The organism is Cryobacterium sp. 10C3, assembly GCF_034314285.1.
Taxonomy (GTDB): domain Bacteria; phylum Actinomycetota; class Actinomycetes; order Actinomycetales; family Microbacteriaceae; genus Cryobacterium; species Cryobacterium glucosi.
On record NZ_JAVIWF010000002.1, the window covers coordinates 284,865 to 342,535 of the forward strand.

Consider the following 57,671-nt stretch of genomic DNA (forward strand, 5'->3'; position numbering starts at 1 on the left):
GCGAGGCTTACCCGCACCACGAAATCGACCGCGAAGGCCGCCCAGCTGCCGATCTCGATCCACTCGAGGAACAGGTGCCAGCCGGGACTGATCTCCGGCGCAATGATCGGCGTCGCGTACGCGATCAGGAAAGCGATTCCGAGCGCGAGCAGGGGAGTGTCGGTCGCGCGTTCCCAGCGGGAGCTTCTCACATCGCCTTCTCCTGGCTCGTCATGGTCGCAGGTCGCGTGCTCATGTTAGAGGGTGATTGTTGCGCCCGCGTTTCGAAAAAGCGTGGCGGACTCAGGCGAGCGGGAACACGATCCGGGTGCGCCACTTGGCAGGGTCCGGTTCGGCGTCCGGACCCACCAGGTACTCCTCCCACATGTCCCCGGCGACGGTGAGCTTCTGCGCGGTGATCCAGTCCGTCACGGCCGCATACGTCTCGGCCATCGTCTCGTATGAGCCCACGTGGAACGTCTCGACGGCCGGACCGGACGGAAGGTGCACGACCTCGACGGCCCGGGTCGCACTGACCTCGTCGACGACGGGGAATCCGGCGGTCACGTCGACCGCGGCATCCGTGGGGGCGCCGTGATAGAGCGCGATCGGCGGACCGCTCGGGTGGGCGCCCAGCCTGCCGAGTTCGGCGGCGGAGGTACGAAAGGCGCGATCGAAATATTCGGTCAGCCTGCTCATCGGGATCACCTCGTGGACTCCGAGGAACGTGCGGGGTTCGAGGGTGATCTGTTCGGCCTTCATGGAGTCTCCCTGGTCGGTTGCCGGGCCCCGGAGGGACCCGCTGCGGCCCACAGTAGACCGCCGCCCGAAGCGACGTAAGGGTGCATAGTGGTCGCGAAGACCCCAACCCCGAGGAGGGCCCATGGCCGGCAAGATCGGAAACATCGTGTTCGACTGCGCACACCCGCGCGAGCTCTCGCACTTCTGGGCGGACGTACTCGGCTATCCCCGAGCCGAGTGGCCGCCGGAGCTGCGCGAACTCGTACTCACGAGCGACCTCACCGACGCGGACCTCGAGACGCGCAGCATCGCCGGGGATCCGGAGGGCCTGTTGCCGCGGTTGTTCTTCCAAAGGGTCCCGGAGGGCAAGACCGTCAAGAACCGGGTGCACCTCGACATCAGCGCGACACCGGGACGGGCGCCGAGCAGGGACGAGATCGATGCGGAACGGGATCGGATCGTCGCGCTCGGGGCATCTGTGGTTCGCATGGTCGACGAGAAGTGGGGGCCGTTCCCGGAATTCCACTACATCATGGCCGACCCCGAGGGAAACGAGTTCTGCATCCAATAACCGGGTTCAGGGCCGATCCCGGTAACCGCTCGGGGCAAAATCACCGTAGCGTTGAGTCGTGGTCTTCGAACACGGGTATTCGAAGAATGTGGGGGACACGAACACGAGAGGTTTTCTGGCTTTGAGCAACGAATGCATCCACGGACTCGAGGGTGGCCTGTGCGCCATCTGTTTCCCGAAACCGGTTCCGGAGGCTGTGCCCGCGACACCCGCGGTTCGCGCGAGCCGGGCCAAGTCCGCCCCGTCGCCGGCGCGCTCGAAGACGGCCTCGAAGCCTCCGTCGCTGCGGAGCGCCCCGGCAAGCAGCGCCTCCGGTGCGACGAGTGCGACCCGCCCCCGCCCCTCGACCCGGACCAAGTCGTCGATCGGGCCGAAATCCGCCCCCGACAACGTCGGCGAGCAGCGCATCTATCACCTGACCCACATCCGCAACCTCGCCGGCATCCTCGCCAGCGGTGGCCTCCTCGCCGACGCGAGCGAGGCCTGGGCCGTGCGACCCGCCGTCGACATCTCCTCCGTTCCCAACCGTGAGAAGCGCCGCAGCACGCTGATCGCCGGCACCGAGAACACGACCGTCGCGCACTTCGTGCCGTTCTTCCTCTCGCCGAACGCGACCATCTGGGACAGCATCCTCACGAACACCGGCGACCCGCGCCTGTCCAGGGACGCCCCGTATGCGGAGAACTTCGACTTCGTGATCCTCGTCAGCACCGTCAAGAAGGTCGTCGAGGCCCAGTCCGGGCACGGTGAGCCCGCCCTCGGCGTCATCGCCGTGACCGACGGCGATGCAGCGGGCACCCTGACCCGTGTCGGTGCGACGCCGGAGACGAGCGACCGGGTCCTCCGCCGGCTGCGTGCCGAGAAGGATGCCGCAGCGCTCCTCGAGGCCGAACTCCTCGTCGAGGAGACCTTCCCGTTCGAGCTCGTCACCATCGTCGCCGTCGCGAATGACAAGGTCCGTGACGTCGTGCGCGGCATTCTCGCCGAGTCCGGTCACCGCCCGAAGGTCGCGGTGTACCCGCCGTGGTTCCACGCCTCGGAGCCGGTCACCGCTTAGGCCGTCCGACGCGCGAGCGGTCGTCTCAGACGACGTCGAGGGGGACCTGTTCCCCCTCGGGCAGCTCGATCCGGATGATGTCTCCCGGCTGGACCGCACCACCGGACGCGACCACGCTCATCACGCCGGCCTTGCGGGTGATGCGGCCGGCGGCATCCGTTTCGATGAGCTGCTTCATCAGCCCGCCCTGGTATCCGTTGATCAGTGAGCAGGGGTTGCGCAGGCCGGTCAGTTCGACGACGGCGTCGGCGCCGAGGTGCAGCCGGGTGCCGAGGGGGAGCCCGGTGAGGTCGATCCCCCAGGTGGTCACGTTCTCGCCGAGTTCGCCGGGCCGCACGGTGTAGCCGTCGTGGGCGAGCTCGTCGAAGAGCTCGGACGGGATCAGGTGGACCTGGGTGAGGTTCGGCGCCGTCGGGTCCTTCTTCACGTGATAGCGGTGCTGCACGGTCGCACCCGCGTGCGCGTCGCCCTCGACGCCGAGACCCTCGAGCAGGAGGATGCGGGGCGCGGCCGGCTTGCTGAACCGGTGCGCGTCATCGAGGCTCACCGACACGACCGCCGCAGTGTGCTCGGGCCGCATGGCGTGGTCGGGCTGCGTGGGCTGTTCGGGCGGGGAAGTCACCATGAGACGATTCTGGCATGCCGCTCGTCAGCGCCAGGGGCTGGCGTCGACCTGCACGGCCACGACGTAGAGGTGGCGGCCCTGCTCGATCCGCTCGACCTCGTACACCCGCACGGCGGTGTTCACTGTGCTCGGCACCGGATGCCCGACCCCGATCCCGTAGGTCACGGTGCCCTCGAAGTCCCCGGCCGGGGCGTACCGGGTGATGGCGGCCAGGCCGACCGCTTCGCGCGGAGCCTCGAGCACACTCGAGATACCGTCCTCGGTGTGGGCCTGCGCGAGGCGGAACACCACCCGCAGGATGCTGTCGGTTCCGTCCATCGGAATCGTCAGGCCGCTCGCATCTCCGGTCAGGACCGGCACGTATTCGAGTTCATAACCGGGGAAGCCGCCCTCGAACCGGAAGCTCAGCTGGTCGTATGGCGGTGAGGCGAGCGGATGCGCACCCGCACCGATCGAGGTCAGTGACGGGAGCGGCGGACTCGGCGGCGGGGCGATCGGGACCGCGATGTCATGGCCGATCGTTGCCGGTTGCCCGGGTCCCGGCCAGGCCCAGCCGTAACTGATCCGGGCGGAGAGGACCCTGTCACCGGGCTGCGGGGTCGCCGTCGCGTCGTCGGGAGGCGGCGTGGCGCTGTCCGTTCCGGGTGCGGACGGGGAGGCGGTGGGGGACGCGGTGGGGGTGGAAGCAGACGTGGACGTCGGGGCTGGCGTCGGGCTGGGGAACGACGGCGCGCAGCCGGCCAGAACCATGCTGACGGCGAGTACGACGGGAAGTCCGAGCTTTCGTTGGGAGCAGAACATACGGCTCCTCTCCACTCCTCGTTCTACTCCCGGGTCTGCTCCGCAACAAGGCGGGCGGTCAACCAGGCGTCGAACTCGGTGGCGGGAAGCGGCTCGCAGAGCAGGCTGCCCTGGGCGGAGTCGCAGCCGAACCGCACGAGGGCCTCGTATGCCTCGTCACTGTCGACGCCTTCGGCGACCATTCGCAGTCCGAGGCTGTGGGCGAGGGCGATGGCGGAATTGACGAGGGTCGATGAGCGTTCGTCGTGTCCCATCGCGACGATGAACGATTCGTCCAGGCGAAGTTCGTCGATGGCGAGGTCGCGCAGCAAGGCGAGGGAACTGTAGCCCGTCCCGAAGTCGTCGATAGACATCCGCACACCCTGGCCTCGCAACCGGTTCAGCACAGCGCGCGCCCGGGACTGGTCGGCGAGCAGGAACTCCTCGCTGATCTCGAGAGTCAACACGAACGGCGGCAACGCGCGATTCGCGATCATGGCGCCGAGGTGCTCGGGGAGGGCGGCGTCGATCAGCGCGGCCTGGGGAAGCCGGATCGCGACGCCGAGGTCCAGTCCCCGGTCCCGCCAGGCGGCGGCCTGGTCGAGCGCCTGCACGAGCAGGGCCTCCGACAGCGCCCGCACGAGGCCGGCGTCCTCGACGAGATCGACGAATTCGGAGGGGTGCAGCAGGCCACGGACCGGGTGATTCCAGCGGATCCGAGCCTCGGCGGCATGGATCTCGGACGTGTCGAGGTCGATGCGGGGCTGGTAGTGCAGGGTGAGTTGGTCCTGGACGAGCGCCTCCCGCAGTTCCTGAAGGGTGCGCAGGCGCACCTCGCTGTGCCGGTCGTCGTCGGACTGATAGACGTGGAACCCGCTGCCGGTGGACTTCGCCACGTACATGGCGGTGTCGGCCTTGCGCATCAGGGCGCCCAGGTCGCGGCCGTGGCTCGGGTACAGTGCGATGCCGATACTGACGCTCGTCTGCAGGGAAATACCCTCGAGCGTGAAGGGTACGGCGAGCGCCGCCCGCAATCGATCGGCGAGAGCGGATGCCTCGCCATCCCTGTTTCGTGCGACGAGGATCGCGAACTCATCGCCGCCGAGCCGCGCCAGCAGGTCGAGCGGTCCGAGCTCGCGCGCCAGCCGCACGCCCACCTGCACGAGGAGTCGATCGCCGGCATCGTGACCGAGGCTGTCGTTGACCTCCTTGAACCGGTCCAGGTCGAGGAGGAGGAGCGCGCTGCCCTGCTTCCGGTCGGACGCGAGCCGGGCCGCGACGTCGGAATACATGGCCCGGCGATTCGGCAGCCCGGTCAGGTCGTCGGTGCGTGAGAGGTGGTTGAGTCCCCGCTCCCGCGAGATCATCGGGATGACCGCGAGGGCCAGGGTCACGCTCGCGAGACCGATCGCGAGCGCCGAGATGTGATTCTGGGTCGCGTAGACCAGGATCCCGAGTCCCGCGGCCGTTGCGATCGCGGGAACGACGAAGGCCATCACACCGTTCGGCTCCCGCGGCGCCGCGACGACGGGATAGGACGCGCGGTCGACCCAGACGGCGATGAGCGCCAGGCCGATCGCCCAACTGGCATCGAGCAGGGTTCCCAGGGAGTAGCCGCCGTCGAGGAGGGCGTATGCCACGTCGGCGCCCGCGTAGACGACGAGGCCGCCGATGAGAGAGACCCAGGCGCGCCCGGCGTGTCGGCCGTAGAGCGCGGCAACGCCGGCGATAGCAGCGATCAACAGCAGATCGAGCATCGGGTACGCGAGATTCACGAGCGTTTCGAGCGACACCGGTTCGGCGGAAGCAGAGACGAGTACCGGGTTGAGGAGGACGGCCATGAATGCGGCGACACTGACCGAGCCGACGGCACTGTTCAGGAAGGCCGCCCAGGGCACCCTGCGGAGCTGCCGGCGTGCGGTGACGAAGAGGGAGGCAAGGATCAGGCCGTAGAAGGCCAGGTAGAACAGGTCAGCGACCGACGGGGAACCGGGCCCACCGAGGAACCGGGTGGAGATGGTGAAGCTGACGTCACCGAGGAAATTGCACGTGACGGCGGCGGCGGCGAGTGTCACTTCTCGCCGGACGTAGTCGGCCCGGCGGACGGCGGTCCAGCAGACCACGACGGTCGCCAGGCCAGCGAGCTCGGCGAGGACGAAGTCGACGAGGACACTGTAGTCGCCGCCCTTGCCGACGAGCATCACGACGTAGAGGGCGAGCGGTATGCCCATGATCCACAGGGGTCGGCTGGATGGCTGCCCGACGGATGCGTCCATCGTCTGCTCCGGAGACGACTTCAGGGTGCGCGTCCCTCCGCGCAGGATCGTCATGTCGCGACCGGCTCCGCGACCGACCGGCGGTCAGCGAGCCACCGGTCGAAGGCATCCGCTGGGATCGGCCGGGAGATGAAGTACCCCTGGGCCTGGTCGCAGCCGAAGCCGGCGAGGGCGCCGTAGGTGGCGGCGTTCTCGACGCCCTCCGCGACCATGCGCAGCCCGAGGCCGTGCGCGAGCTCGATCGAGGACTTCACGAGCGCCGCGGCGCGCTGGTCGTCCTTGAGCGGGAAGACGAAGGACTGGTCGAGCTTCAGTTCGTCGATGGGCAGGTCACGGAGGTACGCGAGCGAGCTGTAGCCGGTGCCGAAATCGTCGATCGAAATGCGGATGTCGTTCGCGCGGAGTCTGGCCAGAATGTCCCTGGCCCGGTCCCGGTCGCTCATGAGGAAGTCCTCGGTGATTTCCAGTTCGAGCACCGAGCCAGGCAGGCCGCGCTCGGCGAGGAGGCTTTCGATCCGTTCGGGAAGCTCGGCGTCGACGAGGGAACTCGCCGACAGGTTCACGGCGATCGAGAGGGGCAGGTCCCCGGCCCAGGCGGCGGACCAGACCCTCGCCTGGTCGAGCGCGACGGCGAGCACCCGCTGCGTCAGGGCGTGCATGAGCCCTGCCTCCTCGATGAGCACGAGGAACTGGTCGGGGAAGAGGAGTCCGCGGGTGGGGTGCTGCCAGCGCACGAGGGCTTCGACGCCGGCGACGCTTCCCGATGCGAGGTCGATCTTGGGCTGGTAGTGCACGATGAGCTGGTCGTCCTGGAGGGCGAGCCGCAGTTCGGAGAGGGTGCGCAGGCGCAGGTCGCCGTGGCTGTCGTCGTTGCTGCGGTACACGTGGTGGCCGCTGCGGGTCGATTTGGCCTTGTACATGGCCATGTCGGCCTTGCGCATCAGCCCGGTGAGGTCGCTGCCCTGATCCGGGTACAGGGCGATGCCCACGCTCACCCCGGTCTGCAGGGCGATGCCCTCGAGGGTGAACGGCACGGCGAGTGCAGCGCGCACCCGGATCGCGAAGTCGACGGCTTCGGCATGGCCGACGTCGTCGAGCAGGATCGCAAACTCGTCGCCGCCGAGCCGGGCGAGCAAGTCCTGTTCGCGCAGCTCGTTCGACAGGCGGATGCCGGCCTGCACGAGCAGGCGATCGCCCGCATTGTGCCCGAGACTGTCGTTGACCTCCTTGAACCGGTCGAGGTCCAGCAGAAGGAGGGCCCGGCGCCGGCGGGGCTCCCTGGTGATCCGGGCCGTGACATCGCCGTACAGGGCCCGCCGGTTGGGCAGCCCGGTGAGATCGTCGGTCCTGGCCTGGTGCCGCAGCACGATCTGCCGGGAGACGAGTGGCAGGGAAGCGAGGGCGAGGGCGGTCGCGGCCAGCCCGATGGCGAAGCCGGTCACCGGGACCTGGCTCGCGAGGATCAGCACGCCGAGGCCCGCGCCCGTCGAGACGATCGGAACGGCGACGGCCGCGACGCTGTCCTGGGTGTGGCTGTGCGTCTCGGTCTGGCGCGACGAAGCATCGATCCAGACGGCGACGAGGGCGAGTCCGATCGCCCAGCCCGCGTCGAGGGAGGTGCCCGTGACGTAGGCGTCTCCGATGCGCAGGTAGACGATTTCGGTCGCGGAGAAGATCATCAGCCCGAGGACGAGCAGCATCCAGCGCCGGCGCGGATCCGGGCCCTGGGTCGCGGCGGTTCCGGCGATCACGAGCACGAGCATCGCGTTGAAGAGCGGGTACGTCACGACGACGGCGGTCGCGCCGGCCTCGATGGTCGTGCCCACGGAGTCGAGGATCGGGGTGAGGAGCGCGGCGAGCACGGAGCCGGCGCCGAGGATCCCGATCGCGCCCTCGAGGAGCACCGGCCAGCCCGGCGGGCGGCGCTGCCGACGTGCGAGGGCCACGATTGCCGTGACGATCAGGAGATAGAAGAGGAAGTATCCGATGTCGGGGAGGGTCTGGGACTGGTCGGAGTCTCCGGGCCGGAAGTATGCGTAACTGTCCGCTGCGACGACGATCGTGATGGCGCTCGCCGAGAACACGATCTCGCGGCGGTCGAAGCCCGCGCGGACGACGGCGGTCCAGGCGACGGCGACAAGACTCAGCTTCGTGATGATCGCGAGCCACACATCGACGAAGGGGCTGAACTCCGAGCCCTGCGAGACGAGCGCGACGGTATAGACGGAGAGCAGGAGACACATGAACCAGACAAGCCAATTGCCTGATGAGGCCACATACCGGGCGAACGTGCCGAGGCGGCGAGCCAGCGTTGTCATGGTTACCGGTGCCCCTCCGCCTGCGTGTGCCCAGCATATCAGCGGGACAGACCGGATTATCGGGACCACCTCCCGAAGGAGGGGCGGCAGCCAGGGGCGCCGGGGCCGCGGGGAGGAGCAGAATGGCTGTGCAGGCATGACCTAAGGCGCAGGAGGCGGACCATGGTGGTTCTCGTGGGGTATTCGAGCAAGTACGGTGCCACGGAGGGGATCGCGGAGCGCATCGCGCGCAAGCTGCGCGAGGCAGGGCGCGACGCCGAAGCGAAGCCGGTCTCGGTCGTGGAGAATCCCGACCGGTACACCGCGTTCGTGATCGGGAGCGCCGCGTACATGGGCTCCTGGCGGAAGGACGCCGTCGACTTCGTCCGCGGCAACCTCGAGCTGCTCACCTCCCGCCCGCTCTGGTTGTTCAGCAGCGGCCCGCTCGGCACCGCGACCCGCGACGCCGAGGGACACGAACTGATCATCGAGGCCGAGCCGAAGCAATTCGACGAGTTCGTGACCGCGCTCGAACCGCAGGGCACCAAGGTCTTCTTCGGGGCGCTCAACCCGGAGGCGCTGCGCCGCCGCGACCGGCTCGTGCGGATGATCCCGGCCGGCCGGGAGCTGCTCCCTGAAGGCGACTTCCGCGACTGGGTCGCCATCGACGCCTGGGCCGCGTCGATAGCCGCCGAGCTGCCCGCGACCGCTTAGGCCGCTCGCCACCAGCCCCGCCTGCGGGGCTCAGGGCGCGAGGAGCGCCCGGATGTCCTCCGCGGTGAAGTCGTCGCCGACATCCGCTGCCGTCGCCGCACCGTCGAGGCCCGCGCCATCGAGTACCGAGCCGACGAGACGCGCCTTGCGCTCCTTGAGCGCCATCACCTTGTCCTCGATGGTGTCCGCGGCCACGAGCCGGTAGACCATGACCGTGCGGGTCTGGCCGATGCGGTGGGTGCGGTCGATCGCCTGCGTCTCCGTCGCCGGGTTCCACCACGGGTCGAGCAGGAAGACGTAGTCCGCCTCGGTCAGGTTGAGGCCGAAGCCGCCGGCCTTGAGGCTGATCAGGAACACCGGCGCCGTGCCGCTCTTGAACCGGTCGATCACCTCTGAGCGCTTCAGCGTCGAGCCGTCGAGGTAGCAGTACGGGGTGCCCTGGGCGTCGAGGCGTGCGGCTGCCTTGCCGAGGAACGAGGTGAACTGGCTGAACACGAGCGCCCGGTGACCCTCGGCGACGACGTCGTCGAGCTGGTCGAAGAGGGCGTCGAGCTTGCTCGAGGGCACGTCCGCGTAGGTGTCGCCGAGCAGGGACGGGTCGAGGCTCAGCATCCGCAGCAGGGTCAGCGACCGGAACACGATGAACCGGTTCGCGTCGAGGTCCTCGATCAGCCCGAAGAGTTTCTGCCGTTCGCGCTGCAGGAAGGTGTCGTAGAGCGCGCGGTGCCGGGGATTCAGCTCGATGCGCAGTACCTGCTCCTGTTTCTCGGGCAGTTCGCGGGCGACGACGTCCTTGGTGCGGCGCAGGATCAGGGGCGGATGCGGCGGCGCAGCCGGGTGATCAGCGCCGGGTTGCCGGGTTGCCCGGCGTCGTCTGTTGTGCCGGCAGGTCTCACGCCGTGTTCGTCGCGGTTCTCGATCGGGCGGACGTACTCCTCGCTGAACCGGCGGGCGGAGGGGAACAGGCCGGGTGCGACGATCGCGAACAGGGACCAGAGTTCGAGAAGCCGGTTCTCCATCGGCGTCCCGGTGATGGCGAGCTTGAAGGGCGTGTCGAGGTCGCGGGCGCAGGCGTGCAGCCGGGAGGCGTGGTTCTTCAGGAATTGCGCCTCGTCGAGGATCAGCCCTGCCCAGCCCTGGGCTCGGTACGCCGCGAAGTCGAGACGGAAGAGCGTGTATGAGGTGACGATCACGTCGTGGTGCGCGACGGCATCCGTGAGCGTCGTGCCGCCGCGGCCGAGGACGGTCGACTGGGTCGTCTCGACGCCGTGCACGCGGAGCCCGGGGGTGAAGCGGGCGGCCTCGGCGATCCAGTTGGAGACGACGGAGGTCGGGGCGACCACGAGGAACGGGCGGCGCGGTACGGCGGGTGCGGGGCCGGATTCGCGCGTCGCGTGTTCGATCAGGGCCAGCGCCTGCAGGGTCTTGCCGAGGCCCATGTCGTCGGCGAGGATGCCGCCGTACGGCGATGCTTCCAGAGGAAGGCGAGCCAGGCGAAGCCCTCGCGCTGGTACGGGCGCAGGGTCGCGGTCACTCCCTCGGGCACAGGAACGGGCTCGAGGAGGCCATGGCCGTCGCCGTCACGGTCGCCGGCGTCGACCGCGCGGGTCCGTTCGAGCAGCCCGGACACCGCGGACCGCCAGGCCGTTGCTTGCTCGGTGTGTTCGGCGAGGTCCTCGAACTCCGCCCAGAGCTGGGCCTGGTAGCGGCTGATCCGCAGCCCGGTCTCCCACTCGGTGAGGCTGCGGGCCTCGTCGATGAGCGTCCGCAGGCGCTCGAACGCGGGCTGGCGCAGCGAGAGATAGGTGTTGTCGATCATGAGCAGCTTCGGCTTGCCCAGGGCGAGTGCCTTGAACAGTGGGCCGAAGGGCACGGTGCGGCCGTCGATCGTGACGATCACGCCGAGGTCGAACCAGTCCCTCTGGTTCGTCTCGACCGTGGTGATGGTCAGTTCGGGCGTCGCGGTGAGTTCGCGGTAGCCCGGATCCGCGCCGATCCGGTCGATCCGCAGCCCTCTCAGCTCGTCGAGCCGGGGGAGTTCCCCTGAGGTGAATTCGGCCGCGTCGAGCCCGCGGAGCGTGTCCGGAGGCGAGCCGGGTGCGGTGCCTGGGTGAGTTGCGGAGAAAACACCGTCGCGGCGCGGAGGAAGGTGCTTTGTCCGCAACTCGACCGCCGCGATGAGCGCGGCCTCCGCGGAGGCGTCCCGACCGGCGGGGCGGCCGGGGCCAGGGCCGGCGTCGAGCGGGACGCGCGTGACGGCACGGCCCTCGCGGTACTCCCAGTCCCAGGCGAGGCTCAGCGCCTGCTTGGGGAGGAAGCGCACGGTGAGCACCAGGACGGGAGCGGCGGCCTCCGGGAAGGTCACCGAGGCATCCGTGCTCGTCACCGGGAGCGCATGACGGAGGCTCGGGTAGAAGTCGCCGAGGAACTCGGCCGTCTCGGACGCGGGCACGGCCACGGTGGCGGGCACCCCGAGCAGGCGGCTCTGCTCCGGGCTGAGCGGGCCGCGGGTGGGTGCGAGGAGGAAGGAGAGGGCGAGGGCGGGGGACCGGGGCGGGGACTTCGTCGAGGTCGGGGTCGAGGTCGGCGACGCGGGGGGTGTCTGCGCATAGACGTAGACGCCGTGGCTGCCGATCGCGCCGGCCTGGGCCGGGGGCTGCGCATTGCCGTCGATCGTGAGTGTCGTGGTCAGGCGCAGGCCGGGCGCGCTCCCAGCAGGAGCCGTTGCCGCAGTCTCGGACGGGGATTGTGTCACGTCGAGTGCGACCACGGCTTCCGCCGCCACGGTGACGGTCGCGCCCTTCTTCGTGCCGACGAGCGCGATCCCGAGCCGGCGCGCTTCGCCGAGGTGGGCCCAGAGCAGGGAGCTCTCGAAGTCGTCGAGGTAGAGCCAGTCGGCCTCCTGGTTCGTGTACACCCCGCGCACCGCGCGGTTCAGGGCCCAGAGTTCGCTGAGCCAGCGCTTGTGCTCGGGGTTGAGGGCGAGCCGGTTCACGTGGAAGCTCAGCTGGTTCCATGTCACGCTGCCACGCACCCAGTTGCCACGCGCGTTCAGGACGACCGGGCGCACGCCGAGCCTGAGCGTGCCGTGGCCACCGCGGAGGCTCGTGACCGTCTGCGCCGTCGGCCCGCGCCAGCGTTCATCGGTGCGCGGGGTCAGCTCGCGCAGCTCGAACTGGAGTCCCATCGCCGTCGGGGCGGCGGTTCCCGGGGAAGCCGCAGCGCTCCCCAGTACTCCGGCGGGCGGTCCAGCGGGGGTCTGGGCGCGCATCCGCCACCCCGGCGCCGGTGCAGGGGGCCCGGTCTGCGACATTCCCCCATGCTCTCACGCTCCCGCAGCTCAGGGCAGCGGATGCGCCCCGGCCGCATCGAGGATCCACGCGTTGTCGAAGGCGATTTCCCGCCAGCGGGCGTAGCGCCCGGACACCCCGCCGTGGCCGGCGGACATCTCGGTCTTGAGCAGGACATCCGCCCCGACCTCGCGCAGGTGCGCGACCCACTTCGCCGGTTCCACGTAGAGCACGCGGGTGTCGTTGAGGCTCGTGACCGCGAGGATCCGCGGGTAGTGCGTGTCTCGAACGTTCTCGACCGGTGAGTAGGACTTGATGTACGCGTAGACCTCAGGGTCGTGCAGCGGGTCTCCCCACTCGTCCCACTCGATGACCGTGAGCGGCAGCGAGGGGTCGAGGATCGACGTGAGCGGGTCCACGAACGGCACGCCGGCGAGGATGCCGGAGAACAGCTCGGGGGCGAGGTTCGCGACGGCGCCCATCAACAGGCCGCCGGCGCTGCGGCCCTCGGCGACGAGCCGGTCGGGCGCGGTGAGCCCCACATCGATCAGGTGCTGTGCGCAGTCGATGAAGTCGGTGAAGCTGTTGCGCTTCTCGAGCTCCTTGCCGTGCTCGTACCAGAGCCGGCCGAGTTCGCCGCCGCCGCGCACGTGCGCGATCGCGTAGACCAGTCCGCGGTCGAGCAGGCTGAGCCGGGCGATGCTGAAGGTCGGGTCGATGCTGATCTCGTAGGACCCATAGCCGTAGAGCAGGGTCGGCGCGGGTTCGCCGGGGGTGACCAGGTCACTCCGGTAGACGAGCGAGATCGGCACGCGGGTGCCGTCTGCGGCCGTCGCCCACTCGCGGCGCTGTTCGTACCTCGCCGGGTCGTACGCGCCGAGCACGGTCTGCTGCTTGAGCAGGCGGCGCTCTCCGGTCGCGACCACGAGGTCGTACACGGTCGACGGGGTGACGAAGCTCGTGTAGCCGAACCGGATCGTCGGTTGCTCCCACTCGGGATTCGCCCCTGTGCCTGCCGTGAAGAGCGGTTCGTCGAAGGCAAGCTCGGTGAACGTGAGCGGGCGGGCAGCGTCGGCGGGCGCAGCGGATGCCTCGGCCTCGGTCCCGAGCGACGCGATCGCCACCTGCGTCAAGCCGTCCCGCCGGTACTCGGCGATGACGAAGTCGCGAAACGCGTCGACGCCTTCGAGCCGGACGGATTCGTCGTGCGGCAGCAGCATCCGCCGGGGGCCGTGCGGGTCTCCGGCGGCGACGTCGACGAGTTCGAAGTTGACGGCCTGGTCGTTGTGCACGATGAGGAGCCGGTCCTCCCCGGCGAGGACGGCGTGCTCCACGTCGTACTCGACGCCGTCGCGGCGCGGCCAGACGATTGCGAACTCGCCGGTGGGGTCGCTCGTGTCGAGCAGCCGGGTCTCGGTCGTCACGCTCGAGCCGGCCTCGATCAGCAGGTACTTGCGGCTGCGGGTCAGCCCGATGCCGACCCAGAACCGGTCGTCGGGTTCGTGGAAGACCTGCGCGTCGCTCGAGGGGTCTGTGCCGATCTCGTGCCGCCAGACGGTGTCCGGGCGCCAGGCCTCGTCGACGGTCGTGTAGAAGAGGTAGCGGCCACTCGGTTCGAACAGGGCGTCTTCGCCGGTATCGGTGATCTCGTCGGTGAGATTCTCGCCCGTCGTGAGGTCGCGCACCCGGATCGTGTACCGCTCGTCACCCTCGGTGTCGACGGCGAAGAGCAGCCGGGTGGCGTCTGCGCTCACGTCGAAGCTGCCGAGGGCGTAGAACTCGTGGCCGGCCGCCTCGGCGTTGTCGTCGAGCAGCACCTGCTCACCGGGGAGGCCTGCCCGGACGGTGGCGGACGTTCCGGCGTCGGCGGCTTCGGGGTCCAGGATCGGCGGCGCCCAGTCGTCCGGGCCCGAGATCGGGGCGCGGCAGTGGATGCCGTATTCCTGGCCCTCCACCGTGCGGGTGTAGTACCACCACCGGCCCTCCCGCACGGGCACGCTGAGGTCGGTCTCGCGGGTGCGGGCCTTGATCTCGTCGAACAGCTGCTCCCGGAGCGGTGCGAGCCGCGCGGTGCGGGCATCCGTGTACGCGTTTTCGGCCTCGAGATGGGCGAGGACCTCCGGGCTTTCCTTGTCGCGCAACCACTCGTAGTCGTCGGTGAAGAGGTCGCTGTGGTGCAGGCGTTCGACGGGCTTCTTCGCGGCGAGGGGAGGGACGACGGCAGCTGTAGTCATGGTGTTCAGCGTACTGAGGCTGGAGACGAGGGAGAATTGGAGGAGTACCGAAGCCGGCTATCGCGGCTTCACGGAAGGAAACAGCACATGGAGCAGGGCCTCACCACCGCCGCAAGCATGACGGAGAGCAGCACGAGCACCAGCACGGATGGTGCAACAGGGCACGTTCTCCTCGGCCGGGTTTTCGATGCGGTCCTCTTCGATATGGACGGCACCCTGCTCGACTCGACGCGGGCCGTGAACCGGGCGTGGATGCGCTGGGGAGCCGAAGCGGGCCTCGGCCCGTCGTTCACCGGGGCCGAACACGGGGTGCCAGCCCGGCAGATGGTCGCCAGGCTCGTTCCCGAGGACAAGATCGAGTGGTCGATCGGCCGGGTACTCGAACTCGAACTCGACGACCTCGAGGGCATCGTGGTCCTTCCCGGGGCCGCGGAACTGATGCAGAGCCTGCCGGAGGGCCGCCGCGCCATCGTCACCTCGTGCGCCCGTTCGTTGTGCCTCGCCCGGCTCGAGTCGGCCGGCTTCCCGGTGCCGGCGACCGTCGTCACGATCGACGACACTCCGCGCGGCAAGCCGTTCCCTGAGCCGTTCCTGGCTGCGGCCGCCCGGCTCGGCGCCGACCCGCGTCGCTGTGTCGTGGTCGAAGACGCGCCGGCGGGCCTCGAGGCGGGTCGCGCGGCCGGATGCCTGACGATCGGTGTCGCCGGAACGCACACCATGGACCAGCTCGACGCCGATCTCGTCGTGCCGAGCCTCGACCGCCTGCGGATCAGCGTCCGCGACAACGGCGTCGTCTTCGAGCTCCTCCCCGAGTAGCCCCTCGGGGCAGGGGCCCCTCAGGACTGGTAGATCTCGAGCGGCAGGCCGTCGGGGTCACGGAAGAAGAACATCGCCTTGTGCGTGTTCGGGTCGACCCGCAGCTCCTCGCAGTCGACGCCCGTGCCGAGGAGCTCTGCGCGCGTGCCGGGAACGTCGTCGACCTCGAACGCGAGGTGGCGCAGGCCGAGCGCCTCCGGGCCGCTGCGCCGGGGCGGGGTATCCGGGAACGAGAACAACTCGAGGATGTACTCGCCGTTCAGGGCGAGCTTGCCCATCCAGGAGTCGCGCTCGGCCCGGAAGTACTCCGCCTCGAGCGTGCAGCCCACGACGTCGACGTAGAACCGCTTCGAACGCTCGTAGTCGCTCGCGATGATGGCGATGTGGTGCACCCGGTTGATCAGCATCCTCCCAGCCTGACACAGCCGTTTCTGTGAGTCTCATAGCCCGAGTCCAGAAAACACCCGGGACCGGCAACTATCGTGAAGATTCTGACCATGGAACGCAATAAGGGGTTTTGTTGACGAATCACAGACCCGAGGGTCGCGCGGACGCCCGCAGGCACGCACGGGCGGCAACGCTCATCCGCCATCGGCGCCGACCGAGCCGCAGCCACACGATGCTGACCCTGATCAAGGCGCTTGCGCTCACGCTCGCCGTCGTCCTCGTGAGCGGCGTCTCCGTTGCGGCCATCGCGGTGAGCCAATTCGCAACGAAGGTCTCCGCTAACGCGGTCGACATCTCCAACGGGGCGACCGACCTGCCCGCGATTCCCCAGCTCGGTTCCTTCGAGGGCGGCTTCAATGTCCTCGTCGTCGGGGTGGACAACTCCCTCACCCAGTCCGCAGCCTATGGCGACCGCACCGGCACCCTCAACGACGTCAACATCCTGCTGCACGTCTCCGCCGACCATAAGAGCGCGGTCGTGATCAGCATTCCCCGTGACCTCGTCGTCAACCAGCCGGCGTGCACGGACCCCGCTACCGGGAAGGTGGCGAAGGCCGCGACGTCCACGGCCATGAACGCGTCCTTCGGACGGGGCGGCCTCGGCTGCGTGGTCTCGACCGTTTCGTCGCTGACCGGGCTGACCATTCCGTACGCGGGTCTGATCTCCTTCGAGGGCACGGTCGCGATGGCCGACGCCGTCGGGGGCGTCCCGGTCTGCCTCAACGACGCGATCAAGGACCCGTACACGGGACTCGACCTTCCCGCGGGAACGAGCGTCGTCTCCGGAACCGCCGCCCTCGCCTACCTGCGCAGCCGCCACGGCGTCGGCGACGGCAGCGACCTGTCCCGGATCTCCTCGCAGCAGGCCTACATGTCCTCGCTGATGCGCGTGATGAAGAGCAGCGCGACGCTCACCGACGTGTCGAAGCTCTCGGCCCTCGCGACGGCCGCGGGGACGAACCTGAAACTCTCCACGTCCCTCGCCAACATCCCGACCATGGTCGGCATGGCGCTCGCCCTGAAGGACATCGACCTGAACCAGCTCGTGTTCGTGCAATACCCGTCGGCGACCGACCCGCAGGACACCAACAAGCTGGTACCGTCGACCGCCCTCGCCAAGAAGCTGTTCGCCGCGGTCACGGCCGACCAGTCCTTCACCCTCGACGCCAAATCCCTCGGCAACAGCGCCGAACTCGACCCGACGGCGGCGCCGGCCGCAACGCCGACGCCGACCCCCACCCCCACTCCCTCGGCCACCGGTGCGGCAACGGGCACTCCGACGCCTGCGGCAACGGATGCAGCTGCTCCCGTCGAGATCGCCGGGCTGCGCGGCCAGACCGCGAGCCAGCAGACCTGCTCGATCGCCTTCAGCTACTGATCCAGGGGCCCGTCGAGCCCCTCCGAGCGCACTCCGCCGAGTGCACCCCGATGATTCGCGAACGAGGGATCACGGATCAGTGGACCCTGCGCTGTTCTTTCGCCCGCCCTGGTGCTAACGTCATCTTGTTCAGTTGACTTATATCTAGGAGAGTGAGATGAATTCTCGAGATCTCCGGCGGCAGGTCCTCGTCGTGATCGGCGCGCTCGTCGCCCTCGTCGGATCCTTCATCGGGTCAGGTGCCGCGGGCGGCACTCCCATCCAGAACGCCGCCGGCGGCGCGCTTGCCGCTGACGCGACCCTGATCGCCCCTGCCGTCCCCGCGTTCGCGATCTGGACGCCGATCTATCTCGGCCTGGTCGGGTACGCCATCTGGCAGTGCCTGCCGGCGCAGCGGAGCGATCCCCGTCAGCGTCTGCTCGGATACCCGGTCCTGGCGTCCCTGATCCTGAATGCCGCGTGGATCCTGAGCATCCAGTTCGACCAGCTGTGGCTCAGCGTGCCCGTCATCGTGGCCCTGCTCGCTGTCCTCGTCTGGACCTTCCGGCTCACCCTGGCCTCACGCCCGAAGAATCTCGTCGAAACGATCCTCCTCGACGGGACCATGGGCCTCTACCTCGGCTGGGTCTGTGTCGCGACCGCTGCGAACGTGACCGCCGTTCTCGTCGTCGCCGGCTTCACGGGCTTCGGGCTCGACCCTGACCTCTGGGCGGTCGCCGTCATCGCGGTCGCCACCGTCGTCGGCGGGTTGCTTGCGATCAGCGGTCACGGCAGGCTCGCCCCTGCGGTCTCCCTCGCCTGGGGGCTCGGCTGGCTCGCCGTCGCACGGCTCGGCGGAACACCGCCTTCCGTGCCCGCCGGTGTCGCAGCCATCGTCGCCGTCGTTCTCGTGATCGCCCTGACCGTCGGCGCGCGCCTGCGCATGGCCAAACTTCCCGTCTCCCCGCCGACCCGAATGGTAATCGCATGACCGACCAGCACCCAGCCACCCCCACTGCCTCCGCCCGGGCTGAGTCCCCGCGCCGCCGGTGGGCCGGCCTCGTCTTCATCAGCATCGCCGTCGCGCTGATCATCGTCGACTCGACGATCATCAACGTCGCGATCCCCTCGATCGTGCGGGACCTCGCGATCACGTCGACCCAGGTGCAGTGGGTTCAGGAAAGCTACACCCTCGTCTTCGCAGCCCTCCTGCTCGTCTTCGGCACACTGGCCGACCGGTACGGGCGCCGTCGCATCCTGATCCTCGGCGTCGTGCTGTTCGCCGCGGCATCCGTTCTCGCGGCGCTGGCGCAATCGGGCGACCTGCTGATCGGCGCCCGCCTGATCCAGGGCATCGGCGGCGCCATGGTGCTCCCGACCACCCTGTCGCTGATCAACGCGAACTTCCGCGGCCGCGACCGCGGCATCGCCTTCGCGATCTGGGGCTCCACGATCGGCGGCATGGTCGCGGTCGGGCCGCTCCTCGGCGGCTGGCTGACCACGTACTTCTCCTGGCGCTGGGCCTTCGGCATCAATGTGCCGCTCGGAGTGATCATCGTCATCGGTGTGCTCGTCTTCGTCTCCGAGTCGAAGGATGCCGGCGAACCCCGCAGGGTCGACGTCGTCGGCGCCGTGCTCTCGGTGCTCACGAGCGCCAGCCTCGTCTTCGGACTCATCGAGGGACGCAGCTACGGCTGGTGGCTGACCAACAAGCCCATGGTGATCGGCGGCTTCACCTGGCCGTATTCGATTTCCCCGATTCCGGTCGCCTTCGCGATCACCCTCCTCGCCGGCGCGGGGTTCATCCTGTGGGGCCTCTCCCGGCAGCGCGCAGGCAAGACCACCCTGCTCGCATTCTCACTGTTCCGGATCGCTTCATTCCGCAACGGGAATATCGCGGCGCTGATCGTGTCTCTGGGAGAGTTCGGCATCATCCTGTCCCTGCCGCTCTGGCTGCAGAACGTGCTCGGCTACGACGCGCTCCAGACCGGGTTCGTGCTGCTCGCGCTCGCGATCGGCTCCTTCGTCGCGAGCGGATTCGCCGGCGCATACGGCAACCGGGTGTCCCCGGAAACGATCGTGCGGGTCGGAATCGTCCTGGAGATCCTCGGCGTCGCGGGGCTCGGCCTGGTGATCACGGCGGACGCCAGCTGGCTAGCGATCGTGCCGTTCCTCTTCGTCTACGGGATGGGTGTCGGCCTCGCGACCGCCCAGCTGACCGGAGTCGTGCTCAAGGACGTTCCGGTCGAGAAGAGCGGACAAGGGTCCGGCACCTCCTCGACCGCGCGGCAGATCGGCTCCGCGCTCGGCATCGCGGTGCTCGGCACCGTGCTGTTCACCTCGGTTGGCGCCTCGCTCGACGCGAAACTCGCGGACGTGCCGGGGCTGCCGGAGTCGGCGCGCACCCAGGTCGTCGACGCGGTCGTGGACAGTGCCGGAGCGGCGATCCCCGCCCTCGAAGCACAGAGCCCTGCCGTTGCAGCGGCCGCGCGCGATGCCTTCAGCGAGGGCACCCGGTACTCCGCGTTCGCGGCCGCCGGATTCCTCGTCCTCGGCCTGCTCGCGACGCTGCGGCTCTCGGGAACGACGCCGCACCGCGACGGACGTGAGCCAGAAGCGGATGCCGGCGGAGAGGCATCCGCCGCCGTCACCACGGCGGGCGAGCCGGTCTAGCGCAGCGGACGCCGGGGCAGGGGCCGCCTCAACGCCGGGTCTCGGCGGCTAGGAGACCGGCGGCCCTGGTGTGGCCGGTGGCGGCGTCGCTCCGGTCCGGCGCGCGGGCTGCGGCTTCTGGTACGCCAGTTCCCCGCCCACCCTGCCGCCGTACGGACGACCGTGATCGGCGAATTCCTCGCGGAAGAACGCCATCCGCCACGGCCCGAGTTCGATGCGCGCGCCGGTGCGCAGAATCCGGCCCCCTCTGACGGACGACTTCCGTCGATGCCCGGGGACTCCGTTCCCGGCGTGACGGGCCCGAGGGGAAAGAACACGTACTCGTCGTTCTGGTCATGCCGGATCTCGGCGTGGATGGGGAGAGACCGTCGAGCCTCAGATCGGCGTCCGGGCTCGATCCGATCGTCGTGGTCTCCGGCATGAGGTCGAATTGGCGGGGCGGGGTGCCGTCCCAGTTTTCCGATCCGACGACGAAGATCAGTCGGGGACGCCCCGATCCGCGGGTGTAGTGCGTGGTCGTCACGGTGCGCCGGATGCGGCGGTCGAGCGTCGGTACCAGGGGGAAGAGGGTGGAGGGCGGCAGGGTCACGACCGGTGCCGGTTCTGCCCCTGCGGCGCGCCTGCGACGCCGCAGCAGCGGCGCCAGGGCCGCCCGGCTGCCGAGGGCGACATGCGCGGACCCGGTCAGGAGGCGCTGCAGCCGGTGAGCCGGGATCGCACCGAGCCGGACCACGAGCCCGTTCGGACCGCTCAGCGCGACCGAGAGCCCCCGTTCGGCCAGGTCTGCCGCGAGGGTGCGGATCTCCTTGAGAGTGATCGTCCTCGTCTGCAGGAAGAGCTCTGGCCGGCTCGCGAAGATCTCGACGTCGGTGCCGGCGGTGGTGATCGTTCCCTGCATCCGTTCGCCGCCGTACTGGCCGTCCGGCTCGGCAAGGGAGAAGGCGAGATCGATGTCCAGACGGGTGGTCGTTGCCATGGTCAGCGGGCGAGGGACTCGGCGGTCGGGCCTTCGCTCGTCGTGACGCGGAGGGTCCCGTTCAGCTTCCACGTCGCCCGCGGGGCGTCCGGTCCGATGTCCCGGGGGACTTCGACGGCCATGTCGATGAAGGTGTAGTTGATCACGGCGCTCTTGCCGGTCAGGTACGACCACATCTCTTTCCCGAGGTCGGTCCAGTCCTGGATGATGTGGCCGTCGGGGCCCGTCGCCGTTCCGGCCGTGTCGTCGCTCGTGCTCGTGCTGGTGGTTTCGCTCACGGTGTGTCCTTCTGATTTCGTCGATGAGGATGCGGAGTCCGACGTCGAGGAAACCCTCCGGGGCACCCCGTGAGGGGGAAGCCCGGCCACGCCAACACTGCCGTTGGGTCGAGGCTAGTGGGCGACTTCGCGCAGCGGGGGATTCCACAGCCTGCTCACAGCACCCGTACGTCGGTGGCTTCGGTTAGCCTCGGGGCAGATCCTTTCGGGAGGCCGTCGTGTTCCTGCTTGACCCTGTCACCGTCGTGTACTCTGCGAGCGACCTGAGCGCGGCCGCGGTCTGCGAATGGGCCGTGATGCGCCGGCTCGACGCACGCCTCGGGCGGATCGACCCGGTTCCGGATCCCGCGGACGCCATGCTCGCGCGCACCGCGGAACTCGGCGATGCCCACGAACTGCGGATGCTGAACCGGCTCCGTTCGACCGGGCCCGTCATCGAGATCGAGCGTCCGGCCCGCGCCGAGCGCGCTGCGATCCTCGAAGCCGCCCGGCTGAGTGCCGACGCCCTCCGAGCCGGCGCCGCGGTGGTGTTCCAGGCCGCCTTCTTCGACGGGCGTTTCCTCGGGTACGCGGACTTCATCATCCGCTCGCCGGAGCAGGGCGATTCGGCGGAAAGCGCCGCGGCGGGGCCGGGCTATGAGGTCTACGACACGAAACTGGCCCGCTCGGCCAAGGTGACCGCGCTGCTCCAACTCGCGGCGTACAGCGACCAGTTGGAACGCCTCGGTATCCGCACCGGCGACCGGGTGCACCTCCTTCTCGGCGACGGGCGCACGAGTTCGCACAGGCTGGCCGACATCCTTCCGGTGTACCGGGCCAGGCGGGCCAGGCTCGAGGGCCTGATCGACGAACGCCTCGCCGACGCCGCGCCGACCCCCTGGGGTGACCCCCGGTACGTCGCCTGCGGACGCTGCGCGGTCTGTGAGGAGCAGGTGCAACTGCACCGGGACGTGCTCCTGGTCGCCCGGCTGCGGCTCTCGCAGCGTGCCCGCCTGCGCGCTGCGGGGATCGGGACGATCGAGGAGCTCGCCGCGTCTGCGGGGCCGGTCGCCGGGATCACCGATTCGACGCTCGCGACCCTGCGCGCACAGGCCAGTCTTCAGCTCGACCCGCACCCCGGCCGGCCGCTCGCCTGGCAGGTGACCAATCCGCCGGCGCTCGCCGCACTTCCGCGGCCGAGCCAGGGGGATATCTTCTTCGACTTCGAGGGCGACCCCCTGTACCAGGAGGGAGCGGACGACGCCTCAGCCGGCACCGTGGTGTGGGGCCTCGACTACCTGTTCGGCCTCGTGGAACCCGACGACACCTTCCGCGCCTTCTGGGCGCACAGCCACGCCGAGGAACGCCAGGCCCTCATCGGCTTCCTCGCCTACGTGCACGAACGACGGGAACGGTACCCCGACCTGCATATCTACCATTACGCCCCCTACGAGCGCACCCACCTGCTCAGCCTCGCCGCGCGGCACGGCGTCGGAGAGGACACCGTCGACGATCTGCTCCGCAACCACGTGCTCGTCGACCTGTACCCGATCGTGCGGCAGGGCCTCCGGGTCGGCAGCCGCAGCTACTCGCTCAAGAAGCTCGAGCCGCTGTACATGGGGGAGGAGGCCAGGGAGGGCGTCGACAACGCCGCAGACTCGATCGCCGAGTACGCGCACGCGGGCGAGCTCCTCGCCGCCGGCGAGGCGGATGCCGCTGCGGCCGTCCTCGAGGACATCGCGCGGTACAACGCCTACGACTGCCGGTCGACGCGGCGGCTGCGGGACTGGCTCCTCGACCGGGCCGCGGACAACGGTGCCGTCGACGACGGTGCCTTCGACGACGGTGCCGCCGGACGCCTCGGTGCCTCGGGCGATGCCGGCGTCGCGGCTCGTGCCGGCGAGCTCGCGATCGCGGTCCCCGAGCGGGAACCCGACCCGGTCTACCTCGAACTGACGGCCCTGCTCGAACAGGTGCCGCCGACCGGCCGCACGAGCGACGAGACCGCGCTCGCCCTCGCGGCCGCGGCCATCGACTACCATCGTCGCGAACAGAAATCGTTCTGGTGGGACCACTTCGCCAGGCTCGCGTCGCCCCTCGAGGACTGGTCGGACACCAGGGATGTCTTCTCGGTCGTGCGGGCCACCGTCGAGATCGGCTGGCACCGCGAGGGCAGGCAGGTCCTCGACCGGCGCCTGCTCCGGCTCGAGGGCACCCCGGCGCCCGGAAGCTCGCTCAAAGCAGGGCAACAGCCGTTCCTCGTCTACGACCCGCCGTATCCGCCGATCCGGCGGAGCGACGAGCCGGGCGCCCGCACCGCCCACAACAAGGCGACCATCGTGCAGGTGGGCGACGACGGCGGATTCGGCGGCACCCTCGACGACGGCGTCCTCGATGGCGGTGCCCTCGACGACGGCGTGATCTTCGTCGACGAGATCCTCGAACGCGACGCGCCCCACCACGACGCGCTCCCTGTCGCCGTCACTCCGGGAACCCCGCCGCAGCCCGGCAGCCAGGTCGGCGCGATCTCCCAGTGGGGCAGGGCCGTGCTGTCCGCATGGCCGCTGCCGCTCGCGGATGCCGCGTTCGACATCCTGCGCCGGGTGCCGCCGCGACTGCGCGGGGGCGCCACCCTGCCTGTCGTTACCGCAGGAGACACCCAGGGCGCCATCCGCGATGCCGTGCTGGCCCTCGATCACTCCTACCTTGCCGTCCAGGGCCCGCCCGGAACAGGGAAGACCTTCGTCGGCTCGCGGGTGATCGCCGACCTCGTGGTCCGGCACGGCTGGAAAATTGGCGTCGTCGCGCAGTCGCATGCGGCCGTCGAGAACATGCTGCGCGCGGTGGTCGAGGCGGGCGCCGGAGTCGGGCTCGACCCGGACCGCGTCGGCAAAAGACCGAAGAAGGGCGAAGAAGGCACTGCCGTTCCGTGGCTCGCCCTCGATGTCAAGGGTCTCGCCGCTTTCACCGGCCGTTCGGACGGCTGGGTACTCGGCGGGACGGCCTGGGACTTCAGCAACGCCGACCGGATCCCGCGCGGCTCCCTCGACCTGCTCGTGATCGACGAGGCCGGGCAGTACTCCCTCGCGAGCACGATTGCCGCGGCCGTCTCGGCGGAGCGGCTGCTGCTTCTCGGCGACCCGCAGCAGTTGCCGCAGGTCAGCCAGGGCACGCACCCCGAGCCCGTCGACCTCTCCGCGCTCGGCTGGCTCACGGACGGGCATCGGGTGCTCCCCGCCGAGCTCGGGTATTTCCTCGCGACGAGCTGGCGGATGCACCCGGCCGTCTGCGCTCCTGTTTCGGCGCTCTCCTACGAGGGCAAACTCCGCTCGCACCCCTCCGACCGCGCCCTGGCCGGGGTGGAACCGGGGCTGCATCCCGTTCCGGTGCGCCACACGGACAACGCGACCTCGTCGATCGAAGAAGCGGATGTCGTGGTCGGGCTCGTCCGCGACGCCATCGGCCGGCCGTGGACATCCGCCGGGCGAACGGTCCCGCTCGGGGAGGCGGACGTGATCGTGGTCGCTCCGTACAACGCCCAGGTCGCCCTGATCAGGGAACGACTCCGGGCGGCCGGCCTCTCCTCGGTCCCGGTCGGCACGGTCGACAAATTCCAGGGCAGGGAGGCCGCGGTCGCGATCGTCTCGCTCGCGGCGTCGTCCGCGGAGGAGGTGCCGCGCGGCCTCGAATTCCTGCTGCTCGCGAACCGGCTCAACGTCGCCATCTCGCGCGCGCAGTGGGCGGCGTGGCTCGTCTACTCGCCCGCGCTCACGGACTCGCTGCCGCACAGCGTCGAGGCGCTCGCCCAGTTGAGCGCTTTCATCACACTCGTCGGCTCGTAGACCAGCGACGAGCACACAAAGAAGGAAGCACCCCCGACTACCGAGGGTGCTTCCTGTTGTTCCGGTGGAGTATTACTCGGCGTCGAGGTCCGTCTCGAGGATCTTGACGAGGGCTTCGAGCGCCTCGTCGGCTCCGTCGCCTTCCGCGCGCAGCACGACGACGTCGCCGTTGGCCGCACCGAGGCTCATCAGGCTCAGGATGCTCGAGGCGTCCATGGCGTCTTCAGCAGGCTCGCCCTCCATCGCGATGGTGACCTCGATCGGCAGTTCGCCGACGGCGGCCGCAAAAATGGACGCGGGACGGGCATGCAGGCCGACTCGGCTGGCAATGGTGGCTGTGCGTTCGGACATAATTCCTCCTGGTTGATACTCGACGACGGTCGTGCTCGACGATACTGCGGGCTGACTGGAGTGGTGCGGGGAGCGGTTACGCGTGTGCGGTTACAGACCCAACTCTTCAAGTATGGGCAATCCGGCGCGCACGCGCTTGCGGGCCTCGGTCGGATTCGGCGCGGACACCGCGAGGACCGCGAGCTTCTTGGCATCGTCGAGGGTGACGGACTTCAGCACGGCTCCGACAGCGGAGAGCGAACGGGAGGTCATCGACAGGGTCGCGACCCCGAGTCCGACGAGCACGACGGCGAGCACGGGGTCGGCTGCGGCCTCGCCGCAGACGCCGACGGGCTTGTTGTTGCCTTCGGCGATCGAGCCTTCGACGGTCAGTCCGATGAGCTTGAGCACGGCAGGCTGCCACGGGGAGTTCAGCGCGGCGAGAGTGCCGAGCTGGCGGTCGGCGGCCATCGTGTACTGGGTGAGGTCGTTCGTGCAGAGGCTGACGAAGTCGACTTCACCGAGGATCCGGTCCGCGAGGAGCGCGGCGGAGGGGACCTCGACCATGACGCCGGGGATCTTGAGCCCTGCGGTGGCGCACATCGCAGCGAACTCCGCGGCTTCCTCCGGCGTCGCGATCATCGGGGCCATCACCCAGACGCTGGTCGAGGAACCTTCGGCGGCCTGGGCGATCGCGGTGAGCTGGCGGGCCAGCACCCCAGGGGTGGTCAGGTCGGTTCGGTATCCGCGCACGCCGAGCGAGGGGTTGGGCTCGCTCGTGTCGGTCAGGAACGGCAGCGGCTTGTCGGCGCCGGCGTCGAGGGTGCGTACGACGACCTTCTGGCCGGGGAACGCGTCGAACACGCCGCGGTAGGCGATGACCTGTTCTTCGATCGTGGGCTCGGTCTCGCGCTCGAGGAAGCAGAACTCGGTGCGGAGCAGTCCGACGCCCTGGGCGCCGGCTTCGGCAGCCTTGACGGCGTCCTTGGCTCCGCCGACGTTGGCGAGCAAGGGGACGAGGTGGCCGTCCGCGGTGCGACCGTTGCCATCGAAGACGGCGAGGATCGCTGCGGCGGTCTTCCAGGCTTCCACGGCGGCGATTTCCTCGGCGCCGGGCTCGAGGGAGAGGAGGCCGGCCGCGCCGTCAACGTACACCTCGATGCCGTCTTCGAGGGCGTCGACGCCGGGGGCTGCGACGACGGCCGGGAGGCCGAGGGCGCGGGCGATGATCGCGGTGTGGGACTGCGGTCCGCCGCCGGAGGTGACGAGGGCGAGGATCTTCTCCGGGTCCAGGGTCGCGGTGTCAGCGGGGGCGAGGTCCTCTGCGACGAGGATGAACGGTGCGTCGGCGAGGGGGATGCCCGGCGCGGGAACACCGCGGAGCTCTGCGACGATACGGGCGCGCACGTCGAGGACGTCCGTTGCCCGCTCGGCCATATACCCGCCGAGGTTGATCAGCATCTCGGCGACGGAGGCGCCGGACTCCCAGATCGACCGCTCGGCGGACAGGCCGGTCTTGATCAGCTTGATGGCCGCCTTGATCAGCATCGGGTCCGTCGCCATCAGCGCGGTGGCCTCGAGGACGGCCTTGCTCGCGCCGGTCGCTCCCGCTGCGCGGTTCTGTAACTCGACCTGCACGGTCTTGGCAGAGGCACGCAGCAGTTCGGCGGCGGCATCCGCTGAGAGGGACGCGGCCAATCGTTCTCCGGCCGGGGGTTCACTGACCGGTTTGGGCATCTGCCGAATCGATCCGATGATCCGCCCGGGACTGACGCCCACGCCGGAGAAGTTCTGCTGCACGGTTTAACCTCTATTCTTGCGTGGGAATTGGTTGCCCACGGTAACGATATTACGCGGCGGCCGGTACGGATCACGTATCGGCCGCCGCGTTTTCATGCGGTGATGGTACTACTGGTTGTTCAGGCGGTGACGAGAACCGGGGCTTCCACTCCGGAAACGACCTTCTTCGTGGTGTACCGCTTCAGGGCGATGACGACCAGGCCTGCGACGACGGTGCCGATCGCGATTGCCAGGGCGAACAGCGCGAAGCTGTCGATCGCGAAGAAGACGAAGATGCCGCCGTGCGGGGCCTTGCTCGTGACACCCCAGGCCATCGACAGGGCGCCCGTGACACCGGCACCGAGCATGCTCGCCGGGATCACGCGCAGCGGGTCTGCCGCGGCGAATGGAATGGCACCCTCGGAGATGAAGGACGCACCGAGCAGCCAGGCCGCCTTGCCGTTCTCACGTTCGATCGGGCTGAACAGCTTCTTGTCGAGCACGGTGGCCAGGGCCATCGCGAGCGGCGGAACCATTCCGGCGGCCATCACGGCGGCCATGATCTGCCACGGAGCCTGGTTGGCCACGGTCGCGGTGCCGAGGCCGGCGACGGCGAAGGCGTATGCAACCTTGTTGACCGGGCCACCGAGGTCGAAGCCCATCATCAGTCCGAGGATCAGTCCGAGGACGATCGCCGCTGCGCCGCTCATACCCGTGAGCCAGGTGTTCAGTGCGGCGGTGAGCCACGCGATCGGACCACCGAGCACGAGGAACATCAACCCGGAGGCGACGATCGACGCGACGAGCGGAATGATCACGACGGGCATCAGGCTGCGGAGCCAGCGCGGAACATTGAGCCGCGCGAAGCTGGCCGCTGCGACACCGGCGAGCAAGCCGCCGGCGATGCCGCCGAGGAAGCCGGCACCCATGAAGCCTGCGACGGCGCCCGCGACGAACCCGGGGGCGATTCCGGGGCGGTCGGCGATCGCATAGGCGATGTAGCCGGAGAGCGCCGGGACCAGGAAGCCCATCGACAGGGCGCCGATCTTGAAGAAGACCGCGCCGAGATAGATCGCAAGGCCGCCGTCGGGCAGGTTGAAGAGGCTGTTCTGCAGGGTGACGACATCGGCGATCTTGGTGATCTCATAGCCACCGAGGAGGAAGCCGAGTGCGATGAGCAGGCCTCCACCTGCCACGAACGGAATCATGTAGCTGACACCGGTGAGGAGCGCGCGCTTGACCTTCTGGCCGAAGTGCTCGTTCTTCTCGTCGACCTCCGCCGCTCCTGCGGTTCCGCCGACGCGGCGGGCGTTCGGGTTCTCCGAGGCCGCGATGGCGTCCGCGATGAGCTTGGCCGGCTCGTCGATGCCGCGCTTGACTGGAACCTGGATGACGGGCTTGCCCGCGAAGCGCTCGCGGCCGCGCACGTCGACGTCGACCGCGAAGATCACCGCGTCGGCCGCTGCGATGACCGCGGGGTCGAGCATTGTGAGGCCGGCGGAGCCCTGCGTCTCGACCTGCATCTCGACGCCCGCGGCTTCCGCGGCGGCCGAGAGGGCCTCAGCGGCCATGTAGGTGTGCGCGATACCGGTGGGGCAGGCCGTGACGGCGACGAGGCGCTTGACCCCGGTGCGGACGGATGCCGCGGGGGCTGCAGTGCCGCCGCCGACAGCGACGGGAACGGGGGAGACGACGTTGGTGACGAGCTCGACGATCTCTGCGGGCGTCGTGGCGGCGCGCAGGGCGGCCGTGAACGCGGGCTTCATCAGCGAACGGGAGAGCTTCGCCAGGATCTTAAGGTGTTCCTGGTCCGCGCCTGCCGGCGCGGCGATCAGGAAGACCAGGTCGGCGGGGCCGTCTCCTGCGCCGAAGTCGACCGGGGTCGACAGGCGGGCGAGCGCGAGGGTCGGCTCGGTAACGGCTGCGGAGCGGCAATGCGGGATGGCCAGGCCACCGGGGATGCCGGTTGCCGTCTTCGCTTCGCGGGCGAGGGCATCCGCGTACAGGCTCTCGATCTCGGTGGCCCGGCCTGCGCCGACAACGAGCTCGGCGAGTCGCCGGATGACGCTCGAGGGAGCGGCTCCGAGGTTCTTATCCAGAGCGACGAGCTCCGGGGTGATCAGTGCACTCACTGGACATCCTCCTTTGGATGGGTCAGCTGCGTCACGGTGACGTCGCTGGGCTTTGTTTGGTTCAGTGCCGGAACGGTTGATCCGGGCAAAGATGCGGCTGCGGCCCCGTGGGCTGCTGCCTGGCGGAGCGCATCGGGGGCGCTGCCGCCGGCCAGGTCGCTCAGCAGGAAGCCGGCCAGCGACGAGTCGCCGGCGCCGACGGTGCTCACGGCGACCATGGGCGGCGTCTGGGCGAGCCAGGATCCGTCCCTGGTCGTCAACACGGCACCCTGGGCGCCGAGCGTGGCGAGGACCGCGCCGACGCCGCCGGCCACGAGGCGAGCGGATGCCGCTGCGACCAGTGACGGATTGCCCTCGAGGGCTTCGGCGTCCGGGATCCCGGTGAGTTCGGCGAGTTCCTCACCGTTCGGCTTGATCAGGTCTGGGCCGGCGCTCACGGCAGCGGCGAAGGGGGCGCCGGACGAGTCGACGGCGACCTTCGGCGCCGCGGAGCCGTAGCGGGCGCGCAGCCGGCGGATGATGTCGGCGTAGAAATCGACGGGAGCTCCCGGTGGAAGCGAGCCGGCGAGCACGACCCAGCCTGCTCCATCCGCCCGGTCGAGCACGAGATCGATGAGTTCGGTCTGTTGCGCGGGGGTCAGCACCGGGCCGGGCACGTTGACCTTGGTCGTGGTGCCGTCCGGCTCCGTGATCGCGACATTGCTGCGGATGCTTGCGCCGATCGGCATGCCGAGGTGCGGGATGCCCGCATCGGAGAGCGCGATGAGCACGGGATCGAGGGCGTCGCCGGGCAGGATCGCGAGGCTCTCCACGCCGGAGGCCTCAAGGGCGCGGCAGATGTTGACGCCCTTGCCCCCCGGCTCCACGTGGCTCGCCACGGCTCGCTGCACCTCGCCGCGGGCGAGGATGCCGTCGAGCGAGATCGTGCGGTCCAGGCTCGGATTCGGGGTAAGCGTGATGATCACGCGATCACAACCTCTACGTCAGCCGCGGCCAGGGCCGCGGAAAGTTCCGGTGATGGGGGTGCGTCCGTGATGAGCACGTCGATGTCCCCGAGGGCGGCGAACCGCACCAGGGTCTCTTCGTCGAGCTTGGTGGAATCGGCGAGCGCGACGACGAGCCGTGCCGATCGGACGATGGCGGTCTTCACGGACGATTCGACGAGGTCGGGGGTGCTCAGGCCGAAGATGGCATGCACGCCGTTGGCGCCGATGAACGCGATATCGGGGCGGAGCCCCTCGAGCTGCGCGATCGTGCTCTGGCCGACGACCGCGCGGGTCAGGCCACGGACGCGACCGCCGAGGAGGTGGAGCTGGATTTCCTCGTTGCCGGCAAGCTTGTATGCGATCGGAACGGCGTTCGTGATGACGAGGAGCTGGTCGTCGGGTCCGGCGGATGTCCAGTCGGCGAGACGGTCGGCGAGGAGCTCGGTGGTGGTGCCGGCGTCGAGGATGATCGACCCGGACTGGCTGGTCGGGATCATGGCGAACGCGGCAGCGGCGATGCGTTCCTTCTCGTCGTGTCGCTGGGTCTGCCGTTCGGCCAGGCTCGGCTCCGAGAGGCTGAGGCGGTCGAGGGCGACGGCCCCGCCATGGACTCGACGCAACTGCCGGGAGCCTTCGAGCGTATCGAGGTCGCGGCGCACTGTTTCCGGGGTGATGTCGAAGCGGGTTGCGAGTTCATTGACGGTGACCCGGCTGGCTTCGCTGACGAGTTCGGCGATCAGCGCCTGCCGTTCTTCCGCAAACATGATACCTCCTCGTCTTTGAGTGACCCCCGCCACTGCGCGGCCCGATCGCTTCGATCAGGATTGACTACACGATATCTGTGTTTCTTTTTGTTTGTCAAGGAAAACACAGAAGAACAAAGATGGATGCTGTGGGCGGGCCGATCGGCCCGTGTCGGTGCTGGACGGTAGCGTGACGACCATGAGGATCCTGCACACGTCGGACTGGCACATCGGGCGCACGTTCCACACGCACTCGACCCTCGAACACCTCCGGATCGTGCTCGACGCGCTCGTCGACGTTGTCCGCGATCGTTCGATCGACGTGGTCGTCGTCGCCGGCGACGTGTTCGACTCGGCGATGCCCTCAGCGGACAGCTACACCCTCCTCGCGACGGCCCTCCGCGAGATTCGGAACGCCGGCGCGCAGGTCATCATGACGAGCGGCAACCACGACTCGGCCACCCGGCTCGGGTTCCAGTCCGAGTGGGCCGGCCTGGCGGGCATCCATGTGATCACCCGGCCGGAACAGGTCGCCACGCCGGTCACTCTCACCGACGAGCACGGACCCGTGCACTTCTACGGCATCCCCTTCCTCGAACCGGCCCTGGTCCGCCACCTCTATGCCAATCAGACGCACCCGGAACGAACGCTCAAGACCCACGAGCAGGTGCTCACCTTCGTCATGGACCAGATCCGGTCGGATCTCGCGGTCCGCGGCGGTCGCTCCGTCGTGCTGGCGCATTGCTTCGCGGCCGGCGTCGCGGCCACGCAGGAGGCGAGCGACGTCGAGCGGGACATCACTGCCGGCGGGCTCGACCTCGTGCCGGTCAGCGTGTTCGAGGGCCCGGACTACGTCGCACTCGGGCACATTCACGGGCGAGCCAGGCTCGAAGACCGGGTGCGCTACTCCGGCGCACCCCTGCACTACTCGTTCGCCGAGGCCGCAAAGCCCCGCGGCGCCTGGCAGGTCGACCTCGGCCCCGACCGTTCGGGGAAGGGCGCCGAGCTCGAGATCGAGTGGGTCGCCCTCCCGGTTCCCCGGAGGCTCAGTGTGCTCACCGGCGAGCTCGAGGAACTCCTCACCGCCGACAGGTTCGCAGCATTCGAAGGGGACTGGGTCTCGGCCGTGCTGACCGACCAGGTCAGGCCCCTCGACGGCATGCGGGCGCTCCAGAAACGTTTCCCGCACTGTGTCACGCTCGAACACCGGCCGGCCGTCGTCGTGGATACCGGCAGCGAGAGCTACGCCGAACGGATCAACCGGCAGACCGATCCCGACATCGTCGCCGGCTTCCTGAGCTTCGTGCGCAACGGTGTCGGGCAGACGGAGTTCGAGCGAGACCTCGTCGCCGAACTGCTCGCGGCCGGGGAACTGAAAGAAGTCACCCAGTGAGCATCAGGAACACGAGGAGTACGACGTGAAGATCAAGCGCCTGCGGCTCGCCGGGTTCGGCCCGTTCAAGAACGAGCAGGTCGTCGACTTCGAGCGCTTCGACGACGACGGTATCTTCCTGATCACGGGCAAGACCGGCGCGGGCAAGTCCAGCATCCTCGACGCGGTCTGTTTCGCCCTCTATGGAAGTGTTCCGCGCTATGAGGGCACGGAATCGCAGTTGCGCAGCGACCATTGCGAACCCGGTGATCCCACCTTCGTCGAGCTCGAATTCGGCCTGAACGGGAACGACTATCGCATCTTCCGCACTCCCAGGTACCTCAAGGCCAAAAAGCGGGGCATCGGCACGACCGTGTCCGCACCGGATGCCCGGCTCGAGATCCGCGACGCCGCCGCGGTCGACGCCGCTGCCGATGCAGTCGACGGCTGGCGGGGTCTCGCCGCACGCCCCGTCGATGTCGGGAACGAACTCTCCCGCATCCTGCCGCTCAAACAGGACCAGTTCCTGCAGGTGATCCTGCTCGCACAGAACCGGTTCCAAAGGTTCCTGCTCGCCAAGACCGACGATCGTCGCGAGGTCCTGCGCACCCTCTTCGGCACCAGCAGGTTCCAGAGTCTGGAGACAGAACTCATCACGCGTCGCAAGGCCCTCGACGATGAACTCACCGGCGTGCGCGTGCGGCTCGAGACTCTCGCGGCATCCGCCGCCCGGCACGTGCCAGCAGGCACCGAGCCCGGCACCGCAGCACCAGACCTGGCCTGGTTCGAGGCGGCCACCGCCGAACTCGAGCAGGCACTCGCCGTCGCCGTCGCCGCGGCTGCCCGTGCGGATGCCGCACTGGTCGACGCGACGGCCGGGCTTCGGGCCCAGGAAGAGATGCGGGCCCGCCAGGACCGCAGGGACGCCGCAACGGCCACCCTGGCCGTGCTCGACGAGCGCAGCTCCGTTGTCGACGCCGACCGTGACGACCTCGCGGCCGCGCACCGCGCTGCCCGGGTATGGCCCCAGATCGAAGCAGAGTCCGCTGCGCTCGCCGCTGCCCTCGACGCGGCGCGGGCGGAGGTGGCTGCGCGGGAGAACTGGATCACGGTCAACGGTTCCGACGAGGTCGACCAGGACGGCGACGACGATCAGGATGCCGTCCCACTCTCCGCCACCATCGACCTGCTCCTCGAACAGCTCGGGTCCCTGAACGACGTCCTCGCGGCCGAGGAAGAACTGCCGGCCCTCGATGTGGAGTCCGGGTCCGCCGAGGCCGGGCTCGCCGAGATCCAGGCCACGCTCGACGGGCTGCAGGCGCGGATCGACGCAGCGCCCGCCCTGCTCGACGACCTCGACCGGGACCTCGCCGCGCTCGCTCGCGACTCCGCCCGCGAACCGGAAGCCGTCGCCGCGCTCGCCCGCGCGGTCGCCGCGGAAGCCGCAGCCGCAGAGGCTGCCGCGCTCGAGGCGGACCTCGACAGGGCACGCAGCCGGCACGCGGCCGCCGCCACCGAGAACGCCGACGCCGCCGGACGCTACCGAGACCTCGTCGCCAAGCGGCTGGCCGATCACGCCGGCGAGCTCGCCGGCCGGCTCGTTTCCGGCGAACCGTGCGGGGTGTGCGGTTCCACGCTGCATCCTCACCCCGCGGAGGCGCCCGGTGAGCCGGTCACCGAGGGCGACATCGAGGCCGCCCTCGCCGGAATGACCCGCGCCCAGGAGGACCTCGAGCGCAGCAACGGTGAGGTCCTCAGCCTGGGCGCGCGCGCCGCCGCCGCCCGTGCTTCCGCCGGCCCGGGAACAGGTGCCGACCGCACGGCCTCGCGCGCGGCCGCGCTCACCGCACTTGAGACTGCCCGCACCGCCGCGGCACGGGAAACGGAACTCGGTGCCGAGCGGCTGCGGCTGCGCACAGAGCTCGACCACGCGCGGGAGACCCTCGCCGGGGTCCACTCCGGCAGGGACGACGCCGCGACCCGGCTCACCGAAATCCGCGGCCGCCGCATCGCGATCGAGGAACGGGTGAATCGGCAACTGGCGGGCTACACCTCCGTCACCGAACGGGCCGAGAGCCTGCGCACCGAGCTCGAGGCGGCGCGCGCCTTCGAGACGGCCCGCGCCCTCAGCGGCGAACGGGATCGTGCCCTCGATGCCGCCTCCGCGGCCGTGGCCGACCGGCTCACCGCGGAAGGCTTCGTGGAAGCAACGGAGGTCGTCACCGCACGACTCACGCCGGCCGAGATCGCGACGCGGGAGACCGGCATCCGTGCCCACGACGACCAGCTCGCCGCGGTGCGCGCCGTGCTGGCCGAACCGGAGCTCGCCGACCTTCCCGATGTCGCGCTCGATCTGGACCCGGCCAGGGCCGCCAGGGCCGCTGCGGCCACGGCCAGGGACGAGGCGTTCACCGAGCACGGGACCCTCGCGATCCGGCAGGAGGAACTGGCCGTCGTGGTCGCCGAGGTCCGCGCGCTTGCCGCCACCTCCGCGACCCTGCTCGTCACCCAGGCCCAGGTGCGGGAGCTCGCCGCGGTCGTTCACGGCGAGGAACCGAACACCAAACGGATGAAACTCGAAACCTACGTGCTCGCCGCGCAACTCGAGGAGATCATCCTCGCCGCGAACGGTCGCCTGCGGGACATGACCGGCGGCCGATACGCCCTCGAACACGACGATTCCCTGCAGTACCGCGGCACCCAGTCCGGCCTCGGACTCGCCATCCTCGACCAGCACACCGGACGGGCCCGCCCGACCCAGTCGCTCTCCGGCGGCGAGACCTTCCTCGCCTCACTCGCCCTGGCCCTCGGGCTCGCCGAGGTCGTCTCGCACCAGGCCGGCGGAATCGCGCTCGACACCCTCTTCGTCGATGAGGGCTTCGGCTCCCTGGACAGCGAAACGCTCGAAACGGCGATGAGCACCCTCGACGGCCTCCGGGCCGGTGGCCGCACCATCGGACTGATCAGCCACGTGGATTCGATGAAGGAACAGATTCCGGCGAAGCTCGAGGTCACCGTCACCGATCAGGGTTTCAGTGAAATCGGCAGCACAGTCCTCGTCTGAAGCTGCGCCGGTTTGGACCTGTGCTCGTCTGACGCTGTGCTCGTCTGACCGGCCCGGCCTGCCCGGAGGGGCTCACAGTCGATGGGCGGGACCCTCTGGGCCAACACCACGACGCCTCATAGAAATCCGATAGCTTCCGGGACTTGGGTGGGAACCAGTCGCGACGGTACGGCCGTCACCCGGAGGAAAAGGATCTCACAATGACTGGCACCGAACCCACGGGCACGGAACCCACTGGCACGGAACCCACTGGCACGGAATCCACGGGCACGGAACCCACGGGCAACAGCCTGGCCGCACCCGTCGTCAACCCGGCCTTCCACCGGCCGCGCTTCCGTGCCGGAGTGATCGTCTCGATGGGGCTCGCTGCAGCCCTCGTCACCGCGACGACGGGCGCCGGCCTGTACTTCTCCTCGATGGCCGTCGCCCAGGTCGTCGCCGCGGCCTCCTCCTCGAACAGCTCGACGTCGGGCACGAGCAGCTCGGGCTCGGTTGCGGGATCAACCGGATCATCGGGAACCTCAGGTTCCTCGGCGACCCTCGGTACCTCCGGCCTGCGCCCCGGCGGCCCCTCCAACTATGGGTCCGGCACCGCATCCGCGACGACGGCCACCGCGCTCGACACCACTGCGGCAACGGCCGCGCAGTCGGTCGGCGTCGTCGTCATCGACACCGTCCTCAAGTACCAGAGCGCCGAAGCGGCCGGCACCGGAATCGTGCTCACCTCGAACGGTGAGATCCTGACCAACAACCACGTCATCGACGGCGCGACGAGCATCAGCGTGACGGTCGTCTCGACCGGCGTGAGCTATGTGGCGGATGTCGTCGGTACGGACTCCTCGCAGGACATCGCCGTGCTGAAACTCGAGAATGCCTCCGGGCTGGTCCCCGCCACTCTGGACACGACCTCGACCGTCGCGGCGGGGGACGCGGTCACCGGGGTCGGCAACGCCGGCGGAACGAGCACCCTCACCGCGGCGGCCGGCACCGTCACGAGCGTCGACCAGACCATCACCGCGTCGAGCGAGGATGCCACGGACGCCGAAACCCTGACCGGCCTGATCCAGGTTGACGCGGACATCCAGTCCGGCGACTCCGGCGGGCCCTCTACGACGCCGACGGGGAGGTCATCGGCATTGACACGGCGGCGTCCTCAGGGACCGCGACGATCAGTGGCTTCGCGATCACGATCGACGCGGCCCTCGAGGTCGTCACCCTGATCCACACCGGCGTCGAAACGAGCACTGTCACGATCGGCTACCCGGCGTTCCTCGGGGTCGCGGTCGGTTCGGGCGCCACCACGTCGACGGACACGGGCTCTGTCAACGGCCGCAGCTACCGCGGCAGCCTCGGCGCGGCATCCGGCACCACCGGATCGACGGCCACGACCGGTGACTCGGCCGTGATCACGGCGGTCGTCGCCGGTTCGGCCGCCGCCACCGCCGGGATCGTCGCGGGCGACACCATCACCGCCGTCGACGGCACGTCGATCACCTCGGCCGCCGCCCTCACCTCGACCCTCACGGCGTACAACCCCGGCGACTCGGTCACCCTCACCTGGACGGACACCGCCGGGGCACCCACACCGCATCCGCGACCCTCACCGCCGGCCCCGCCGACTGACCCGCGCGCGTCTCCTCTCCGCGAGAGCGTAATTTTGGCTCTCCTGACGTTACCGTGGGTGGTTTCCGAGCGCCTTAACGAGTGCACGCCGCTCTCCGTCTAGGTTTCTAACTGACAAAGGCAAGAAACACAGGGACGAGAAAACGGCGTGCAAAACTCAACACTATGGCGGACTCTGCTCGGAGTCGACAAAACCATCGTCGAAGCGGTCGATCTCGACGCGGATACGGGCATGCTGGTCGCGTCGGTGCGCCCAACGGCATCGATGCGGAACCGGTGCGGGGCCTGCCGGAAGCGCTGCCCGCGCTACGACGCCGGTGACGGGCGGCGCCGCTGGCGATCCCTGGACGCCGGCTCGGTGCAAATCCACTTAGAAGCTGCGGCGCCGCGGGTGAGCTGCCGGGTGCATGGCGTGACGGTCGCCGCCGTGCCGTGGGCCCGGCATCAGAGCGGGCACACTTTGTTCTTCGATGACCAGGTCGCGTGGCTGGCCACGCAAACATCCAAGTCCGCCATCACCGTGCTGATGCGCATCGCGTGGCGCACCGTGGGCGCGATCATCACCCGGGTTTGGGCAGATACGGAGAAGCAGTTCGACCAGTTCGCGGGCCTCACCCGGATCGGGATTGACGAGATCAGTTACAAGCGCGGCCACAAGTACTTGACCTGCGTCGTGGACCACGATTCTGGCCGTCTCGTCTGGGCGGCACCAGGCCAGGACAAGGCCACCCTCGAGACGTTTTTTGATGCGTTGGGGCCGGAGCGTTCGGCACTGATCACGCATGTTTCCGCGGACGGTGCGGCCTGGATCGCCAGTGTTGTCGCGGAACGAGCGCCGAACGCTGTTCGCTGCGCTGATCCGTTCCACGTCGTGAAATGGGCCACCGAGGCCCTCGATGAAGTCCGCCGGGGCGCGTGGAACGAGGCCCGCAAAGCCGCCCGGCACAACGATGCCCGACGCACTCGCGGCCGGCCCCCAGCCGACGCCCCGGCACGCCCAGACAGCGCCCGGGCGACGGGCATCAAGAACTGCCGATACGCGCTTTGGAAGAACCCGGAAAACCTGACCGAGAAGCAACAAACGAAGCTCGCCTGGATCGTGCAGACCGACCCCCGGCTGGCTCGGGCGTACTACCTGAAGGAAGGCCTCCGTGTGATCTTCAAACTGCCTCTCGAGGAAGCGACCGAAGCTCTCGACAAATGGGTTGGTTGGGCTCGCCGCTGCCGCATCCCGTCCTTCGTGAAACTGCAGAAGAGCATCGTGAAACACCGCACCGCGATCCTGGCCTCCATCGAGCACAGCCTCTCCAACGGCCGCGTCGAATCCATGAACACCAAGATCCGCCTCATGACCCGCATCGCGTTCGGCTTCAAATCACCCGAGGCCCTCATCGCCCTCGCAATGCTCAGCCTCGGCGGGCACAAACCCGTGCTTCCCGGCCGGGACTAACCCACGGAAGAGTCAGGAGAGCCGTAATTTTGGCCCTTAAACCGCTGGTTTAAGGGCCAAAATTACGCTCTCGCGAGGTGGGTGGACGCGTCGACGTGACGGGACGGAGCGGGAAGGGGCGGCATACTGTCGGCATGACCCGGAACTGGACCCCGCTCGCCCTCGTGTACCTCGGCTTGAGTATTGCCGGCCTGATCGGCACCTGGACGTACAACATCCTCTCGATCAGCCAGGCGCGCGACTACGTCGGCGACTGGACCGGAAGCGGCCCCTCGGTGTCATCGCTCACCGTCGACCTGCTTGTGACAGCCGTGGCAGGCAGTATCCTGATCATCGTCGAAGCCCGCCGGCTCGGCATGAAACGCGCCTGGCTCTACGTCGTCCTCGCGTTCGTTCTCGCCTTCGCGTTCAGCTTTCCGCTGTTCCTCGCGATGCGCGAGCGTCAGCTGGAGGCGACAGGGATGCTGCCGGATCTTCCGCCAGAACAGCTGTCGAAGCCGTGACCCCTGTCGCATGCCCCGCCCGGCTCACGGAGATCGCCGCAGCAGCGAGGCCCGCGATGACGACGGCGATTCCGAGCACGTACCCGCCGACGCTCCCATATCCGCCGGGTCCGGTCGGGTCGAGGAACGGGTAGGTGTAGAACCCGGTGACGGCGCCGCGGATCACGGCGTAGACGACCCACACGATCGGATACAGGAGGGCGAAGCCCAGGGCCTTCCAGGCGAGGGCCGGCCGCCCAGGGGCGAGGAGCCAATCGACCAGGATGAAGATCGGCGCCCAGACGTGCAGGACCTCGTTCGGCCAGGCGATCCCGGTGAAACCGTCGGACACCACGTTGCGCAACAGTGCGTTGTAGACGACCGCGGTCACGATCGCGTAGCAGAGCCCCGACATCCTGATCCGGGTGAAAAGCTCCGGGTCTGCCCGGAACCGGAGGGCGAGGGAACCGCCCCAGAGCAGGACGACCGCGTTGACCAGGCTCGACTGCACCGTGAAGTACCCGAAGTACTCCGTCGGCACGAAGGCGTCGTGCACAGCCTGGTCGACGACTTGAGTGAGCACACTCGCGAGGAGGAGCATCCCGATCGCGAGGCGGAAGACCCCGAAGACGCGTCGTTGCGTGGTCACCGCTGCTGTTGCCATGGCATCACGATAGCGGTGCGGACGGGCGGGATCGACGGACCGGGCGGGCGCGTTCAGAACGGGTTGAGCAGGCGGTGCAGGAACTGCCGGGTGCGTTCCTCGCGCGGGTTCCGGAGCACCTGCCTGGGGTCGCCGTGTTCGACGATCGTGCCGCCGTCGACGAAGGCGATCTCGCTCGCGACCTCCCGGGCGAACTCCAGTTCGTGGGTGACGATCACCATGGTCCACCCCTCGATCGCGAGTTCCTTGATCAGGCGCAACACGTCCCCGACCAACTCAGGATCGAGCGAGGACGTCGGCTCGTCGAAGAGCAGGAGCTGGGGGCGGAGTGCGAGCGCCCGCACGATCCCGACCCGCTGCTGCTGGCCGCCGGAGAGTTCGAACGGAAACGCATCCGTCTTGTCGGCCAGACCCACCCGGGCGAGGAGAGCGAGCGCCTCCGCGGTGACCTCCGCCTTCGGGCGGCGCTGCACGACGACAGGACCCTCGAGCACGTTCTCGAGCACCGTCTTGTGCGGGAACAGGTTGTAGTTCTGGAACACCATCGCCGACCGGTCGCGGAGGGCCGCGAGGCTCTTGTCGCTCGGGCCCTTGACGGCGCCGAAGTCGACCGTGATCGCGGTTCCGGCGAGTGAGGGGTCCCCGGGCGTGGCGGCGACCTGCGTGGCGTCTGCGACCTCGGCGGTGATCGTGATCGTGCCCCCGTCCGCGGTTTCGAGCCCGTTCAGGCACCGCAGAATGGTGGTCTTCCCCGAGCCGGAGGGGCCGATCAGGGCGAGCACCTGGCCCCGGGCGACGGTGAGGTCGATGGACTCGAGCACGCTGGTCGAGCCGAAGCTCTTGCGCAGCCCCCGAACGGTGAGCAGGGCGGCGGATGCCGCGGGCTCTGTCCCTTCGCCGTGCTGCGGCTCGGTCGGCGGGTCGAGCGGGGTATCAATGGGCGACATAACGGTCCAATCGCTTTTCGAGCCTGCCCTGCACGGTCGAGAGCACGAGGCAGATCACCCAGTACACGAGCGCGGCCTCGAGGTAGAGCAGCATGAATTCCTGGCTGAACGCCGCGACCTTCTGGGCCTGCCGGAAGAGTTCGGTGACAAGGATCAGCGAGGCGAGGGAGGTGTCCTTGACGAGGCTGATGAACGTGTTCGACAGCGGGGGGACCGAGACGCGGGCGGCCTGCGGCAGGATGATCCGGGTCAGTGCCTTGCTGCGGGACATTCCGACCATCCAGGCCGCCTCCCACTGGCCCTGGGGCACGGAGAGGATCGCGGCGCGGATGACCTCTGCGGCATACCCGCCGACATTGATCGAGAAGGCGATCACGGCGCTCGGCCACGGGTCGATCAGAAGCCCGAGCGAGGGAAGCCCGTAGAAGATCACGAAGAGCTGCACGAGCAGCGGCGTTCCCCGCACGATCGAGATGAACACCCGGGCGATCGCGGACAACCAGCGCTGCCGGGACAACCTCATGAGCGCGAGGACGAGCGCGAGCACGAGACCGAGCGCGAAGGAGACGAGCGCGAGCGGAATCGTGCCCTGGATGGCGCCCATCAGGATCGGACCCAGTGCGCTGAGGGCGAGGTCCCAGTTCGACTGAGTCATCTGCTGGTTACTTCGAGACGTCGGCCCCGAAGTACTTCTCCGAGATCGAGGTCAGGGTGCCGTCCGCGGCAAGATCGGCGAGGGCGGTGTCGACGGCGGTTGCGAGGGCGGTGCTGCCGCCGGCGAACGCGAGGGCGCTCTCCGACTTGTCGGTCGTGGTCGCGGCGACCTTGAGCCCCGAAGCGTCGTTGTTCTTCTTGTAGTCGAGGAAGGTCAGGTTGTCGTTGATCGTGGCGTCGACCCGGCCCTGCTCGACGAGGGCGACGGACTGCGCCCAGCCCTCGACGGCCTGCACGTTGGCGCCGCTCTGGGTCGCGAGGGTGTTCCAGTTGCTCGTGAGCGACTGGGCGGTGGTCTTCCCGGAGAGGCTCTCGAACGAGGTGATCGAGGTGTTGTCCGACTTCACGACGATCACGCCCGTCGAGTAGGTGTACGGGGTGGAGAAGGTGTACTTGGCGGTGCGCTCAGGGGTGATCGAGACCTGGTTGGCGATCGCGTCGAACCGGCCGGCCTCGAGCCCGGCGAAGATGCCGTCCCACTGGGTCTCCTGGAAGGTCGCGGTGACTCCGAGCTTGGCGGCGACGGCCTTGACCACGTCGACGTCGTATCCGGTGATGTCTCCGGCGCCGTTCTCGTGGAACGAGAACGGGCGGTATGTTCCCTCTGTCCCGACCGTGAGCGTTCCCGCCTTCTGCACCTTGGCGAGGGAATCGTCGGCGGTCGTTGCGCCGCTCGTGCTTCCGGCCGTGCCGCCGCTGGCGCACGCGGTGAGGGACAGTGCTGCGAGGGTGACGATGGCTCCCGCGACGAGCGCGGAGCGGAACGTGAGCTTCATGGGAATGCCTAACGCGAATGCAGGGAATCGAACCGCCGGTTTGACGCTTCGGAAGGTGAAAGACCAGGGTGGCGGTCCTTCACACGAGGGAGTCTCCGGGCCGGGTGTGTTCACCGGGGACTTCCGAAGAATAACAAGGTGCAGGCATCCCCGACTATTCCCGTGACGCACGATGACGCCCGCGCCGGTCGTTCTCCGCCATCGCGAATGCGCGCCACGGGAGGGGGCTGCCGCCTTGTCGGCCGTGCCGCCGGGACGTATGCTGCGCGCATTCGATGTCGTTGCTCCTGCCACGGAGGTCGCCGTGCTCACACCCGAACAGCATGATCGGTCCGGCGCTGTTTTGCTGGGGCTCGCCGCCGGGGATGCCCTCGCGTCCGGCGGTGACTTCGAGTGGTCCGAGCGGACGGCCGCGGCCGTGGACCTCGCGCTGCTCACGGCCGACGGCCTCGACCCCAGGGAGGCCGCGGTGCGGGAAGACCCCGGCCCGGCCGCGGAACCCGACGTCGGCGATCCGGATGCGGCCGGGCTCGCGGCCGGGCGGTGCCTGCTCCGGACGGCCCCCGTCGCCCTCGCCCTGCTCGACGACCCCGTGGCGCTCGCCGAGGCCGCGCGGTTGGTGTCGTCCGTGCGCGGCACCGCGCTGAACCGCACCGCACCGACCGACTCGGGACGCCCCGACGCCGACCCGGGCGCCGGCGACGCGGGCGTCCTCTTCGCGCTCTCACTCCGCGTGGCGGTCCTCGAGGGGCGCCTCGATCCCCGGGCCGGGTTCGAGACCCTGCCCGCAGAGACGCGTGCCGCCTGGGAGGCCCACCTCGCCGCGGCCGGGCGGGGCCGCACCGTCGACGTGCAGCGTGTGGGTCCGGTCGGCTGGATTCTGCAGGGCGCGTGGGCGATCCTCGGCGACGCGGGCGCCGTGGATGCTTCCCGCGTCGAACCGGTCATCTCCGCTGCCGCGCTCAGCGGTGCCGATCCCGCCAGCGTGGCCGCCGCCGGCGCGCTGCTCGCGGGACGGTGGGGACTCGAGGCGGTGCCGGCCACCTGGCGCCGCCGCCTGCATGGACGGCCTGACCTGTTCGGCATCGACCTCGTGCGTCTCGGGATGCTGTCCGCCCGGAGCGAGGTGCCGCACGATCCCGACGACCCGGCCCGGATGGACGTGCTGCGCTGAGGTTCGGTAGCGCTGAGGGTCTGAAGCGCCCGGGGTTTTGTAGACTCGACTGGGCTCCGCTCGCCGAATTCCCTGGGCGTCCCTCGAGAGGACAGCAGTAATGAGCCTGATCAGGCTGAATGACGTCAGTGTTCGATTCGAGAAGACGCAGATCCTGCGCGACGCCTTCTTCCGGCTGGAGCCGGGCGACCGGGTCGGCCTGATCGGCAAGAACGGGTCGGGAAAGACCACGATCCTCAAGCTCATCCTCGACCAGGTGGCACCGGACTCCGGCACCGTCACGCTCGAGAGCGGTGTCTCGATCGGGTACTTCTCGCAGTTCTCCGAACTGGACGGCTCCTCCACCATCACCGAGGTCCTGCACGGCCTCTTCGCTCCGATCAAGGCCATCGAAGCCGAACTCGCGTCGATCGACGCGGCCATCGCCGTGGCCACGGACTTCGACGCCCTCCTGCACCGCCAGGCCGAACTGTTCGAGGACATGGACCGGCTCGGCGGCTGGGATTACCCGCGCCGGATCGACACGGCACTCAGCACCCTCGGTTTCAACGAGGCCCACCGCGTCTGCGCGATCGACGAGCTCTCCGGCGGCTGGCGCAACCGGGCGGCGCTTGCCAAGATCCTGCTCGAGGACCCCGACGTCCTGCTCCTCGACGAGCCCACCAACTACCTCGACGTCGCCGGCGTCGAATGGCTCGAGGCCTGGTTCCGGGACTTCCACGGCGCGGCGATCATCGTCTCGCACGACCGGAAATTCCTCGACGCCGTCGTCACCCGGATCATCGAGGTCGAGAACTTCCACCTGCACGAGTACCCCGGCAACTTCGGCGAATACGTCATCCAGAAGCAGTTCCGGCTCAAGACGCTCGAGCAGCAGTTCGTGCACGAGTCCGAGCTCCTCGCGTTCGAGTCCGAGGGGATCTCCGACCGCAGGGAGGCGGCGAAGGCGGCGAGCCGCACCCTCGACGGCCAGCTGGCGCAGATCAAGAAGGCGAGGGCGCCGCGCCCGGTCGACCAGATCATCACGGAGATCTATCGTGGCCTGCACGTGAAGGACGTGCTCTGCCGGGTCGAGGGCCTCAGCAAGTCCTATGGCGACAAGGCCCTGTTCTCCGACCTGAGCTTCGAGGTCCGGCGCGGGAACAGGATCGTGGTGCTCGGCGCCAACGGCAGCGGCAAGACGACCCTGCTGCGGGTTCTCGACGGCGAGGAGAAGGCCGACTCCGGGTCCGTGACCTGGGCGGGCGGCATCGCGCCGGTCTCCTACAACCAGGTCCTCGCCGAGCTCGACGAGAAGGACACCGTCACGCACGCGGTGAACGCCATGCCCGGCAGCCTCGCGTTCACCGCGACCCGCAAGTCGGTGAACCGCTTCCTCGCGATGTTCCAGTTCTCAGAGGCCGACCTCAAACAGACGATCGGCAACCTGTCCGGCGGGCAGAAGGCGCGCGTCGCCATGGCGCAGTGCCTGCTCTCCGGGGCTTCGGTGCTTGCTGCTCGACGAACCGACCAACCACCTCGACCTGTCGAGCACCCAGGTGATGGAGCGGGCCCTCGTGCACTTCCCCGGCGCTGTCGTCGTGGTCAGCCATGACCGGTTCTTCACCGACAAGATCGCCAACCGGTTCCTGGTCTTCGGCAGTGAGGCCGCGGAGCCGGGCGAGATCGAGGTCAGGGTCGCCTGACCCCGCCGGAAACGACCCGCTTACATCAGGCCGAGCGCCCCGAGGGCGAAGCGGATGGCCGGGGCGATGTGGGTCGAATACGCAGGAGTCATGTGCACGGTGTCGTACTTGGTCGGAATCGTGCCCGCGAACGCCGGGCAGGCGCCGTTGTAACAGCTGAACGGCAGCGAGGACACGAAGAAGCTGCCGGATCCGTTTAACGCACTGGTCGCCGCCGCGAAGTCCTGCCAGGCCTGGTCGATGCCCGTGTTGCAGTTCTGCGGGCTCGACACCGGCGAATAGCACTGGCCGAGGCTGGCCCCGAGGGGCGGCGGTGCGAGGTAAACGATCCGGCCGGCGGCGTTGTACACGGCCGCCTCCGCGGCCGTCGACGCGACGAGGGTCTCCGCGGAGAGGGCGGTCCGGTCGGGCGTCTTGCCGAGCGCGTATGCGTTCGAAATCACGACGAGCCGCGGGTTGTCGGCCACGATGCGCTGGGCGACGTCCTGTTTGCGCTGGGGGCAGGCATCCATCACGCCGGCGCCGTCGTTCTGCACGGGCACGGCCGTGAACCGGCAGCCGTACAGGCCGATCGTGGTGATCTTCCACTGCCCGTTGCTGCCCTCCGCGATCGCCTTGAACGCGGGGGCATAGGCAAGGGCCGTCGAGTCGCCCACGAGGTACATGTGATTCGGGGCGTCCGAACTGCCCCAGGTGCAGCCGTCGAAGCTCGGCGTGCTTCCGACATCGAAGCAGCCCCTGGCCGGGTTGTTCTTCGACGTCGTCGCGATCGCGTCGTCGAGGGTGGGGGAGAGGTTCCCCGGCCACTCGGTTGACGAGGCAGCCGCGCCGAGATCCGCCTGCAGCTGGGCTGTCGGGTCCTCCACCGGGCCGGGCGCCGCGATGGGTGCTGCCGGGGAACTCGTGCCGTGCAGGGTGACCTGGGCGCTGACACCGATCACGGTCGCGATCACGAACAGGCTCAGCCCGGCAAGAATGAACTGGGAGCCGAACTTCTCCCGCCAGGTGCGCCAGGCGAGGCGGCTGGATTCCGCTGAATCGCCGAACCGGTGCAGCCACGGTGACCGGTGCAGTGGCTGCTCGATGAGGTAGTACGACACGATCGAGAGCGCGAGGATCATGCCGAGGATGACCTGCACGCTGAGCGTGGGGTCGGCCATCAGCAGGAACACCATCACCGGGAAGTGCCAGAGATACAGCGAGTACGAGAGGTCGCCGATCCAGACGCTGAGCGGGTTCGTGAGCGGGAACAGGTAGTGCTGCGGGCCGGTGATGCCGCCGATGATCACGAGGGCGGTCGCGGCGACGGGGACGGCTGCCCAGGGCCCTGGAAAGGCGAGGGCGTCGTCGATCAGGAAGAAGCCGGCCAGGATCCCGAGCAGTCCAGCCCAGCCGAGGAGCCCGCGCAGGGCGACGGGGATCCGGGGGAAGACCGGGGCGGCCGCGGCGAGCAGGGCGCCGACGCCGAGCTCCCACACCCGGGAGAACGTGGACAGGTAGGCGGCGGACGGCGTGGTCGCGCTCTCACCGAGGGCATGACAAAAAGACACGACAATGACGACGACCATCACCAGGCCGAGGACCACCCTGCCGCGGCGGACGCTCCGCAGGCGCTTCGCGCCCACGGTGAGCACGAGGAGCACCACGATCGGCCAGACGAGATAGAACTGCTCCTCGACCGAGAGCGACCAGTACGGCTGCAGCGGCGAGGCCGGGTCGGTCGCATGGAAGTAGTCCGTGCCGATGGCCGTGAAGTGCCAGTTCGCCGCGAAGACGAAGGCCCAGGCGGCATCCCAGAGCGTGGAGAGCGCCCGCGTGGTGTTGAACAGGAAGTGGGCGAGGACCGCCGTGGCGACCAGTACGGTCACCGCGGCCGGAGCGATCCGCCGGATGCGCCTGGCGTAGAAACGCCGGAGCGAAATCGTGCCCGTCGTCTCATGGTCGCGGAGCAGGATCCCGGTGATCAGGAATCCCGAGATGACGAAGAAGATGTCCACGCCGATGAAACCGCCGGTCGGCCACATGATCACGTGGTTGAGCACGACCGCGACGATGGCGACGGCCCGCAGCCCCTGGATATCCCGGCGCACGGTGGTTTCGCGTGGCGGCGCCGGAGCAGGTCGCTCGGTCTTGAGTGTCGATGTCACGGGTCTCCCTGGTTCTGAATGCCCGGGGAGTTTACCGGAAGGATGTGTCATCGCGGATGCGTGCGCGGCTCCCGGAACGCGCGCGGACTCAGGAACGCAGCGCCAGGGCGAACGGGAGCACCGCAGAGGTGCCCGCCCGGCGCAGCAGCCGCCCGGCGACGGTGAGGGTCCACCGGCTGTCGGCGAGGTCGTCGATCAGCAGGACCGGCTTGCCGGCGAAGGGCGCCAGGGACGCGGCGAGTTCGGGCCCGACCTCGAAACGGTTCCACACCGCGGCGAGGCGATAGGCGCTGTTCCCGCCGCTGCCGCCTGCGGGCCCGCCGCCGACGAGGTCCAGGGAGCCGAGCCAGGGCAGGCGCCCGGCCTCCGACAGGGCGCGGGCGACCGAGGCGACGAGAAGCGGATGCCGCCGCGACGGCATGCTGATCACCGCGGCGGGTCGTTCGTCCCAGTTCCAGTCGGCGAGCACCCGTACGCAGGCGCTTGTCATCGCGGCGGTCGCCGGGGCATCCGCTGCCTGGACGGCGAAGAGGTCACGGAGGGGTCCGCCCCAGCCGAGGTCGGTGAGCCGGGCGAGGGCGCGGCCGGGGGCGAGGCGCTCGCCAACCGGGATGTTGCCGCGCACGTCGACCCCGAGGCTCGCGACCCCGGTCGGCCACTGGGCGCGGGGTTCGAGTTCCACGCCGACCCGGTCGAGCGAGGCGGCGGCTGCCGAGGCCGCCGCCACGGCGACGTCGGACGGGTACCACGCGGTCGTGCAGGTGTCGCACCGGCCGCAGGGCACCGCGGTGTCGTCGTCGAGGGCGCGCTGCAGGAACTCCATCCGGCAGCCGGTCGTGCGTTCGTAGTCGATCATCGACTGCTGTTCGGCGAGCCGGGCGGCCGCGATGCGCTCGTAGCGCACCTGGTCGTAGACCCAGGGCTTCCCGGTCGACACCCAGCCGCCGGTGACCCTGCGCACGGCGCCGTCGACGTCGAGGACCTTGAGCAGCAGTTCGAGGGGGACCGCTTGAGGTCGACGCGCGCCTCGAGCGCCGGCGTCGAGAGAGGGCGACCACCCGCGTCGCCGAGGGCGCCGAGCACGGCCTCAGCCTTGTGCTCGCTCGGCATCGACGAGGTCGCGAAGTACTGCCAGATCGCCTCGTCCTCGATACCGGGGAGCAGGAGCACGTCGGCGTTCTCGGTCGCGCGCCCCGCGCGACCGACCTGCTGGTAGTACGCGACGGGGGAGGAGGGGGCGCCCAGGTGCAGCACGAAGCCGAGGTCCGGCTTGTCGAAGCCCATGCCGAGGGCACTTGTGGCGACGAGGGCCTTGACCTCGTTGCGCTTGAGCATCCCCTCAGACTCCTCGCGTTCCGCGGTGTCGGTCTGGCCGGTGTACGCGCGCACGGCATGGCCGGCCTCGCGCAACAGGCGTGCGGTGTCCTCGGCCGCTGAGACGGTGAGGGTGTAGATGATGCCGCTGCCGGGCAGCTCGTCGATGTGGCTGAGCAGCCAGGCGAGCCGGGCTCGCGAGTCGGGCAGCCGAAGCACGCCGAGCCGCAGGGAGGCTCGGGCGAGCGGCCCGCGGATGGTGACGACGCCGGGCCCCGCTGCCTGGCCTGTTGCCGGCGCCGCGGGTGCGAGCTGTTCCGCGACGTCCGTCACGACGCGGCTGTTCGCCGTTGCGGTCGTCGCGAGGACCGGCACCCCGGCCGGCATCGTCGCGATGAGGTCGCGCAGCCGCCGGTAGTCCGGACGGAAGTCGTGGCCCCAGTCGGAGATGCAGTGCGCTTCGTCGACGACAAGCAGGCCGACGCGACTGATGAGCGCGGGCAGCTGCTCGTCGCGGAAGGAGGGGTTGTTCAGCCGCTCGGGGGAGACCAGAAGCACGTCGACCTCATCCCTCCGCAGCCGTTCGAGCACCCCGGCCCACTCGTGCGCGTTCGAGGAGTTGATCGACACGGCACGCACGCCGGCGCGCGCCGCCGCGGCGACCTGGTCCCGCATGAGGGCGAGCAGCGGCGAGACGAGGATGGTGGGGCCTGCGCCCTGGCGGCGCAGCAGCAGGGTCGCGACGAAGTACACCGCGGACTTTCCCCAGCCGGTGCGCTGCACGACGAGCGCGCGGCGGCGGTCGTCGACGAGGGTGGAGATGGCCTCGAACTGCCCCTCGTGGAAGTCGGCGTCGTCGCGCCCGACCAGGGTGCGGAGAATCTCACGGGCGGATGCGCGGGTATCGGTCCGGGTGTCGGTCATCGTCCCAGCTTCGCAGGTGCCGCTGACAGTTCTGCCGGGACGCTCGGTAGGCTCGCAACGTGAAGGTCACCCAGGAACTCGAATCCCGCATGCACCCCGACGCGATCGCCGGCTTCCGGCTCATGCTCGCCGAGGCCCGCGTGAGGGACACGATTCTGCTGCCCGAGCGGGCGATGCAGCGGATGGTGGGACACGTGCAATGGATCCTGCGCCGGGTGGGTGCCGACGGCATCCGCCTCACCGATGCCGGCTACCTGCCGCCGGTCGATGTGCTCGCGGCGACGACGGAGCTCGACTGGGGCTGGCCCGTGACGGTCAACCGTGAGGTGCACATGCTTCCGTTGCAGGAGCTGCGTGACCACCTCCGCCGGGTCGGGCTGCTGCGGGTGAGCAAGGGTCGCCTCATGCTCACGAGCAGGGGTCGGGCACTCGCCGAAAACCCGCGTGAACTCTGGTGGCACCTCGCGCGCACCATTCGCACGAGCCGCTCGCCCGTCGAGGCGGACGCGACCAGCCTCCTCCTGGTGCTCATCGCCCGGCGGGGTTTCACCGAGGCAGCCCTGTTCAAGCAGGCGCTCGCGCTCGGTCTCGAGACCATCGGCTGGGGGCAGAAGAACGGCGAGCGCCTTTCCGCGGATGCCGCGTTCCAGGTCGTGCTCCCCAAGTGGCGCCTCTTCAACCACCTCGGCGTCTTCGAACGGAAGCCCCGCGACTACCTGAACTGGACGATCACCCCGGGCGGGGCCGCCTTCGCCCGCGCGGCCCTGCAGAGCGAGGTCTAGCCGCGGAACACACGCGCTCGCCGGCTGCCGCTCAGGCCGCGATGCCCGACCCGATCGTCGTGAGGAAGAGCGGCACGAGGGCGGCGAACTTGGCGAAGGTGACCAGCGTCGTGACGACGACGATGCCGGTCCAGACCCAGATCGGGGTCAGGCCGCGGCCCGCCTGGTTACGCACGACGATCGAGCGGCCGATCACGTAGATACCGGAGGAGAGGAAGGTCCAGGCCCAGTGGAACGGGCGGGTGAACCCGTCGGCGAGCAGCCGGCGCCGGTCGAAGTAGGCGAGGGTGACCGACGCCGCGTAGACGGCGATGCTGAGGAGCTGGCTGAGGACATCCGTCGCCGACGTCGTCGTGCCGGTGGAGCCCTCCGACAGCCCCCGGTTGAAGTCCGCGGTGAGGTCGGTCGACGCCACGTTGATGAGCGACAGGAGCGGCAGCAGCGTGATGATCCAGATGGCCGCGGTGTAGACGGGCGTGTCCGGTGAGAGGACCCTGGTCGGAGCGAGGCGCCCGTAGACGGGAGGCTCGGGATAGTGCAGGTCCATGGTCCAGGCCGCGCCGTTCCACCAGCGCTGGCGAGGGAGCCTGCGGGGTCCGGATACCAGCCCGCCGCGGGAGCCGCCGCGGGCATCGGAATGTAATTGCCTGATCCGTCGGTCATTGTGCCCCCACCTAGTCGATTGCGGTCAGTCTAGGGCCTCCGCTACGGGACCAGGGGGAAATCGCGGACCTGGCCCGGGGCGAGCCAGGCGTCCTGGCCCTCCACCCGTACCCGGATCGGCGGGGCACCGCCGGCGCTGAGTGTCACGCGCAGGTTCGTCGACGTGAGCTCGAGCCGGATCGGGTGGTCCCGGTAGTTGATGCTGAACGAGAACGCACCGAGCTCCGCGGGGAGCACGGGGTGGAGCCAGAGGATGTCGTCGCGGATCTCGAGGCCGCTGTAACACCGCACCATCATGTCCACGGACCCCGCCATCGCGCCGAGGTGGATGCCCTCGTGGGTGGTGCCGCCCTGGATGTCGGCGAGGTCGCTGTCCAGGGCCCTGGTCAGGAACTGCCAGGAGCGCTCCCGGTCGCGACGGGCCTCCACCCAGGAATGCACGACGTTGCTCAGGGTCGACCCGTGCGTGGACCGGGACCCGTAGAAGTCCACCGTGGCGACGACGGCCTCCGGCGGCAGAGGGTACCCCAGCCCGTGCAGCAGCCTCCGCAGTTCCTCGGCCGAGAACAGGTAGAGCAGCATCAGCACGTCGGCCTGCTTGGACACCCGGTAGTTGTTCGTGCTGTCGCCCTCCGCGTTGAGGATCAGGTCGAGCCGGCCGAGGTCGCCGTAGCGGGCGCGATACCCCGCCCAGTCGAACTCGGGGAGCGCCTCGTATCCGTCGAACTGGCTGGGCACCCCTCCGGCCAGGAACGACAGCCGGAGCCGGCTGCCGATGTGCCGCCAGCGGTCGACCTCGCCCGGGCGCAGGCCGAGCCGGTTCCAGAGCGGCCGGCAGCTGCGCCCGTTCAGCACGGCGACCATGTCGACGGCCCGCGCCATCAGCCAGGCGGTCATCACGTTGGTATAGGTGTTGTTGCGCAGCCCCGTTCCCGGCGCTCCGGGGGCTCCATCGTGGAATTCGTCAGGTCCCATGACGCCGGTGATGTCGAACCGGTCGGCGCTCTCGTCGTACCTGGCCAGGGCCGCGAAGAACCGGGCGACCTCCAGCAGCAGTTCGGCACCCTGGTGGATGAGGAAGTCGACGTCCCCTGTTGCCTGGTAGTACGTCCACACGCTGTACGCGACGGCCAGCCCGACGTGGCGCTGGTTGTGGGAATGATCGGGCATCCACTCGCCGGTGCGCGGGTTGAACAGTTCGGCCGGGGTCACCTCCCGCCCGTCGATGCCGCTCTGCCAGGGGAACATCGCGCCCTCGAGGCCGGCGGCCGTCGCGGCCGCCCTGGCCTCGGCGAGGCGCCGGTACCGGTAGCCGATGAGCGCCCTGCTCAGGTCGGGGCGGCGCAGGGTGAGCACCGGGTAGACGAAGACTTCGTCCCAGAACACGTGCCCCCGGTAGCCCTCCCCGGTGAGCCCACGGGCGGGGACGCCGGCGTCGAGGTCGGCGTCGACGCCGGCGAGGGTCTGCAAGACGTGGAAGGTGTTGAGGTTGAGCGCGAGGGACTGGTGCTCGTTGTCGTCGAGGTTCACCGCGAACTCGTCCCAGAGCCCGCGCCATTCACGTTCGTGCGCGACGAGAAGGTCCGCCGGGTCGGCGACCCGGCGCATCCACGCGGTCACGGCGAAGGGCGCCGACACGACGGCACGGTCCCTCGACGTGCCGACGATGACGGTCTTCTCCACCCGGACCGGGCGCCCAGGCTCGAGGTGCAGCTCGAACTCGTGCGCGACGAAGCCGGGTTCGCTCAGGAATCGCCGGTCCACCATGATCTCGCGGGGTGGGCCTGGCCGATCCGCGCCCGCAGGGTCGGCCTCGAAGACCCGGGTGCGCGCGGCCATCGCGATGTGCACGCCCGAGACGGTGGTTTCCATTTCGAGCAGCACGGTGCGGTCGTCGACCTCGGTGCGGGCACGTGGCATCAGGTGCCTGTTCGTGAGCGCGGCATCGGCCGCCACATTGCGGTTCGCGACGCGGCCGTCGACGGCCGAGCGCACCGTCACAGGGCCGGACCAGCCCTCAGCCTCAAAGGTCGTCTCGAGCACGGCGACGTGCGGGTCGGACTGGGACACGAAACGCCGCGAGGTGACCGTTGTCGTGTGCCGGTCGGCGTCCCGAAAGCGGATGACCCTGGTCAGCAGGCCGCGCCTGAGGTCGAGTTCCTGCCGGTACTCCAGGACTCCGGGGTCCTCTGGCCGGAACCAGTCCGCGGTGCCGATGCGGAACGACAGGGCGAGCCAATTGGGGGCATTGACCATGTGCTCATCGTCGCGGGAATGGCTGCCGAGCTCGGTGTGAACCGGGTTGTAGACGCCGGCGAGGTAGGTGCCCGGGTAGTGTACGGCATCCGACGAAGCCTCTGGGGCAGCGCCCCGGGTGCCCCAGTATCCGTTGCCGAGGGCGCAGAGTGCTTCGCGGACGCCCTCGGTGGCCGGGTCGAAGCCCTCGAAGCGCAGCACCCAGGCGTCGGCAGCCGCGTCGCCGCCCGCGACGGCATCCGCGACGGTGCTCGGCGGGCGCCTCGGAACGGTGCTCGCATCGGCGGTGTTGCTCGGCCGGACGGTCGGGACCATGGCGCACCCTTCTGCGGTCATCCGTCCGGCGAAAGCCCTCGTGCATGCCCGTCGCCGGCCGGTGCTTGGATAGGGGGATGACCTTTGCACCGGATTCGCACCCAGAGTACATCGACGACCTCGCCGGCTTCATCGCAGCGTCGCCGTCCTCGTACCACGCCGCCGCGGAACTCGAACGAAGGCTCGAGGCCGGTGGATTCACCCGGCTCGACGAGCGCGATGAGTGGCCGGGAAGCGCGGGAAGCGCGGGCAGCACGGTCGGCGCGAACGCGGCCGTGGCCAGGCGGCACTTCATCGTGCGCGACGGCGCGGTCGTCGCCTGGGTGCAGCCGGCGGGGGTCGGCCCGGTGTCGCCGTTCCGCATCCTCGGTGCGCACACCGATTCGCCCGGCTTCAAGCTCAAGCCGAAGCCGACCATCGGCAACCGGGGCTGGCTGCAGGCCGGCGTCGAGGTCTACGGCGGCCCGCTGCTCAATTCCTGGCTCGACCGCGAGCTCGAACTCGCCGGGCGCCTCGTCACCCGAGACGGCACGGAGCACCTCGTGCGCACCGGCCCGTTCCTGCGCATCCCGCAGCTCGCCATCCACCTCGACCGTGACGCCAACAACGGCCTCACCCTCGACCGCCAGCGCCACCTGAACCCGGTCTACGGGGTCGGCGACCTCGATGCCGCGGACCTGCTCGCCCACCTCGCCGGCCTGGCCGGGCTCGAGGCGGCGGATGTGGCCGGTTACGACCTCCTGACCGCCGACTCCGCGGCCCCCGCGCGCTTCGGCCTCGGCAACGTGCTTTTCGCCGCCGGACGCCTCGACAACCTGTCGTCCGTGCACGCGGGACTCGTCGCGCTCCTCGCGGTCACGGACGACGACACGGCCGGTCTCGACGCCGCCGCGGGCGTGGTCCAGAGCACGAGTGTCCTCGCCGCCTTCGACCACGAGGAACTCGGTTCCCAGACCCGTTCCGGCGCGAGCGGACCGCTCCTCGACGATGTCCTGACCCGGATCGGGGCCGGACTCGGCGCATCCGCCTCGGACAAGCTGCGTGCGTACGCCGCCTCGTGGTGCCTCTCGGCCGACGCCGGGCACCTCGTGCACCCGAACTACCCAGAGAAGCACGACCCGGTGAACCTGCCGGTCCCCGGCGCGGGCCCGCTGCTCAAGATCAACGCGACGCAGCGCTACGCCACGGATGCCGCCGGTGCCGCCCTCTGGGCCCGCACCTGCGCGCAGGCGGGCGTTGCCTACCAGGAGTTCGTCTCGAACAACACGGTCCCGTGCGGCTCGACGATCGGCCCGCTGACCGCGACCCGGCTCGGCATCCACACGGTGGACGTCGGCATCGGGCTCCTGTCGATGCACTCGGCCCGCGAACTCTGCCACGTGGCCGACCCGGTCGCACTGAGCGCGGCGATCGGCGCCTTCTTCGCTCCCGGGGAGTGACGGCGGTCCGACGAGGGGGTAGCGGATACTTCCACTATCGGATATTCTCACTATCAGATAGTTCATGTATCTGATCGGATGGTCGTGTGCCGTCCCGAAGGAGAATCCCATGGCCACCCAGCTTGTCGTCGGCGCCGGTTATCTCGGCAGTGCCCTTGCCCGTGCCCTCGTCGAGCGCGGAGACACCGTCACTGTCGCCACCCGTTCCGGCACCGCCGCTGCCGGCGCGACCGCCCGCATCCTCGACGCCGCGGACGCCGAGGCCTTCGCCGCGGCGGCCGAGGGCGCGGCCACGATCTTCCTCACGACCGGACCGCGTCAGTACAACCGTTGGCCGGAGCTCTGGCCGCCGATGTTCCGGGCCGCCATCGTTGCCGCGCGCCGATCCGGGGCCCGGCTCGTGCTGATGGGCAACCTCTACGGCTACGGAGAGGGCAGCCCGATGCCGATGACCGAGGCGACGCCGCAGCATCCGACCGAGCCGAAGGGCCGGGTGCGCACCGAGGGCTGGGAACTCGCCCTCGCCGCCGCGAAGCGCGGGGAGATCCAGGTTGTGGAGGTGCGCGCGAGCGACTATTTCGGCCCGGGCGCTGGCAGGACCTCCCAGCTCGGGAGCGCCTTCTTCGGTCCGCTGATCGCCGGAAAGACCGCGCGCGTCTTCGGAAGCCCCGACGCGCCGCACAGCTGGTGCTATCTGGCCGATATCGTCGCAACCCTCCTCGCGGCGGCGGACTACCAGGGGTCGTGGGGTCGCGCCTGGCACGTGCCTGCCGCCGAACCGCTTTCCCGCACAGAGCTCGCCGCCCGCGTCAACGCACTCACGGTCAACCGCGGGAGCCTGGCCAGGCTCAGCCCAACGATGCTGCGCGTTCTGGGGATGTTCGTGCCGTTCATCCGCGCCGCCAACGACTCCGACTACCAGTTCACCGCCCCCTTCGTCGTCGACGCCGCAGAGACCGAACGACTGCTCGGTGTGGCTGCGACACCCTGGGAGGAGTCCCTTCCCGAGGTCATCGCGAGCTACCGTGCCCTCGAGGCCGCCGGACTGCAGGCCCAGGACGAGCGATGAGAATGGCAGAGCTGAGCACCCGGAGCGGGACCGCCGTCGCGACGATCAAGTATTACCAGCGTGAGAACCTCCTCGCCGGCGGGGAGCGTTCCGGGCCGAACCAGGCGCTGTACGCGGAGTCGCACCTCGAGCGCATCCGCCTCATTCGCGGCCTCACCGAGGTCGGCGGGCTGAGCGTCGCGGCCGTCCGGCGGGTGCTCGAGGCCATCGACTCCGAGCTGTCGCTGCCGGAGACCTTCGAGATCGCCCAGCACTCGGTGTCGGCGACGATCGATGAGTCCGCGGTGAGCGCGAAAGCCCTGGCCCGGGTGGACGCCCTCACCGCCGGCTGGCATGTCTCGGCGGCGAACCCCGGCCGACTGGCCGCGGCCAGGGTCGTCGACACTTTCGCCGAGGTCGGCCAGACAGACGCTCGCGGCTGGTTCGACCGGTACGCCGCCGCCGCCCTGCTGGCCGCCGAGGCCGACATCGACGAACTGGATGCGCGGGTCGACCGGGCCGCGAAGGGCGAGACCGTCGTGGTCGGCACCGTTCTCGGCGACAAGCTCTTCTCCGGCCTGCGCCGCGCCGCGCAGGAACACATCGCCGCCCTTCGCTACGGCATGCCTCCCGAAGCGGCGCCCGAGCCCGCGCCGGGGTCCGCACCCGAGGCGGCACCCGACCACACCCCTGAACATCGCACGACAGCACGACAGCACGAGCCACCGCACCGCCACGCCCGACCGACAGAACAGGGAGCGCCCCATGAACACCCCCGAGTTTCCAGAGACCCCGGCGTCAGGCACCACGGCACCGCCGGCATCCGCTGACAACCGGCGAGAGATCACCGCGTGGCCCGCGCTGCGCACCCTGGCCTGGCATCGACCGCTGCTCGCGGCGACCGCGGCCATGGCGGTGCTCGTGGTGGTCTGCCTGGTCGGCCTCCTGGTCGATCCGCGCAGCCTCACCGGCGCGCCCGTCTGGGCCAAGCCGCTCAAGTTCTCGATCAGCGTGCTCGTCTACGCGGCGAGCCTCGCCTGGCTGCTCGGGATCCTTTCTGCACGTCGTCGCCGACTGGCCTGGTGGATCGGCACGGTGTCGACGATCGCACTTGTCATCGAAATGGTGATCATCGTCGGCGACGCCGGCCTCGGTATCACGAGCCACTTCAATGTGTCCACCCCGGTGTCCGCGACGCTCTGGTCGGTGATGGCATTCTCGATCGTGCTCGTCTGGATGGCCGCCCTCGTCACGGCGCTCCTGCTGTTCCGTACGGACCTCGGCGATCCGGCCCGGGCGCTTGCGATCCGGGCCGGTACCGTGATCGCCGTGATCGGGATGGGCCTCGCCTTCCTGATGACCGGGCCGACCGCCGCGCAACTCGACCACTTCCAGGGCATCGCCGGCGCCCACACCGTCGGCGTCCCTGACGGTGGCCCGGGGCTGGTTCTCGCGATCCTCACCGGCCAGGCGCTCGCCGGGGAGTCGATCGTGCGCCCCGATGCGCTCGTGACGACCCTCACCATCGCGCTCGTCGCTGCCGTCGCCGTGGCGGCGACGCTCGTGCTGTCCGCAGCCTCCCGCGCCGCGATTCCGCCCACGGATGCCGCCGCGCCGTGAGGTGTCGCAGATCGAGGTTAACTGGGCCCGGGAACGTCGATCTGCGACACCTCAGCGTCGGGCTCTGGCGCGACGCGAGCACGGGCGATGCGGTCGATGCGGGTCCGGGCCGCGTCCTCCGACGTCGACGACGCGCCGAGCAGCATCCGCACGATCCCGAGAACCGCCCCGGTCGCCCACACGACGGGGAACACCGAGCGGCGCAGCCCGAGCAGCTGCCGGTACTCGCGGGGGAGCGATGCGACCGCACCGGCGAACATCACCCGGTAGAACGGCAGCATCCCGCGCCGCAGCGGCGGATTGCGGATGA

At 69.4% G+C, this 57,671-nt stretch carries 48 protein-coding genes and 2 pseudogenes (2 of these 50 cut by a window edge); 22 read left to right on the top strand and 28 right to left on the bottom strand.

Annotated elements, in window-relative coordinates; genetic code table 11:
- Positions 1 to 191 carry the start of a potassium channel family protein gene (locus RGU41_RS01910; RefSeq protein WP_322135366.1) on the bottom strand. The gene continues 562 nt to the left of window position 1, outside the view, so 191 of the gene's 753 nt are visible here — the first part of the coding sequence; it begins with the start codon at positions 189 to 191; the stop codon falls past the left edge of the window.
- Positions 192 to 282: 91 nt separating this feature from the next.
- Positions 283 to 741, bottom strand: a complete 459-nt coding sequence (locus RGU41_RS01915; protein WP_166787227.1) for a GyrI-like domain-containing protein — start codon at positions 739 to 741, stop codon at positions 283 to 285.
- 121 nt (positions 742 to 862) lie between these two features.
- Between RGU41_RS01915 and RGU41_RS01920 the strand changes: the two genes are divergently transcribed.
- Both RGU41_RS01920 and RGU41_RS01925 read left to right on the top strand, forming a co-directional pair.
- Positions 863 to 1,291: a VOC family protein gene (locus RGU41_RS01920; RefSeq protein WP_134445926.1), complete on the top strand. Its 429-nt coding sequence runs from the start codon at positions 863 to 865 to the stop codon at positions 1,289 to 1,291.
- Positions 1,292 to 1,487: 196 nt separating this feature from the next.
- Positions 1,488 to 2,348 (top strand): DarT ssDNA thymidine ADP-ribosyltransferase family protein, encoded by an 861-nt coding sequence (locus RGU41_RS01925; RefSeq protein WP_322135367.1) that lies wholly within the window; start codon positions 1,488 to 1,490, stop codon positions 2,346 to 2,348.
- A gap of 25 nt (positions 2,349 to 2,373) precedes the next feature.
- Here the strand turns inward: RGU41_RS01925 and RGU41_RS01930 are convergent, their stop codons facing one another.
- The 4 genes from RGU41_RS01930 to RGU41_RS01945 form a co-directional block, all read right to left on the bottom strand.
- Positions 2,374 to 2,928, bottom strand: a complete 555-nt coding sequence (locus RGU41_RS01930) for an MOSC domain-containing protein (protein WP_322137279.1) — start codon at positions 2,926 to 2,928, stop codon at positions 2,374 to 2,376.
- Between the two features lie 69 nt (positions 2,929 to 2,997).
- Positions 2,998 to 3,774 carry a hypothetical protein gene (locus RGU41_RS01935; RefSeq protein WP_134559578.1) on the bottom strand — a complete coding sequence of 259 codons (777 nt, stop codon included), beginning with the start codon at positions 3,772 to 3,774 and terminating at the stop codon, positions 2,998 to 3,000.
- Between the two features lie 23 nt (positions 3,775 to 3,797).
- Positions 3,798 to 6,083: a putative bifunctional diguanylate cyclase/phosphodiesterase gene (locus tag RGU41_RS01940; RefSeq protein WP_322135368.1), complete on the bottom strand. Its 2,286-nt coding sequence runs from the start codon at positions 6,081 to 6,083 to the stop codon at positions 3,798 to 3,800.
- Positions 6,080 to 8,347 (bottom strand): putative bifunctional diguanylate cyclase/phosphodiesterase, encoded by a 2,268-nt coding sequence (locus tag RGU41_RS01945; protein ID WP_322135369.1) that lies wholly within the window; start codon positions 8,345 to 8,347, stop codon positions 6,080 to 6,082. Before RGU41_RS01945 ends, RGU41_RS01940 begins: the two co-directional genes overlap by 4 nt.
- Positions 8,348 to 8,509: 162 nt before the next feature.
- Between RGU41_RS01945 and RGU41_RS01950 the strand changes: the two genes are divergently transcribed.
- On the top strand, positions 8,510 to 9,040 hold the full coding sequence (locus RGU41_RS01950) for a flavodoxin domain-containing protein (RefSeq protein WP_322135370.1): 531 nt from the start codon (positions 8,510 to 8,512) through the stop codon (positions 9,038 to 9,040).
- 30 nt (positions 9,041 to 9,070) lie between these two features.
- Here RGU41_RS01950 and RGU41_RS01955 read toward each other — a convergent pair whose 3' ends face one another.
- The 5 genes and pseudogenes from RGU41_RS01955 to RGU41_RS01970 form a co-directional block, all read right to left on the bottom strand.
- Positions 9,071 to 9,679, bottom strand: coding sequence for a C-terminal helicase domain-containing protein (locus RGU41_RS01955; RefSeq protein ID WP_322135371.1), 609 nt, complete (start codon positions 9,677 to 9,679; stop codon positions 9,071 to 9,073).
- Positions 9,680 to 9,787: 108 nt separating this feature from the next.
- Positions 9,788 to 9,853, bottom strand: a pseudogene (locus RGU41_RS20680) (hypothetical protein); the annotation flags it as partial.
- A complete protein-coding gene (locus tag RGU41_RS01960; protein ID WP_322135372.1) occupies positions 9,850 to 10,479 on the bottom strand; it encodes an SNF2-related protein in 630 nt (209 codons plus the stop codon). The gene RGU41_RS01960 and the pseudogene RGU41_RS20680, both read right to left, overlap by 4 nt.
- A complete protein-coding gene (locus RGU41_RS01965) occupies positions 10,443 to 12,353 on the bottom strand; it encodes a hypothetical protein (protein WP_322135373.1) in 1,911 nt (636 codons plus the stop codon). The genes RGU41_RS01960 and RGU41_RS01965 overlap by 37 nt, the downstream gene beginning before the upstream one ends.
- A 27-nt stretch (positions 12,354 to 12,380) precedes the next feature.
- On the bottom strand, positions 12,381 to 14,564 hold the full coding sequence (locus RGU41_RS01970) for a S9 family peptidase (protein WP_322135374.1): 2,184 nt from the start codon (positions 14,562 to 14,564) through the stop codon (positions 12,381 to 12,383).
- Between the two features lie 87 nt (positions 14,565 to 14,651).
- On the opposite strand from RGU41_RS01970, the gene RGU41_RS01975 reads away from it, so the two are divergent.
- Positions 14,652 to 15,380 (top strand): HAD-IA family hydrolase, encoded by a 729-nt coding sequence (locus RGU41_RS01975; protein WP_322135375.1) that lies wholly within the window; start codon positions 14,652 to 14,654, stop codon positions 15,378 to 15,380.
- Positions 15,381 to 15,400: 20 nt separating this feature from the next.
- On the opposite strand, the gene RGU41_RS01980 is transcribed toward RGU41_RS01975, so the two are convergent.
- Positions 15,401 to 15,787 carry a VOC family protein gene (locus tag RGU41_RS01980; protein WP_322135376.1) on the bottom strand — a complete coding sequence of 129 codons (387 nt, stop codon included), beginning with the start codon at positions 15,785 to 15,787 and terminating at the stop codon, positions 15,401 to 15,403.
- 113 nt (positions 15,788 to 15,900) lie between these two features.
- On the opposite strand from RGU41_RS01980, the gene RGU41_RS01985 reads away from it, so the two are divergent.
- The 3 genes from RGU41_RS01985 (at position 15,901) to RGU41_RS01995 (ending at position 19,857) form a co-directional block, all read left to right on the top strand.
- A complete protein-coding gene (locus RGU41_RS01985) occupies positions 15,901 to 17,205 on the top strand; it encodes an LCP family protein (protein WP_322135377.1) in 1,305 nt (434 codons plus the stop codon).
- 157 nt (positions 17,206 to 17,362) lie between these two features.
- Positions 17,363 to 18,175, top strand: coding sequence for a TspO/MBR family protein (locus tag RGU41_RS01990; RefSeq protein WP_322135378.1), 813 nt, complete (start codon positions 17,363 to 17,365; stop codon positions 18,173 to 18,175).
- Positions 18,172 to 19,857, top strand: coding sequence for a DHA2 family efflux MFS transporter permease subunit (locus tag RGU41_RS01995; protein WP_322135379.1), 1,686 nt, complete (start codon positions 18,172 to 18,174; stop codon positions 19,855 to 19,857). Before RGU41_RS01990 ends, RGU41_RS01995 begins: the two co-directional genes overlap by 4 nt.
- A 28-nt stretch (positions 19,858 to 19,885) precedes the next feature.
- Here the strand turns inward: RGU41_RS01995 and RGU41_RS02000 are convergent, their stop codons facing one another.
- Both RGU41_RS02000 and RGU41_RS02005 read right to left on the bottom strand, forming a co-directional pair.
- A complete protein-coding gene (locus tag RGU41_RS02000; RefSeq protein WP_322135380.1) occupies positions 19,886 to 20,833 on the bottom strand; it encodes a hypothetical protein in 948 nt (315 codons plus the stop codon).
- A 2-nt stretch (positions 20,834 to 20,835) separates the two neighbouring features.
- Positions 20,836 to 21,042, bottom strand: coding sequence for a hypothetical protein (locus RGU41_RS02005; RefSeq protein WP_322137280.1), 207 nt, complete (start codon positions 21,040 to 21,042; stop codon positions 20,836 to 20,838).
- A gap of 287 nt (positions 21,043 to 21,329) precedes the next feature.
- On the opposite strand from RGU41_RS02005, the gene RGU41_RS02010 reads away from it, so the two are divergent.
- Positions 21,330 to 24,932, top strand: a complete 3,603-nt coding sequence (locus RGU41_RS02010; protein ID WP_322135381.1) for a TM0106 family RecB-like putative nuclease — start codon at positions 21,330 to 21,332, stop codon at positions 24,930 to 24,932.
- Positions 24,933 to 25,004: 72 nt separating this feature from the next.
- Here the strand turns inward: RGU41_RS02010 and RGU41_RS02015 are convergent, their stop codons facing one another.
- From RGU41_RS02015 to RGU41_RS02035, 5 genes are all read right to left on the bottom strand, one after another.
- Entirely contained in the window at positions 25,005 to 25,283 is a 279-nt protein-coding gene (locus RGU41_RS02015; RefSeq protein WP_134445914.1) for an HPr family phosphocarrier protein, read from the bottom strand.
- A gap of 90 nt (positions 25,284 to 25,373) precedes the next feature.
- Complete coding sequence (gene ptsP, locus RGU41_RS02020; protein WP_322135382.1) at positions 25,374 to 27,062, bottom strand: phosphoenolpyruvate--protein phosphotransferase; 1,689 nt, start codon at positions 27,060 to 27,062, stop codon at positions 25,374 to 25,376.
- 119 nt (positions 27,063 to 27,181) lie between these two features.
- Positions 27,182 to 29,173 carry a fructose-specific PTS transporter subunit EIIC gene (locus RGU41_RS02025; RefSeq protein WP_322135383.1) on the bottom strand — a complete coding sequence of 664 codons (1,992 nt, stop codon included), beginning with the start codon at positions 29,171 to 29,173 and terminating at the stop codon, positions 27,182 to 27,184.
- A complete protein-coding gene (locus RGU41_RS02030; protein ID WP_134445911.1) occupies positions 29,170 to 30,138 on the bottom strand; it encodes a 1-phosphofructokinase family hexose kinase in 969 nt (322 codons plus the stop codon). Before RGU41_RS02030 ends, RGU41_RS02025 begins: the two co-directional genes overlap by 4 nt.
- Entirely contained in the window at positions 30,135 to 30,923 is a 789-nt protein-coding gene (locus RGU41_RS02035; RefSeq protein ID WP_134445910.1) for a DeoR/GlpR family DNA-binding transcription regulator, read from the bottom strand. The genes RGU41_RS02030 and RGU41_RS02035 overlap by 4 nt, the downstream gene beginning before the upstream one ends.
- A gap of 178 nt (positions 30,924 to 31,101) precedes the next feature.
- Here RGU41_RS02035 and RGU41_RS02040 point away from each other — a divergent pair, with 178 nt between their 5' ends.
- The 6 genes from RGU41_RS02040 (at position 31,102) to RGU41_RS02065 (ending at position 38,914) form a co-directional block, all read left to right on the top strand.
- On the top strand, positions 31,102 to 32,295 hold the full coding sequence (locus RGU41_RS02040; protein ID WP_134445909.1) for an exonuclease SbcCD subunit D: 1,194 nt from the start codon (positions 31,102 to 31,104) through the stop codon (positions 32,293 to 32,295).
- A 25-nt stretch (positions 32,296 to 32,320) separates the two neighbouring features.
- Positions 32,321 to 35,338: an AAA family ATPase gene (locus RGU41_RS02045; protein ID WP_322135384.1), complete on the top strand. Its 3,018-nt coding sequence runs from the start codon at positions 32,321 to 32,323 to the stop codon at positions 35,336 to 35,338.
- A 200-nt stretch (positions 35,339 to 35,538) separates the two neighbouring features.
- Complete coding sequence (locus RGU41_RS02050) at positions 35,539 to 36,558, top strand: S1C family serine protease (RefSeq protein ID WP_322135385.1); 1,020 nt, start codon at positions 35,539 to 35,541, stop codon at positions 36,556 to 36,558.
- A 182-nt stretch (positions 36,559 to 36,740) separates the two neighbouring features.
- Entirely contained in the window at positions 36,741 to 37,064 is a 324-nt protein-coding gene (locus RGU41_RS02055; RefSeq protein WP_416173131.1) for a PDZ domain-containing protein, read from the top strand.
- Positions 37,065 to 37,109: 45 nt separating this feature from the next.
- Positions 37,110 to 38,411, top strand: a complete 1,302-nt coding sequence (locus RGU41_RS02060; RefSeq protein ID WP_322135197.1) for an ISL3 family transposase — start codon at positions 37,110 to 37,112, stop codon at positions 38,409 to 38,411.
- Positions 38,412 to 38,545: 134 nt separating this feature from the next.
- Positions 38,546 to 38,914 carry a DUF2834 domain-containing protein gene (locus tag RGU41_RS02065; RefSeq protein ID WP_322135386.1) on the top strand — a complete coding sequence of 123 codons (369 nt, stop codon included), beginning with the start codon at positions 38,546 to 38,548 and terminating at the stop codon, positions 38,912 to 38,914.
- Here RGU41_RS02065 and RGU41_RS02070 read toward each other — a convergent pair.
- Genes RGU41_RS02070 through RGU41_RS02085 form a run of 4 tightly spaced genes read right to left on the bottom strand, consistent with a single transcriptional unit; the run spans position 38,820 to position 41,994 of the window.
- Positions 38,820 to 39,557 carry a Pr6Pr family membrane protein gene (locus RGU41_RS02070; protein ID WP_322135387.1) on the bottom strand — a complete coding sequence of 246 codons (738 nt, stop codon included), beginning with the start codon at positions 39,555 to 39,557 and terminating at the stop codon, positions 38,820 to 38,822. The two genes, RGU41_RS02065 and RGU41_RS02070, sit on opposite strands and share 95 nt — an antisense overlap.
- Before the next feature lie 53 nt (positions 39,558 to 39,610).
- Entirely contained in the window at positions 39,611 to 40,504 is an 894-nt protein-coding gene (locus RGU41_RS02075) for an amino acid ABC transporter ATP-binding protein (protein ID WP_134561501.1), read from the bottom strand.
- Positions 40,491 to 41,159, bottom strand: coding sequence for an amino acid ABC transporter permease (locus tag RGU41_RS02080; RefSeq protein ID WP_322135388.1), 669 nt, complete (start codon positions 41,157 to 41,159; stop codon positions 40,491 to 40,493). The genes RGU41_RS02075 and RGU41_RS02080 overlap by 14 nt, the downstream gene beginning before the upstream one ends.
- Positions 41,160 to 41,166: 7 nt before the next feature.
- Complete coding sequence (locus RGU41_RS02085; protein WP_322135389.1) at positions 41,167 to 41,994, bottom strand: amino acid ABC transporter substrate-binding protein; 828 nt, start codon at positions 41,992 to 41,994, stop codon at positions 41,167 to 41,169.
- 304 nt (positions 41,995 to 42,298) lie between these two features.
- Here RGU41_RS02085 and RGU41_RS02090 point away from each other — a divergent pair, with 304 nt between their 5' ends.
- The 3 genes from RGU41_RS02090 to RGU41_RS02100 all read left to right on the top strand — a co-directional run bounded on the left by RGU41_RS02090 (position 42,299) and on the right by RGU41_RS02100 (position 44,853).
- Positions 42,299 to 43,168 carry a hypothetical protein gene (locus RGU41_RS02090; protein WP_322135390.1) on the top strand — a complete coding sequence of 290 codons (870 nt, stop codon included), beginning with the start codon at positions 42,299 to 42,301 and terminating at the stop codon, positions 43,166 to 43,168.
- A 100-nt stretch (positions 43,169 to 43,268) separates the two neighbouring features.
- Positions 43,269 to 44,762, top strand: coding sequence for an ABC-F family ATP-binding cassette domain-containing protein (locus tag RGU41_RS02095; protein ID WP_322135391.1), 1,494 nt, complete (start codon positions 43,269 to 43,271; stop codon positions 44,760 to 44,762).
- Entirely contained in the window at positions 44,725 to 44,853 is a 129-nt protein-coding gene (locus tag RGU41_RS02100) for a hypothetical protein (RefSeq protein WP_322135392.1), read from the top strand. Before RGU41_RS02095 ends, RGU41_RS02100 begins: the two co-directional genes overlap by 38 nt.
- 20 nt (positions 44,854 to 44,873) lie before the next feature.
- Here the strand turns inward: RGU41_RS02100 and RGU41_RS02105 are convergent, their stop codons facing one another.
- Both RGU41_RS02105 and RGU41_RS02110 read right to left on the bottom strand, forming a co-directional pair.
- Positions 44,874 to 47,000: an acyltransferase family protein gene (locus tag RGU41_RS02105; protein ID WP_322135393.1), complete on the bottom strand. Its 2,127-nt coding sequence runs from the start codon at positions 46,998 to 47,000 to the stop codon at positions 44,874 to 44,876.
- A gap of 88 nt (positions 47,001 to 47,088) precedes the next feature.
- Positions 47,089 to 49,238: pseudogene (locus RGU41_RS02110) on the bottom strand (DEAD/DEAH box helicase).
- A gap of 59 nt (positions 49,239 to 49,297) precedes the next feature.
- Between RGU41_RS02110 and RGU41_RS02115 the strand changes: the two are divergent.
- Positions 49,298 to 50,020 carry a hypothetical protein gene (locus RGU41_RS02115; RefSeq protein WP_134445897.1) on the top strand — a complete coding sequence of 241 codons (723 nt, stop codon included), beginning with the start codon at positions 49,298 to 49,300 and terminating at the stop codon, positions 50,018 to 50,020.
- A 31-nt stretch (positions 50,021 to 50,051) separates the two neighbouring features.
- On the opposite strand, the gene RGU41_RS02120 is transcribed toward RGU41_RS02115, so the two are convergent.
- Entirely contained in the window at positions 50,052 to 50,567 is a 516-nt protein-coding gene (locus tag RGU41_RS02120) for a hypothetical protein (protein WP_322135394.1), read from the bottom strand.
- A gap of 158 nt (positions 50,568 to 50,725) precedes the next feature.
- A complete protein-coding gene (locus tag RGU41_RS02125) occupies positions 50,726 to 53,254 on the bottom strand; it encodes a glycoside hydrolase family 65 protein (protein WP_322135395.1) in 2,529 nt (842 codons plus the stop codon).
- Positions 53,255 to 53,331: 77 nt separating this feature from the next.
- Here RGU41_RS02125 and RGU41_RS02130 point away from each other — a divergent pair, with 77 nt between their 5' ends.
- From RGU41_RS02130 to RGU41_RS02145, 4 genes are all read left to right on the top strand, one after another.
- Positions 53,332 to 54,693, top strand: a complete 1,362-nt coding sequence (locus tag RGU41_RS02130; RefSeq protein WP_322135396.1) for a M18 family aminopeptidase — start codon at positions 53,332 to 53,334, stop codon at positions 54,691 to 54,693.
- Positions 54,694 to 54,802: 109 nt separating this feature from the next.
- Positions 54,803 to 55,762: an NAD-dependent epimerase/dehydratase family protein gene (locus RGU41_RS02135; protein ID WP_322135397.1), complete on the top strand. Its 960-nt coding sequence runs from the start codon at positions 54,803 to 54,805 to the stop codon at positions 55,760 to 55,762.
- A gap of 2 nt (positions 55,763 to 55,764) precedes the next feature.
- Positions 55,765 to 56,571 carry a MerR family transcriptional regulator gene (locus RGU41_RS02140; protein ID WP_322135398.1) on the top strand — a complete coding sequence of 269 codons (807 nt, stop codon included), beginning with the start codon at positions 55,765 to 55,767 and terminating at the stop codon, positions 56,569 to 56,571.
- Positions 56,507 to 57,361, top strand: coding sequence for a hypothetical protein (locus RGU41_RS02145; RefSeq protein ID WP_322135399.1), 855 nt, complete (start codon positions 56,507 to 56,509; stop codon positions 57,359 to 57,361). The genes RGU41_RS02140 and RGU41_RS02145 overlap by 65 nt, the downstream gene beginning before the upstream one ends.
- 17 nt (positions 57,362 to 57,378) lie before the next feature.
- Here RGU41_RS02145 and RGU41_RS02150 read toward each other — a convergent pair whose 3' ends face one another.
- Positions 57,379 to 57,671 carry the 3' end of an oxygenase MpaB family protein gene (locus RGU41_RS02150; protein WP_322135400.1) on the bottom strand. Its footprint extends 658 nt past the window's final position, so only the last 293 of its 951 coding nucleotides appear in the window; the start codon falls outside the window, past its right edge; its stop codon occupies positions 57,379 to 57,381.

Bases quoted from the DNA above. Each gene is read 5' to 3' on its own strand.
- RGU41_RS01995 (WP_322135379.1), top strand. From the start codon at position 18,172: ATGACCGACCAGCACCCAGCCACCCCCACTGCCTCCGCCCGGGCTGAG.
- RGU41_RS01980 (WP_322135376.1), bottom strand. From the start codon at position 15,787: ATGCTGATCAACCGGGTGCACCACATCGCCATCATCGCGAGCGACTAC.
- RGU41_RS02075 (WP_134561501.1), bottom strand. From the start codon at position 40,504: ATGTCGCCCATTGATACCCCGCTCGACCCGCCGACCGAGCCGCAGCAC.
- RGU41_RS02130 (WP_322135396.1), top strand. From the start codon at position 53,332: ATGACCTTTGCACCGGATTCGCACCCAGAGTACATCGACGACCTCGCC.
- RGU41_RS02145 (WP_322135399.1), top strand. From the start codon at position 56,507: ATGAACACCCCCGAGTTTCCAGAGACCCCGGCGTCAGGCACCACGGCA.
- RGU41_RS01920 (WP_134445926.1), top strand. From the start codon at position 863: ATGGCCGGCAAGATCGGAAACATCGTGTTCGACTGCGCACACCCGCGC.
- RGU41_RS02085 (WP_322135389.1), bottom strand. From the start codon at position 41,994: ATGAAGCTCACGTTCCGCTCCGCGCTCGTCGCGGGAGCCATCGTCACC.
- RGU41_RS02065 (WP_322135386.1), top strand. From the start codon at position 38,546: ATGACCCGGAACTGGACCCCGCTCGCCCTCGTGTACCTCGGCTTGAGT.
- RGU41_RS01940 (WP_322135368.1), bottom strand. From the start codon at position 6,083: ATGACGATCCTGCGCGGAGGGACGCGCACCCTGAAGTCGTCTCCGGAG.
- RGU41_RS02080 (WP_322135388.1), bottom strand. From the start codon at position 41,159: ATGACTCAGTCGAACTGGGACCTCGCCCTCAGCGCACTGGGTCCGATC.
- RGU41_RS02070 (WP_322135387.1), bottom strand. From the start codon at position 39,557: ATGGCAACAGCAGCGGTGACCACGCAACGACGCGTCTTCGGGGTCTTC.
- RGU41_RS01960 (WP_322135372.1), bottom strand. From the start codon at position 10,479: ATGGGCCTCGGCAAGACCCTGCAGGCGCTGGCCCTGATCGAACACGCG.
- RGU41_RS01990 (WP_322135378.1), top strand. From the start codon at position 17,363: ATGAATTCTCGAGATCTCCGGCGGCAGGTCCTCGTCGTGATCGGCGCG.
- RGU41_RS01945 (WP_322135369.1), bottom strand. From the start codon at position 8,347: ATGACAACGCTGGCTCGCCGCCTCGGCACGTTCGCCCGGTATGTGGCC.
- RGU41_RS02120 (WP_322135394.1), bottom strand. From the start codon at position 50,567: ATGGACCTGCACTATCCCGAGCCTCCCGTCTACGGGCGCCTCGCTCCG.
- RGU41_RS01915 (WP_166787227.1), bottom strand. From the start codon at position 741: ATGAAGGCCGAACAGATCACCCTCGAACCCCGCACGTTCCTCGGAGTC.
- RGU41_RS01935 (WP_134559578.1), bottom strand. From the start codon at position 3,774: ATGTTCTGCTCCCAACGAAAGCTCGGACTTCCCGTCGTACTCGCCGTC.
- RGU41_RS02015 (WP_134445914.1), bottom strand. From the start codon at position 25,283: ATGTCCGAACGCACAGCCACCATTGCCAGCCGAGTCGGCCTGCATGCC.
- RGU41_RS02040 (WP_134445909.1), top strand. From the start codon at position 31,102: ATGAGGATCCTGCACACGTCGGACTGGCACATCGGGCGCACGTTCCAC.
- RGU41_RS02135 (WP_322135397.1), top strand. From the start codon at position 54,803: ATGGCCACCCAGCTTGTCGTCGGCGCCGGTTATCTCGGCAGTGCCCTT.
- RGU41_RS02000 (WP_322135380.1), bottom strand. From the start codon at position 20,833: ATGGCAACGACCACCCGTCTGGACATCGATCTCGCCTTCTCCCTTGCC.
- RGU41_RS02095 (WP_322135391.1), top strand. From the start codon at position 43,269: ATGAGCCTGATCAGGCTGAATGACGTCAGTGTTCGATTCGAGAAGACG.
- RGU41_RS01965 (WP_322135373.1), bottom strand. From the start codon at position 12,353: ATGTCGCAGACCGGGCCCCCTGCACCGGCGCCGGGGTGGCGGATGCGC.
- RGU41_RS02140 (WP_322135398.1), top strand. From the start codon at position 55,765: ATGGCAGAGCTGAGCACCCGGAGCGGGACCGCCGTCGCGACGATCAAG.
- RGU41_RS01950 (WP_322135370.1), top strand. From the start codon at position 8,510: ATGGTGGTTCTCGTGGGGTATTCGAGCAAGTACGGTGCCACGGAGGGG.
- RGU41_RS02035 (WP_134445910.1), bottom strand. From the start codon at position 30,923: ATGTTTGCGGAAGAACGGCAGGCGCTGATCGCCGAACTCGTCAGCGAA.
- RGU41_RS01975 (WP_322135375.1), top strand. From the start codon at position 14,652: ATGGAGCAGGGCCTCACCACCGCCGCAAGCATGACGGAGAGCAGCACG.
- RGU41_RS02125 (WP_322135395.1), bottom strand. From the start codon at position 53,254: ATGGTCCCGACCGTCCGGCCGAGCAACACCGCCGATGCGAGCACCGTT.
- RGU41_RS01970 (WP_322135374.1), bottom strand. From the start codon at position 14,564: ATGACTACAGCTGCCGTCGTCCCTCCCCTCGCCGCGAAGAAGCCCGTC.
- RGU41_RS01930 (WP_322137279.1), bottom strand. From the start codon at position 2,928: ATGCGGCCCGAGCACACTGCGGCGGTCGTGTCGGTGAGCCTCGATGAC.
- RGU41_RS02050 (WP_322135385.1), top strand. From the start codon at position 35,539: ATGACTGGCACCGAACCCACGGGCACGGAACCCACTGGCACGGAACCC.